We start from the raw sequence: 56876 nt of genomic DNA, 5'->3' as shown, positions 1-56876 counted from the left end.
GTTCCGGCCATGCTCGATGCGTCCAGCCACCTGGCGTTGACGTCCGATGGCTGGGCGTTCGCGCCGGCAGGTGCGGCTGATGCCGCCGAATCGGTCGGCGCCGGCGTGCCGCCAGCCTGGCCTGCATCGGGGCTTGCGACGGGGGCGGCAGCCTGCTGCGAGGGCCATTCGGCATGGGCGTTGGCAACCGATTTGCGCATCGTCGGTTGCGGCGCCGGCTGCGCTGCCGGCGCCGGCTGGCTCGGTGGCGGCGCTGCGTCGGCTGTCGCGGTGTCGGGCGCGGCCGCGGGCTGCTGCTGCGCCGTGGCGGTCTTGGCGACAACCTTGTTCCTGGCATCACCGAGGTACCAGCATTTCTTCTGGGTGCTGCGGTCGAGGTGATAGAACCAGTGGCTCCCCGCCGGCGCCGTTCCCTTCGGCCCGGACTGACAGGTGTCGGCCGTCTTGGCATTCGCCGTATTGGTTTCCGCCGGCGTGGCGGCGTTCTGGGCCACGGCGCCGAAGTTGGCCCCGGCCACAATGCTGGCGGCAAGCGCCGCAGCGAATTTCGCTGAACGATTTGACATACGCGTCCCCGGTATTCTTTTTTACGCAAACGCTGGTGACGCCAATCTCGGTAAAGAGTTGGGTCGCAATGCGCCGCAAATCCGGAACGGGTAGGGCTTAATTGAGGCTCGTAGCGCGTCGCAATTGCGGCGAGCCGGTGGCCGAGGACCGATTGCAAGCGGGTTCAGTTGCTTTCGAGCACATCGCTGAACAGCACGTAGCGCTCGCCGTTGAAGCGGACCAGGCGCATTTGCTTGATCGGCCGCAAATCGGTCGGCGAGGTGCGCAGGCGGATGCCGGGCAGCAGCAGCGGCAACTCCATGTCGAGATGCGAAGCCTGCTTCATGACGTTCTCGCGCGTCAGTTCGTTGCCGCACTGCTTGAGGATCTGCACCACCGCATAGCCGATGTTGTAGCCGTAGGGTGCGTAATAGTCGCTCTTGTCGACATGCGGGTTGTACTTGTCCATCCAGACGTTCCAGGCCTGCATGGCCGGATCGTCCTTCCACTGCGGATCGGCGGGGTCCTTCTGATAGGCCGCCGAAATCACGCCCCTGGCGGCCTCGAAGCCCGCGGGACGGATCGCACCCGCGATCGAGGAGCCGACGCTGGAAAGGAATTCCTGCGGGTGCCAGTCGATATCGTAGGCCTTGCGGATCGCCTGCGCCGCGAATTTCGGCACCGCGGCGATGAACAGCACATTGGCGCCCGCGGCCTTCAGCGACACGATCTGCGAATCCACGGTGGGATCGCTGGTGTTGTAGGCCTGCTGCGACACGATCATCGACGCGGCCTTGTCGCCGAGCCCGCGCTTGAAGCCCAGGATGTAGTCGCGGCCGAGATCGTCGTTCTGCGCGAGGATGCCGATCTTCGCGTCCGGCAGCGTCGACAGAATGTACTTGGCGTAGATCTCGCCCTCGGACGCGTAATGCGGCGTCCAGCTCATCGTCCACGGATAATGCGCGGGATCGTTGAAGATCGTGGCGCCGGATCCGACGAACAGATGCGGCACCTGCTTCTGGTTGATGTATTTCACCACGGCCATGTTGGGCGCGGTGCCGACCGGGTTGACCAGGAACAGCACCTCGTCGCTCTCGATCAGGCGGCGGATCTGCTCGACAGTCTTGGGCGGGCTGTAGGCATCGTCGAGGCTGATGAAGTTGATCTTGCGGCCGTTGACGCCACCCTGATCGTTGATCATCGCGAAAAAGGCGGTGATCGAGATCGCGCCGGCCGAATAGGCCGACGCCGGACCGCTATAGGGCGTCGTGGTGCCGATCTTGATGTCACTGTCGGTGACACCGGGCCCATAACGCTTTTGCGCAAGGGCCGGCACGATGGCGAGGGCGAGCGCGAGCGCCGCCCATGCCCCGATCGAACGTGTCCTCCTCATTCGCGTCCTCCCCCTGTTGTCGGGCGAGGCCGGCGGGACGTCGGCTAAAGCGCGATGACGCGCTTTAGCGTCCTAAGAGCATGATTTCCGCGCAAACGCTCCGCGTTTGTCGCGAGGGAAAACCGCTACACGCTTTTCCGGACCATGCTTTAATTCTTCAGGACGATGCGTCCCACGACCTTGCCGGCGCGCAGCTCGTCGATCCATTTCTGGACGTCGGACATCGGCTCTTCCTTCATCGGCGTCGGCTTGATCTTGCCGGCGCGCGCGAGCGCCATCAGCTCCTGGCCTTCGGCCAGCGTGCCCACCATGAAGCCTTCGATGGTCATGCGCTTGTAGACCCACTGCACCATCGGCAGCGTGAACTGGCCGCCCATCAGGCCGGACACCACGATCTTGCCGCCGCGTGCCACCGTCGACACCGCAAACGCCATCGACTTCTCGTTGCCGGCAAAGTCGACGACGCCGTCGAAGCCGCCGTCGCTCTCCTTCAGCATGCGCTTGACGACATCGGGCTCCGCCGGATCGTAGGCCGCCGCCGCACCGTTCTTCAGCGCGGTCTCGCGCGCCGCGGGACTGAGATCGGCAACCGTGATCGGCTGCTTGAACATCGCCTGCGCGAACGACAGGCCCATCATGCCGACGCCGCCGAGACCGATCAGCAGCAGGTTGCGCTGGCGCGGCCGATCGACCAGGCGCTTCAGCGCGCCATAGGCGGTGACGCCGGAGCACATCAGCGTGGCGGCCTGGTTGACCGGCAGCGGATCGTAATCGAGCAGATACTTTGCGTCGGGCACCAGCACATGGGTGGCGAAGCCGCCGTCGATCGAGACGCCGAGGAAGCGCTGCTTGACGCAGAGGTTCTCGTCGCCGGCGAGGCAGTCGCGGCACTGGCCGCAGCCGATCCAGGGGAAGACGGCCTTCTTGGTGCCGACCAGATGCTTCGGCGCGTCGGGCCCGACCTCGTCGACGACACCTGCGATCTCATGGCCGAGCGTGAAGGGCAGGGTCATGCCGCGGGTGGTGTCGAGCTTCTTGCCGCCGCCGAGATCGGCGTAGCCGTCCTGGATGTGGAGATCGGAATGGCACAGGCCGCAGCGCTCGATGCGCACAAGCACTTCGCGTCCCTGCGGCTTCGGGGTGTCGATGATGGTTTCGCACAGCGGCGCATCGAATTTGACGAGGGATTGGCGAACCATACGCGCCATTACGTTTTCTCCTGTTGTTCTATTTTGTGGACCGTATATCGGCCAATTCCCTCGCCATGGCAACAAAGCCCGAGACCGGGATGGTCTCGGCGCGCCGTGTCGCGTCGATACCGGCTGCGGCCGCCAGCCGGGCCGGATCGGCCGAGAGCGCTTTCAGGCTTTGGCGCAGCATCTTGCGGCGCTGGCCGAAGGCGGCGGCGGCGACCTGCTCGAGCAGGCGGCGGTCGCACGGGGCGGGCGCGGCGCGCGGGATCAATTGGACCACCGAGGACGTCACCTTCGGCTGCGGCACGAAGGCTGCGGGCGAGATGTCGAACAGGATCTTGGTCTCGGCGCGCCAGTTGGCGAGCACCGCGAGCCGGCCATAGGCCTCCTCGTCCTCATGGGCGACGATCCGTTCCGCGACCTCGCGCTGGAACATCAAGACCATGGTGTCGTACCAGGGCGGCCACGGCTCGATCGACAGCCAGTCGACCAAGAGCTGGGTTGCGATGTTGTAGGGCAGGTTGGCGACGATCTTGGCCTTGGCCCCGTCAAGCAACGGACGCGGATCGAAATGCTGCGCGTCGCCATGCACGATCTCGATGCGGCCGGGGTAGCGCTTGACGATATAGCTGAGTGCGTCGATCGCACGCTCGTCGCGTTCGATCGCGATCACGCGCTTGGCACCCATCGCCAGCAGCGCGCGCGTCAGTCCGCCGGGGCCGGGCCCGACCTCGATCACGGTGCAATCTTCCAGCGGGCCCGCGGCGCGGGCAATGCGCGCGGTGAGGTTGAGATCGAGCAGGAAATTCTGGCCGAGCGATTTGCGCGCCGACAACGAATGCTCGCGAATGATGTCGCGCAGCGGCGGCAGATCGTCGATCGCGCTCACTTAGCTCGACGCCGCGGCCATGCGCGCGGCGAGCCGCAGCGCGGCGATCAGGCTCGACGGATTGGCCTTGCCGGTGCCGGCGATATCGAACGCGGTGCCGTGATCCGGCGAGGTCCGGATGAACGGCAGCCCCAGCGTAACGTTGACGGCATCCTCGAACGCGACGGTCTTGATCGGGATCAGCGCCTGGTCGTGATACATGCAGAGCGCGCAGTCATAGGTTTTTCGCGCGGCGGCGTGGAACATGGTGTCGGCGGGCAGCGGGCCGCGGGCGGCAATGCCCTCGCGGCGCAGGATCTCGACCGCAGGTGCGACGATCTCGACGTCCTCCATGCCGAGCGTGCCGTCTTCACCGGCATGCGGGTTGAGGCCGGCAATGGCGAGCCGCGGCGCCGCGAGGCCGAACCGCGTCTTCATGTCGGCGAGCACGATCCGCGCGGTCGACACGATCAGGTCGGGGGTCAATTGCGCCAGTGCCTCGCGCACCGATACATGGATCGTCACCGGCACGACCGCCAGCGCCGGCGACCACAACATCATCACCGGCTGCGGCGCAGCCCCGCCGCGCGCGGCCAACTCGGCGAGAAATTCAGTGTGGCCGGGATGGCGGAAGCCGGCACGGTACAGCACGTTCTTGGCGATCGGATTGGTGACGACGGCGCTGGCCTTGCCCGACGCGACATCGGCGACGGCCTGACGGATCGACGCCAGCGCGGCGTCGGCGCTGCTCCCGTCGGGCTTGCCCGGTCGCGCCGTCGCCGCCTTGCCGGTCGCGACGACGGGCAGGGCACGTGCAAAGGCCGCGGACGCTTCCTCGGCACTGACTTCGGCGAACGCAACGGCAAGCCCGAGCGTCTTGGCGCGCTCGGCCAGCGCGGCGCGGTCGCCGAGCAGATAAAACGGCGGAAGATCGAGCTCGCGGCGCCGCAGCCATGCTGCGAGCGTGATGTCGGGGCCGATGCCTGCGGGCTCGCCCGATGTCAGTGCGAGAGGTTGGGCCATGCGTCAACGATAGTCGATCATCGCCCGCCTGGATATTCGATCATCGCGGCCTTGCGGACTTCCTGCAGGTAGGCCTTCGACTTCGCCTCGTACTTCTGCACGTACATCTTGTCACGCATCTCACGCTTCTTCGGCGTGTCCACGGTGGTGGCCTTCCGGCCGCAAAGGGCAACCATTTCGATGCCCTGCTTGGTGACCTCGGGAGGGGTGAGGTGACCGACCGGGGTCTTGTCCAGGATGTCGCGCAGCGACTGCGGCAGGTCGGCCGATGTCTTCACCACGATCTCGCGGATCGCGGCATTGCGCATCGACTTGAAGAAGGTGTTGGCCTCCTCGCAACTGGTCACGCGCTCGCGCAAGCTGTCCGCTTCCTTGCGGCGGCCCTCGAATTCCGACTGCGGCGCGCCGCGCGGCACGATCAGGACGACCGGTTGCATCCTGTATTCGAAGGCCTCGGCGTCGGGGGCATCGCCGGTCTCCTTGACCGCGGTCGCGACGTCCTTTTCGCCGACCTGGAGGCTCTCCTTGAAGCGGCCACGGACCAGGCTGGTCCAGACCATGTCGGCCCTGATGCGCTGCTTCAGCGTATCGGGCCGGATACCCTTGCTTTCGAGCACCTTGGTCAACTGGTCGTTGGACAGCCGCATCCGTTGCGCCATGCCGCCATAGGACTGCTCGATGTCGTTGGCGGTGGGATCGACGCCGTACTTCTTGGCTTCCTTGATCTTCAGCTTTTCGTCGATCAAATCGTCGAGGACGGCCTTTCGATCGGGGACCTTGCCGCCGGTCAGCGCGTTCAGCTTGGAGCGCTGCTCGATGTCGAAATTGGTGATGGGCTCGCCGTTGACCATGACCGCGATGGTCTGGGCATGCAGCCGGCTACCCCCCAGCAGGAGGAAGAGCGCCAGCAGGGAGCTCAGCACGAGCGAATGGCGGCGCGTTGGCGGGCGAGCGGCGATGGTTATTCTCGTCATGTCAGCCGTTTAAACCAATTCAAGCCGGGGCCACAGGCCCGCGGGCAAAACAAGCCCCCGCTTGTTACTGCATGCCAGCCGCACTGCTGGTCGTGGAGGTCTGGGCGATCGTGCGCAGCCCGATCTGGAACATGATCGCGTGGCTGAGGACGGGAGGCGTCGAGCCGGCCTGGTAGGTATAGGACGTGACATAATTGGCAGCCAGCACGAAGCAGTCGTCCACATAGCCCGCGCCAATCGCATACTGGTTGATCTTGTTCGCTTCAAGGTCCCAGCGCGCCGCACCCTGAACCACCCAGTTCGCCGCCACCTTGACCGATCCGCTGGCGAGGATGCCTTCGCGGCGCGTCAGATAGCCGAGTTCCGGCTGAGCCGCGTAGTCGCCATACAGCAGGCTGACCGACCAGCGGTCGAAGTTCGCGGTGGCCTGGGCCTCGAACCGGTTGATGTTCCAGGTGGCCTCATCCATTCGCGTGCGGACGCTGAACGTGTAGGTGCGGTTCGGCGAATAGGCGAGGCTTGCGACATAATCCGAACGCGCGTTCTGCAGGCCGGAGTCGACGCCGGTATTGGTGACGTCGGCGACCGCGAACGAGTTCAGCCCGAACAGCTGGTAGGACTGTCCGAACACCGCCTTGACGCTGCCGCCGTGATCGAACTGCGTGGTGGCCTGCACGCCGACATTGGCGCGGCTGCCGCCCTCGACGCGGTCGTAGCCGGAGAACTTGTCGACCGAGAACAGGTTCGAGGTGTCGAACACCAGGCTCTGCGCATCCTCGTTCGGAAGCTTGCCGGCGTTCGGCTCGTTGGGCCGGATGATGACCTGCGCGATCGGCTCGACGGTCGTCGTGCCCCACGGCTGCACGTTGATGAAGGGATAGCGGTATTCGAAGCCGACGGTCGGCATCAGACGAACCGTCTGGGTGTCGCCCACCGGCAGGTAGTTGGACACGCCGGGCTGATTCGAGATGTCGGCGTTGATGGCGTCGGCGCGCATGCTGACGAACGGCGTCCAGATCTGGCCGAGCGGGTCGGTGTAGGACTTGCGCCACTGCGCCTCGGCCGTCAGCCGGGTGTAAGTGCCCGGCATGCCGCGCAGCAGGCACTGCGACGGGGTCCGCGCCATCGGATCGGCCGACGTGGTCAGGCACAGGCTGTTGGTGTTGGCGGTCGTCGTGATCGGGTCGAACACCGCGGTTTCGCGGGTCAGGTTGACGAAGTTCATCTTGTAGCTGAACTCGCCGCCCAGGACCGGACTGTTGATCACGTTGTTGTAGTCGATCACAGGCGCCACCACCGGAACCTGGTTCTGGTTGCCCGAGTAGCTGAGATAGTAGATCGCGCGCGCGTCGAAGAAGCTGCGGTCGCCGACGCCGGTCAGATAGAGCTGCGAGATGGCCTCGGTCGGCAGCGACAGGAACGATCCGAACGGGTCCTTGTACTGGGCGAGCCGGTAGTCGGACATGAAGAAGTAGTCGGACAGCACCACGCCGTCCCAACCCCAGACCCATTTGTCGTTCAGCGCGAACTGACCCTTGGTGTCGACGCCCCAGCGGAACTGGCGATCACCGGGTTGGCCGGCGAACGCGCCGGGATCGGTCTGGTCGATGCCGTAGAGCCGGATCTGATAGGAGCCGTCCGCAAAGCGCTGGCGGAATTCGGTCTGCAGCAGCACGCCCTGCTTGGACGTGATGCGCGGATTGAAGGTCGCGTCCATGTCAGGCGCGATCGCCCAATAATAGGGGATTTCGACGCCGTAGCCGAACGCCGTGTACGAGGTGAAGCCCGGCATCAGGAAGCCGCTCTTGCGCTTCACCGTCGGATCGGGCGTCGAGAAATAGGGCAGATAGGCCATCGGAACGCCGAAGAATTCGAGCTGGGCGTTCTCGAAATAGAGCATCTTCTCGGTCTGGTTATGGATGATGCGCGCGCCCTTGACCTGCCAGAGCGGCGGCTTCTTCGGATCATCCTTACAGGGTGCGCAGGCGGTATAAACGCCGTTGTCGAACACCGTGTAATTGCCGCTGGACCGATCGGCGCGGGTCGCCGCCATACGGGTCTGGTCTTCGGTATCGACGCGCAGCGAATCGACGAAACCGTCGCGGTAGTCGTCGCTGAGATCCATGATGTTGGCGTAGGTGATCTTGCCTTCCGCATCGGTCATGCGGATGTTGCCTTCGGCATGAAGACGCTTGGTCTTCTGGTCGTAGATGACCTTGTCGGCCTCGACGCTGGTGCCGTTGTAGAACATCTGGACGTTGCCGACGGCCGAGATCCGCGAGTTGTTGTAGTCGTAGTCGACCTCGGTCGCCTGGACGAGCATCTGCCCGTCGTTCTTGGCCGGCGGGCGGGGCGGCTTCGGCGGACGCGGATTGTAGGTGAACGCCTGCGCGGCAGCCGGCGTCGACGCGACGACGTCGAGCGCGCTGACCGCGATCAATGCGGCGAGAAGAGTTGAGATCGAAACGCCAAACGCGGCCATACGGCTCCGTTGACGGCGCAGAGCACTGCGCCGCCCGCAAGCAGGCGACCTCAACTGGCGGGAAGCGACACTGGCCACTACCCGTCCTCCTGGTACAGCAAGGCTAAGAAGCCGGTGAGGCTACCCACGACGACGGGCAACCACGCCGCAGCGATGGGATGCATCAACTCAGCCTTGCTCAAATCTTCAGTTACTTTCGACAGCACGTAGAGCAGAAAGCCTGCGCCCACGCCACTCAAAACCATCTTCTGCACGCCGCCCATCCGAAAGAAGCGGAGGCTCACAGAAGCCGCCAACATCACCATCGCAGCCAGCAAAAACGGCTGTGCGATGAGCTTGTGATACTGCAAGCGATAGCCGGCCGTCGCGAACCCTGAGCTCTCCGACGAACGGATGTAGTTCGGCAGTTGCCAAAAGGACACAGTTTCGGGAGTGGAGAAGCTGTTGCGCACCTGTGCCGGGGTGAGGGTGGTGGTCAGATAGAAGGTGTCCTGATCCACCGGAGGCTTGTCGAGGGTGTATCGGCGCACGCCGGTGAACACCCAGCGGCCTTCTTCGAGCGTTGCTTCGCGCGCTTCGATTCGCTCCTTGAACTGCAGCGCCGTATCGAATCGAAACACCGTCAGTCCCGTCAGCCGGACGCCCTGCTGCTCGCTGCGCGCGGCATTGATGATCGCCTGACCCTCGTCGTTGATCTGGTTGAGCCAGAAGCCCGACGCGTCCTGGATGCCGCCGCCCGGCGCCGAGCCGAACAGCTCGGCTTCCATCCGTTTGGAGAGCTCGCGCAGATTGGCCGAGACCGGATTGTAGGCGGTGGTCGCGAAGATGCCGAGCACGATCGCGCTGGCCAGCGCCGGCGAGATGAATTGCCAGGCCGAGACGCCGGCGGCGCGGGCCACCACGAGCTCGAGCCGGCGCGACAGAGCGAGGTAGCAGGTCATCGCGCCGATCAGCACGCAGAACGGCATCAGCTTCTCGAGCAATTGCGGCACGCGGAACAGCGAGGTCTCGGCGACGGTGATGGCGGAGGCGTCGACCAGCCCGGACGTCTTGCGCACCATCTCGATGTAATCGACCAGCACGAGCAGCACGAAGATGCCCGCGAACACGCCCACCGCCGCGACCACGAAGCGGCCGGCGAAATAGCGCCCGAGCGTGTTTGTGACCATGCTCATGCGGTAGCCGGCCTCCGGAACAGGCGTGCGATCCGCTCGTTGTTCCTGTTGATCGCTTCCAGCAGCCGTGGCGGCGGTTCGACCACCACGCCGCCGACGATCATCCAGATCCCGACGCCGATGCCGGCGAACAGCATCAGATATTGCAGCAACGCGGCGATCGGCGTCTTCACCGCGACGACCGAGCAGGCGAAGCCGACCATGCGCAGGCCGAACACCGCGAACACCGAGCCGCCGATCGAGAAATTGCGGCTCTGCCGCGTGGTGCGCGGCGCGCCGAGGAAGGCGAAGGTCAGCGCCGCGAATGCGAACGGATAGACCGGCGCCATGAAGCGATCATGCAGCTCCGCGAAGAACTGGCCCGACAGCTGCTGATAGGTCTGGTCGTTCTGGTCAGGCCACATCAGCTCCCAGAGATAGCGCTCGCGAATCCCGAGCGTGACGTCGCGGCCCTGCGAGAATTTCGACATGTCGAAGGCGTAGCGCTGAAACACCACCAGCGTCGGATCGCGCTTGCCGACTTCGAATCGCTCGAGATTGCCGTCCTCCAGCACGAGATATGAGCCGTTCTCGTTCTTCAGCACAGTGCCGTGGTCGGCGACGATGGTGACGCGCTGCTGCGGGTCGCGGCGATCGTCGACGAAAACGCCGCCGAGCACGCCGCCGGGCAGCCGCTCGCGGATCCGAATCGTCAGGTTCTGATCGAGCTGGGCGAAGCGGCCGGGCTGCAGGATGTTGGTCAGGACGTCGGCCGTGATCTCGGCGTCCCACTGCTTGATTCGGCGCATCCCGTCGGGGGCGAGATAGGCGCCGATGAAGGCGACCAGCGCCGCCACCACGCAGGTGGCGAAGAAGAACGGCCGGAACAGCCGGAACGGCGAGAAGCCGGCCGCGTTCATCACGATGATCTCGGAGTCGGTCGCGAGCTTGTTGAGCGTATGGGAGATCGCGATCATCAGCGCGATCGGGGCGATGATCAGGACGAGCGCCGGAATCACGAGGCCGGTGATGCCGAGGAAGGTCAGGATCGTCTGACCCTGGCTGGTCATCAGGTCGATGCCGCGCAGCGCCTGGGTAATCCAGATCACGCCGGTGAGGCTGACCAGGACAAGCGCAAACGACGCCAGCGTCGTTTTGAAGATGTACCTGTCGATCGACCCCATCGCTACCGCACGACCCCCGAGACCCCCTGTACGCAGCCAAACGCGCGGCTTTCGACCAATCCCGTCAAGGCGGGTTCCCCTATGGTCGAGCCGCGGACCCGTCCGGCTCACTCTGTGTCCACTCTCTCACTACCATCCCTTTGATCCGTCAACAAAATGGCCGAGCCAAGGCGCGCTTAATTTATGGTTAATTAATCGCTTTTGTGGCCTTCGGGCCACTCCGGTGCTTGGCAGCGGCGCAGCCGACAGGTCATAGTGTGTGCCAAGCCCGGCCCGGGCCGCTCCCGGACCGCCATCGCAATGCTCACCCCGCGTGCCGGAAGGACCGCCTCAGGTCCGAGCAACACCCTGAGTTCTGGAGGATTTTCCTATGACCGACGCCGTCAAGGTCGGCTTTGTCCCATTCTCTGCGTCCGCCCGCGGCATCCTGGTCGTCTTTTGCGACGAACAATTGAAGCTCGGCGCCACCACAAGGAAGGCGCTGGGGGCTGCCGCCGAGACGGTCAAGCGGGCGGCCGCCGCCAACCAGTTCAAGGGCAAGAGCGGGGCAACCCTGGACATTCTGGCGCCGGAGGGACTCAAGGTCGATCGCCTGATCGTGATCGGCACCGGCAAGGCGCCCGACCTCAAGGAGAAGGATTTTCTCAAATTCGGCGGTGTGCTGGCCGGCAAGCTCAACGCCGGCAGCGGCGCGATGACCGTCATCGCCGAATTGTCCGAGGCTGCGATGGCAGCCGGCCAGGCGGCTTCGATCGCCACCGGTATCCGCCTGCGCGCCTACAAGTTCGACCGCTACAAGACCAGGAAGAAGGACGGCGAGAACGGCGCGATGCGGGCCGAGGTCTCGATCGCGGTCGACGACGTCGCTGCCGCCAAGAAGGCGTTCGCGCCTGAATCGTCGGTCGTCGACGGCGTCAACCTGGCGCGCGAGCTCGTCAACGAGCCGCCGAACGTGCTGTACCCCGAGGAGTTCGCCCGCCGCGCCAGCCAGCTGCGCAAGCTCGGCGTCACCGTCGAGGTGCTCGACGTCAAGGCTATGACCAAGCTCGGCATGGGCGCGCTGCTCGGCGTCGGGCAGGGCTCGGCGCGGCCAAGCCGCACCGTGATCATGCGCTGGAACGGCGGCAAGAAGAGCGAGGCGCCGGTCGCATTCGTCGGCAAGGGCGTCTGCTTCGACACCGGCGGTATCTCGATCAAGTCGGCCGGCGGCATGGAGGATATGAAGGGTGACATGGGCGGTGCGGCCTGCGTGGTCGGGCTGATGCACGCGCTCGCCGCGCGCAAGGCCCGCGTCAACGCGGTCGGCGCCATCGGCCTCGTCGAGAACATGCCCGACGGCAATGCGCAGCGTCCGGGCGACATCGTCACTTCGATGTCCGGCCAGACCATCGAGATCATCAACACCGATGCCGAGGGGCGCCTCGTGCTCGCCGACGTGCTCTGGTACGTGGCCAAGAAGGTCAAGCCGAAATTCATGGTCGATCTGGCTACGCTGACCGGTGCGATCATGGTCGCGCTCGGCACCGATCACGCCGGCATGTTCTCCAACAATGACGAGCTCGCCGAGCGCCTCGCCAAGGTCGGCCTCGAGACCGGAGAGAAGGTCTGGCGCATGCCGCTCGGTCCGGAATACGACAAACAGATCGACTCGCAATTCGCCGACATGAAGAACACCGGCGGCCGCAATGGCGGCTCGATCACGGCGGCGCAATTCCTGCAACGCTTCGTCGACGGCACGCCGTGGGCGCATCTCGACATCGCCGGCACCGCGATGGGCGCGCCGAAGACCGAGATCAACCAGAGCTGGGGTTCGGGGTACGGCGTCCGGCTGCTCGAGCGGCTGGTCTCCGACTATTATGAAGCCAAGAAGTAAGAGAGTGTCAGCCGGCGCATGACCGAGGTTCTGTTCTACCATCTACAGAACATGACGCTGGAGAGCGTGCTGCCGCCGCTGCTCGAGAAGTCGCTCGAGCGCGGCTGGCGCGTCGTGGTGCAATCGACGTCGCAGGAGCGCGCCGAGACGCTCGACGCGCATCTGTGGACCTACAGCGACGATTCGTTTCTGCCGCACGCGACGGCGCGTGTTGCCGACGCGCAGGACCAGCCGATCATCCTGTCGATCGAGGAGGGCAATCCGAACCGGGCCAATGTCCGCTTCCTGGTCGACAATGCGGCGCTGCCGGCCGACTGCGACAGCTATGAGCGGGTGGTGCTGGTGTTCAACGGCGACGACCCGGACGCGGTGGCCGCGGCACGGGAGAGCTGGACCGCCTGCAAGGCGCGCGGCTTCGAGGTCACCTATTGGCAGACCGACGAGCGCGGACGCTGGCAGCGGCGCCAATAGCGATATCGACGAATTAATGATAATTCGACCTTTCTCGGGGCGGGTCACGGTCATGCCGCAAAGTGATGTTCGGACAAGCCCTTACCTCATGGGGTTAGGAGCCTTGTCGATCGTGCGAGACGGAACATTCAGTCGGAAGTCGCTGCTGGCGTTGCTGGTGCTTGCGCCAGGCCTTGCCGGCTGTTCGGGCGCGTCCGACATCTTTTCGCGCGACGCGGATTGGTTCTCGCGCCCTGGACGGGTGTTCATCCGCAACATCTCGATCGAATCGCCGCCGCTGACGCCGGACAAGCCGGTGACCAACGACGATCTGGTCAGTGCCGACGGCAGCTGTCCGGGCATGGCGCCGCCGGCGGGCGCCACCGACGCGAATGCGCAGGCTCCCGGTGCTCCGCCGCCGCAGCCGACCGGCGGCAGCGTCGCGCTCGGCCACACCGAATGCGATGTGGTGCGCGGCATCGGCGCCCCCGACAGCGTCAATCTGTCCAGCGGTCCGGGCGGCGAACGCGTCGCGGTCGTGACCTGGTCGCGCGGCGCGCGTGCCGGCATCTACACCTTCACCTCGGGGCGCCTGTCGTCCGTCGAGCGTGGCCCGGATGCGGCGCCGGAGCCGAAGGCCGCGAAGCCGAAGAAGAAAAAGACTGCGCACGGTTAGGGCATATACGCCGCAGCGGCAGTGCCGATGCCTGCATACGCGGGCATGACACCGGAAAGAATGAAATCCCACGGCTGCCTCCACACGTCGTCCCTGCGAAAGTAGGGACCCAACCACTGATGGTCATTGTTGCGCAGTCACGGAACGACGAGTCCCTTCACCACATCCGCCGCGGAGTATGGGTCCCTGCTTTCGCAGGGACGACACCGAATATGTGGCTCCGCAAGGTGGCCAATCTAGTTCGCGGCCTCGTCGAGTTCGCCGCTGGCTTCCAGCCATTCTTCCTCGGCGCGTTGCAGCGCGCTCTCGGCGCCGGCGCGCGCCTTGGTCAGTTGTGCGGCCTGCTTCGGATCGCGGGTAAAGATATCGGGCAGCGCGAGCGCGGTGTCGATCTTGGCGATGATGCCGTTGATGCGCTCGATCTCGGCCTCGGCCTGCGCGATCCGCTGCCGCGGTGAAACGCGCTTCTCATTCCTGATCCGTTCGGGCTTTGCCGGCTGCTCCCTGACGCGCTCGCGCGACGCCGTCCGTCCGTCATTGGCCGACAGGATCATGCGGCGGTATTCGTCGAGATCGCCGTCATAGGCCGTCACGGTCTGGTTGGCCACGACCCACAAGCGGTCGGCGCAGGCCTCGATCAGATAACGATCGTGCGACACCATGATGATGGCGCCGGGGAACTCGTTGATCGCCTCCGCCAGCGCCGCGCGGCTGTCGATATCGAGATGGTTGGTCGGCTCGTCGAGGATGATCATGTTCGGACCATAGAACGTCGCGAGCCCGAGCAGCAGCCGCGCCTTCTCGCCGCCCGACAGGCTCCGTACCAGCGTGTCGCCGGCCTTGCCGGAGAAACCGATCGCGCCGACGCGGCCGCGCACCTTGCTCTCGGGCGCCTCCGGCATCAGCTTGCGGATGTGATCGTAGGGCGAGCCGTCGAGATTGAGCTCGTCGACCTGGTGCTGGGCAAAATAGCCGACCGACAATTTGTCGGCTTTCGTGATCCTTCCCGAGAACGGCGCGAGCTTGCCGGCCAACAGCTTGACCAGCGTCGACTTGCCGTTGCCGTTGGAGCCGAGCAGCGCGATGCGGTCGTCGGTATCGACGCGCAAGGTGACGCGATTGAGCACCGGCTTGCCCGGCTCGTAGCCGACCGAGACGTCGTCGACCGCGATGATCGGCGGCGACAGCAGCTTCTCCGGCGCCGGGAACGAGATCTCATGCACATCCTGCGTCACTAGCGCGGTGATCGGCTTCATCCGCTCCAGCATCTTGACGCGCGACTGCGCCTGCCTCGCCTTGGAGGCTTTTGCCTTGAAGCGGTCGACGAAATCCTGCAGCCGCTTGCGCTCATCGGCCTGCCGCTTGGCGTGCTTGGCGTCGAGCAATTCGCGCGCGGCGCGCTGCTCCTCGAATGAGGAGTAGGTGCCCTTGTAGAGCGTCAGCCTGCCGCGATCGAGATGCAGGATCTGATCGACCGAGGTATCCAGCAGATCGCGGTCATGGCTGATCACGATCACGGTGCGCGGATAATTGGCGAGATGGTTCTCCAGCCACAGCGTGCCTTCGAGATCGAGATAGTTGGTCGGCTCATCCAGCAGCAGCAGATCGGGCGCCGAGAACAGCGTCGCCGCCAGCGCCACGCGCATGCGCCAGCCGCCGGAAAATTCCGCGCATGGCCGGGCCTGGTCTGCGGTCGAGAAGCCGAGGCCGGAGAGGATCGCCGCGGCCCGCGCGGGCGCGGAGTGGGCGTCGATGTCGACCAGCCGGGTCTGGATCTCGGCGATCCGGTGCGGGTCGTGCGCCGTCTCCGCCTCGCGCAGCAGCGCGTCGCGTTCGAGGTCGGCCTTCAGCACGACGTTGATCAGGCTTTCCGGTCCGTCGGGTGCTTCCTGCGCGAGACTGCCGATCCGCCAGCGCGGCGGCAGCGTGATGCTGCCGCTCTCGGTCGGGAGGTCGCCCCGGATAGCATGAAACAGCGTCGACTTGCCGACGCCGTTGCGGCCGACAAATCCGACCCGCGCGCCGGGCACGATTTGCACAGAACTGTGATCGATCAACAGCCGCCCGGCGATCCGGACCGAAATGTCAGTGATGGAGAGCATGCCGCGTTGTCACCGGACCCGGTGATAAACGCAACCCCGTCTATTCGTAAAATCTCTCCGGAAGGCTGTTGCAAAAACGCAATTGGGCTGCTCACGCGCCCGTAACATCTAATGGCGGTCGTTTTCCCGTCGGTGCATTTCATCGAGGAGCTGCTGCAGGCGGGACGACAGCGCGGGCTCCGGCCGCATGCTCTGCTGGAGTCGTTCACCCACGGCATCGCAGATGTAACGGCAGGTCTTGTGATCGATCTGATCTGGATCGTTTTCGATCTGGGTCATTGTCATCGTCATGGCGGGTCTCTTGGCAGGTCTCCGAATATCTGTCTTGGCAAGTTCCACCTCGCGTGTTCGGCATTTTCGCCAAGACAAGTCGCGACCCCGAAATTGGTTTCCGCTCCCGCCTTACTCTCGCCTTGAGGTCGTGGAGCGGGTCGCGCGGTTGAGTTCCCCGGATGAAAAAAGCCCCGGCGCGAGGCCGGGGCTGAGCAAGTCAGGGGAGCACGGAACGGATGGATCAGTAGCAGCGGTTGACCAGGCGCCAGCGGGGACCCCACGGGGTCGGCACGACGCGGCGGACATAGCAGCCGCCGTAGCCATATCCGTAACCGCCGTAGTAGGCGGGACCTCCAACGATGACGCGCGGGCCGCCCCACCAGCCATGATGCCATCCACCGTGCCAGCCGCCATGCCAACCACCCCAGGCCGACGCGGAGGTCGGGGCGAGCGCGGCAGCACCGAGCGAAATCGCGGCAACGGCGGCGAGCGAAATCTTGCGTAACATGATCGTCTCCTCGAGCTATGGGCGCGCGTGACGCGCCCGCGGTGACATCGTTTCCCGAGACGTCCTGTGAGGCTTGCGGATGGGGCCAGCAAGGCGTCCGATCGATGGAGAGCCTAGCTGGCGGCAGCTGAACGGTGGCGGCACGGCGCTGACAGAATGGGTTCACCTAGGTGAAATCGCGGTAAGCTGGCCGAACCCGATCGCGGACCGGGGTCCGCCCGGACGACGGTTTTCGTCGTGAAAATGCATCAAAACTAAAGGCTAACGCGTCACAGGGTCGCTTGCCGTCACCCCATCGCGCCGATATAAGCCCCGGCAACTCCCAGCCACGTTTACAAGGACGAAATCATGGCGATTGAACGCACCTTTTCGATCATCAAGCCCGATGCCACCGAGCGCAACCTGACCGGCGCGGTCAATGCGGTGATCGAGAAGGCGGGCCTGCGGATCGTGGCGCAGAAGCGCATCCAGATGACCCGCGGCCAGGCCGAGACCTTCTACGCGGTCCACAAGGCGCGCCCGTTCTTCGGCGAGCTGGTCGACTTCATGACCTCGGGCCCGGTTGTGGTCCAGGTGCTGGAAGGCGAGGGCGCCATCTCCAGGTATCGCGACGTGATGGGCGCGACCGATCCGTCGAAGGCCGCCGAAGGCACCATCCGCAAGCTCTATGCGAAGTCGATCGGCGAGAACTCGGTGCATGGTTCGGATGCCCCGGAAACCGCGGTGATTGAGATCGCGCAGTTCTTCGCCGGCAACGAGATCGTCGGCTAACGCCGCACAACTGGAAGTGACGCGGTCTCCTTGAGGAGACCGCGTCGAACTAGAACTGGGGAGCGGCGGACGACCGCCGCCAGGGGCGGCCGCAAGGCCGAATAGGACCCGTTGTGGACTGGCTGTGGCAGATCTTTGATCCGGCGTACATCGGCGCGTTCTTCACCGAGTTCAAGAACGAGATGGCGACGCCGACCTTCTGGGTCGCCGTCGGCAAGATCATCTGGATCAACGTCCTGCTGTCGGGCGACAACGCGCTGGTGATCGCGCTCGCCTGCCGCGGGCTCGCGCCGCGCCAGCGCCTGTGGGGCATGGTTCTCGGCGCCGCCGCCGCGGTGTTGCTGCGCGTCATCTTCACCGGCATCGTCGCCAGCCTGATGGAGCTTCCCTACCTGAAGCTGGTCGGCGGCCTGGCGCTGATCGTGATCGCCGCCAAGCTCTTGGTGCCGGAGCAGGAGGACGAGGACGGCGTGCAGGCGGCCTCGCACCTGTGGGCCGCAGTTCAGATCGTCGTCGTCGCCGACATCGTGATGAGCCTCGACAATGTGATCGCGGTGGCGGCTGCCGCCAATGGCAGCGTGCCGCTGCTGGTGCTCGGGCTGGCCATCAGCGTTCCCCTGATCGTTGCCGGTGCGGCGCTGATCATGGCGCTGCTGACCAAGCTGCCGGTCCTGGTCTGGGCTGGTGCCGCGCTGCTCGGCTGGATCGCCGGCGACGTCATCGCGACCGATCCGGCGGTGCATCCGAAGCTCGATGCGCTGTTTGCCGGACCGCTCGGCGCCAGGCTCGATTCCTGGCTGACCTCGATCGGGATGACGCCGCAATTCGCCCATGGCGGCAATGGCGGCGAGATCACGCTCGCCGTGCTTGGCATCGTCGTGGTGCTGGTGATCGGATCGCTGTGGCGCCGCCACGCGCTGCGCAAGGCCAAGCATGCCGCCAAGGCGGCGTGAGACTTCAAGGCGGCGTGAGATCTTGTTAGCGCCGCACGATCGAGCCGGCGCGCCCGACCAGCCGCGCCAATTGCCGGAAGCGGCTGCCGACGCGATCGGCGACCAGATCCACCATCCGGTGCTCGAACACCAGCATCAGCTTGCGGCCCTGGGTGCGGAAATGCGTCAGCGGCAGCACGCCGGTGCGCGCCGCCGTGATCAGATGCGCGACGCGGAAGGCGGCACCGAGCACGCGCGCGCGCTCGTCCATCGCCGGCGTCACCAGCGCGCGGATCTGCGGCGGCGGTTCGTTCTCCTCGCTGAGCCCGGCGTAGCGATAGAACACCGACAGCGCGACGAAGGCACGGCCCTGATGCGTGATCGAGCCGAAATTGCCGTTCATGATCAGGCTGAGGGTTTCCTCGCCGCGATGATCCGGATGCACGCGCCAGCCGATGTCGGAGAGCAGGCAGGCGACGTGACGCAGCCTGCGGTCCTCCTCGGTCTCGCGCAGCCGGACCACGCGCACCAGCCGGTCGGTCCACGCCGTCAGCTCCTGGGCGTGGCGCGCCGAGCGCGACAGCAATTCGTTGAGGTTCTGCGCGGCGCAGACCAGCCCATCCTTGGCGCGCTCGGCCGGCGGCAGCATCTCGTAGAGCAGGCCTTCGCGCACGCCGAAGGTCGAGAACACGATCGTCTTCGGCTGCGCCACGCGGATGATGTATTCGAGCACGAGCGCGGCATAGGCCAGTAGCGGCCGCCGCGCATCGGCGATCGATTCGATATTGGCCAGCATGTTGGTGGCCGCAAGCCGCCGCAGCCGCTGCGCGAAATCGAGCGCGTCGGCGGCCGGGATCGAATAGCCGTGCATCACCTTGAGCGGGTAGCCGCTCTGGATGATGTGGATGCGGGCCAGCGCGCGCCAGGTGCCGCCGACCGCGTAGAAGGTGCGGCCGCGGCCGGTCTTGAGCTGGGCGACGCCGAGCAGCTCGTTCTTGACGATGCGTTCGGCGCGCTTGAGCGACTTGTTCGAGAGATCCTGCAGCGCGAGGCTGCCGAGCGGCAGAGTGACGCCGCTGCGCACGCGGCTGCCCTTGACGTCGATCAGTTCGAGCGAGCCGCCGCCGAGATCGCCGACGATGCCGTTCGGATTGTGGATGCCCGAGACGACGCCGAGCGCGGACAGCTTCGCTTCACGCGGGCCGGTGAGGATCTCGATCTTGGCGCCGCAGATCCGCTCGGCCTGGGCGATGAAGTCCGGACCGTTCTTGGCGTCGCGGCAGGCCGCAGTCGCGATCGCGTAGACGCGGCCGACCTGCTGGATCCTGCACAACGCGCGGAAGCGGCGCAGCGCGGTCAGCGCCTTGTTGACGGCATCGGTCGCGAGCAGGCCGGTGCTCTGCACCTCGCGTCCGAGGCCGCACAGCGCCTTCTCGTTGAAGATGGTGATAAGGCTGCGCGCCATCGCCTCGTAAACCACGAGACGAACCGAGTTCGAGCCGATATCGATCACAGCGACGCTGGAAGCGCGCTTCCGCGGCCGCTTCACCGGTAGGCCCCCTTAGGACGATGGCTGCTGACGTTCGTTGCGACGCGTGAGACGGCGCGGTGAAGATTCCTTGAGAGACTTACCACGGCCGGACAGACTCGGATTTGTCATGAAATAGTCATGCAGATTGAAAGGCTCTTCGCCTTTCGCGGCCTTCATACGCGTAGACGACCCATCCGGCAACAATTGCCAGCTCTGCTCGGTGTCCTTCAGGTTCGCGACCATGATCTGTTCGAGAACCTGCTGATGCACCGTGGGATTTTGCAGCGGACAGAGAACCTCGACGCGGCGGTCGAGGTTCCGCGGCATCATGTCGGCGGACGAGATATACACAGCAGCTTTTGTGCTCGGCAGGCCTTGCCCCATGCCGAAGCAATAGATTCGGCCATGTTCCAGGAACCGGCCGATCACCGATTTGACGCGGATGTTCTCCGACAAGCCGGGCAGGCCGGGGCGCAGGCAGCAGATGCCGCGCACCACGAGCTCGACCGACACGCCGGCCTTGGAGGCCTCGTACAGCGCGTCGATGATGTCGGGGTCGACCAGCGCATTCATCTTCATCCACACCGCGCCCGCGCGGCCGTGCTTGACGTGGGAGATCTCGCCATGGATGTGCTCGATGATCCGCTTGCGCAGCGTCAGCGGCGACACCGCCATCTTCTCGATGTCGCTCGGCTCGGCATAGCCAGTGATGTAGTTGAACACCCGCGCGACGTCGCGGCCGATGATCGGATCCGAGGTGAAGTAGGAGAGGTCGGTGTAGATACGCGCGGTGACCGGATGATAGTTGCCGGTGCCGGTGTGCACATAGGTGGTGAGATTGCCGCCCTCGCGGCGCACCACCATCGACAGCTTGGCGTGCGTTTTCAGCTCGATGAAGCCGTACACCACCTGCACGCCGGCGCGTTCGAGGTCGCGCGCCCAGCGGATGTTGGCTTCCTCGTCGAACCGCGCCTTGAGCTCGATCAAGGCGGTCACCGACTTGCCGGCCTCGGCGGCCTCCGCCAGCGCGCGCACGATCGGCGAGTTGTTCGAGGTGCGATACAGCGTCTGCTTGATCGCGACGACGTCAGGATCGCGCGCCGCCTGTTGCAGGAACTGGACGACGACGTCGAAGGATTCGTAGGGATGGTGGACCACGAGGTCCTTCTGCCGGATCGCGGCGAAAATATCGCCGCCATGGTCGCGCACCCGCTCGGGATGACGCGGCACATAGGGCGGGAATTCGAGGTCGGGGCGATTGAGGCGGGTGAGCTGCGACAGCTCGTTCATCGCCAGCACGCCGTCGACCAGGATCACTTCATCGTCCGCGGCCGACAAGGCGTGCTGCACGAAGATGCGCAGCTCTTCCGGCATCGTGGCCTCGATCTCGAGCCGGATCACCGATCCGCGGCGGCGGCGCTTGAGCGCGGTCTCGAACAGGCGAACGAGGTCTTCGGCCTCTTCTTCGATTTCGAGTTCGGAGTCCCTGATGATGCGGAATGCGCCCTGGCCCTTGACGGTGTAGCCGGGGAACAGGCGGCCGATGAACAGCCCGGTGGCCTGCTCGAGCGTGATCAGCCGCGCCGGCGCGCCTTCCTTGGTGGAGGGGATGCGGATGAAGCGGTCGATCTTCCCGGGCATGCGGATCAGCGCGTTCATCGCCTTGCCGTCGGAGACCCGCGACAATTGCAGCGCAACGGTGAAGCCGAGGTTCGGAATGAACGGGAACGGATGCGCCGGGTCGATCGCGAGCGGGGTCAGCAGCGGGAAGATGCTATGGAGGAAGTGATCCTCGATCCAGCTGCGCTCGGACTTGGTGACGTCGCGCCCGTCGACCAGCTGGATGCCGACCTTGGCCAGGATGTCGCGCAGGTCGCTCCAGATCGCCTGCTGGTCGGAGGCGAGCTGCGACACCGTCTTGTTGATCATCACAAGCTGCTCGGCCGGCAGCAGGCCGTCCGGGCTGCGCTCGGTGATGCCTTCGCGGACCTGCGCCTTGATGCCGGCGACACGGACCATGAAGAACTCGTCGAGGTTATTCGCCGAAATCGACAGGAAGCGGACCCGTTCCAGCACGGGATGGCCGAGATTGACCGATTCCTCGAGCACCCGGCGGTTGAAATGCAGCCAGGAGAGCTCCCGGTTGATGAATCGCTCGGGGCTGGTCGCGATCGCGGGGGCGGGTGGGAGTTCCGCCTCTTTCTCTTTGATTTCAGTTGCTTGTGCCGAGTCCATCAAGTGTTGGTCCAGTTCGGGGCAGGGGCCGGAGCGGTCTAGCCGAGGGCCGCAGAGACCATGTGATATTGCGATGACGTTTCGATGACATTGATGTTCCGCTGGCCCGCGCCGTCAAGCCGCAGCGCCGCTCACGCGTCGCGCAACAGCTCCGCCGCCAGCGTCCGCGTGACCGGCCGGCCGAGCCGCAGCGCCTCGGTGTCGAGCAGTTCGACCGCCTGGCGGACGGCAACGTAGGAGCGCTCGATCCGGTTGCAGAGATAGCTGACCAGCGGCTCGTCCACGCTCATCTGGCGGTCGGCGCAGAACTTGACGATCAGGCCGCGGAACAGCTGGTCGTCGGGCGGCAGCAGCGTCACCGTCGGCACCGCGCGAAGCCGCGACCGCAGATCGCGCAGCTCGATCTCGAATGCCGATGGCGGGATGCGGGCCGTGATCAGCAGGTAGGCATCGTCCTGGCGCGCGAGATTGAGCAGGTGAAACATCGCGCGCTCGTCGAAATCCGACGGCCTCAAATCCTCGACCACCAGCGCGCCGGTCGCAAGCGCCGTCGGCACCGTGTCGGCGGTCAGCGCATGAGCCGCGGTCGCGCGGGCGCCGGCGCTCTCGGCCCAGATCGCGGCGAGGTGGCTTTTGCCGGAGCCGTCGGGGCCGACCAGCAGCATGATCCGGTTCGGCCAGTCGGGCCAACCGTCGATCAGCGCCAGCGCCGCCTCATTGGCGGGGCCCTCGAGGAAATCGTCGCGGGTCAGTTTCTCCTCGTGCGGCAGGGCCAAGGCCAATTGACGAGGTTGAACGCTACCGGCCACGCAAGTCTCCAAACCACTTCATTCTAGCAAGATCTCTGCGCCAGCGCTTTGCGCCTGTCGCGGGAAAACCGGCTTCCGCTTGTCCTACCGGGCCTCGATCGTGCTCATGTGCCGCACCCACTCCACGAGATAGAGGGACACCGAACCCAAAGTAAAGATCGTGACCAGGCCCATCAGGATCAGGTCGTAGGGATGCGGCTCGAAGCGAAAGCCGAGCGAGGCCAGCACCAGGGCTGCAAACGCGACCTGCGCCGCCGTGTTCAGCTTCGACACCATCAGCGGCTTCATCTCGACCGGCTTGTCGAACAACCATGACACAATCACGGCAGAGACGATCATGATGTCGCGCGACACCACCAGAATCACGATCCAGCGCGGCACCGCGCCCCAGATTCCGAGCGCGACATAGATCGACACCAACAGCGCCTTGTCGGCGAGCGGGTCGAGCAGGGCGCCGAGCTCGCTCGTCATGTTGAAGCGCTTGGCGAGGAAACCGTCGACCGCGTCCGACACGCCGGCGATCACGAAGATCGCGAATGCGATCTCCATCTGGCTCGACACGATGGCCCAGACGATCACCGGCACCAGGATGATGCGGCCGAGGGTAATGATGTTCGGAATGCTCAACTTGGATCGCTTCCCGGCTAGAAGCCTGATTTTACTCGATATCCGGCTCTTTTGTGCGGCGGCCGGGTGTTATCTACATAGTATCGCGGCGGCAATGCCGCGAGCCATTGCGCGGGGGCGGAATTCCTCGTAACCAGCCCCTGATCATCTGGAATTGGGCATGACCGAGCGCAAAAACGGGCTCACTTACGCGGATTCGGGTGTCGATATCGACGCCGGCAATCGTCTGGTCGATCTGATCAAGCCGATGGTGCGGGCCACCGCACGGCCCGGCGCGGACGCCGAGATCGGCGGATTCGGCGGGCTGTTCGACCTCAAGGCGGCGGGCTTCAAGGATCCGGTCCTGGTGGCCGCGACCGATGGCGTCGGCACCAAGCTGAAGATCGCGATCGAGACCGGCATCCATAGCGGCATCGGCATCGACCTGGTCGCGATGTCGGTCAACGACCTCGTCGTGCAGGGCGCGGAACCGCTGTTCTTCCTCGACTATTTCGCCTGCGGCAAGCTGCATCCGGAGGCCACCGCGCAGATCGTCGCCGGCATCGCCGAGGGCTGCCGCGAATCCGGCTGCGCGCTGATCGGCGGCGAGACCGCCGAGATGCCCGGCCTCTACAAGGACGGCGATTACGATCTCGGCGGCTTTGCGGTCGGCGCGGCCGAACGCGGCACCTTGCTGCCGACCGGGGATATCGCCGCCGGCGACGCCGTGATCGGGCTGGCGTCCTCGGGCGTGCATTCGAACGGCTATTCGCTGGTGCGCAAGCTCGTCGAGCTGTCCGGCGTGGCCTATGACGCGCCGGCGCCGTTCGCGCCGGTCATGACGCTCGGCGCGGCGCTGCTGACGCCGACCAGGCTCTATGTGAAGTCCTGCCTGCGCGCGATCCGCGAAACCGGTGCGGTGAAGGGGCTCGCCCACATCACCGGCGGCGGCTTCACCGACAACATCCCGCGCGTGCTGCCGAAACATCTCGGCGTCGGCATCGATCTGGCGCGGCTGCCGGTGCTGCCGGTGTTCAAATGGCTGGCCGAGCAGGGCGGCATCGCCGAGCTCGAGCTGCTGCGCACCTTCAACTGCGGCATCGGCATGATCGCGATCGTCAGGCCGGATGCGGTCGATGCGGTGACCGAGGCCTTCACCGCCGGCGGCGAGACCGTGACGCTGCTGGGCGAGGTGATCGAGGCAAAGGACGAGCATCGCGTGATCTATAACGGTCATCTCGATCTCTCCAGATGAAGCGCCGCACAGCCATCCTGATCTCCGGCCGCGGCTCCAACATGGCCGCGCTGATCGAGGCCGCCAAGGCCGCGGATTTTCCGGCCGAGATCGTGGCCGTGATCTCCAACCGCGCCGATGCGCCCGGCCTCGAGAAGGCGGCCGCGAACGGCATTCCGACCGTCGTCATCGAGAGCAAGCCGTTCGGCAAGGACCGCGCCGGCTTCGAGGCGGTGCTGCAGAAAGCGCTCGACGACAGCCAAGTCGAGCTGATCTGCCTCGGCGGTTTCATGCGGCTGTTCACCGCGGATTTCGTCCGGCATTGGTACGGCCGGATGCTCAACATCCATCCGTCGCTGCTGCCGTGTTTTCCCGGCCTCGATCCGCACGGCCAGGCGCTGCGCGCAGGGGTCAAGCTGTCGGGTGCGACGGTGCATTTCGTGATCCCGGAGACCGACGCCGGGCCGATCGTGATGCAGGGCGCGGTCACCGTGGCCGACGACGACACGCCGGAGACGCTCGCAGCGCGCGTGATTACCATCGAGCATCGGATCTATCCGGCGGCGCTGCGGCTGCTGGCCAGTGGCCGGCTCAAGCTCGAAGGCGACGTCTGCAAGACCCAAGGCAGCGCCGCAACGGACAGCACGCTGATTGCGCCGGCGCCTTAGCGCGCGGTGGCACGAGATATCCTCGAGACGAATCCCCCGGGTGATGCGGCCGGGGGAGGCATCAGGATGAATTCCGCCAGCAGCGGGTGTCAGTGAACCTTGAGGTTCTCTGCCGACGCCTTGCCGCGGTTCTCCACCAGTTCGTACTCGACGGTCTGGTTCTCGTTGAGTGTGCTCAGCCCTGCGCGTTCGACCGCCGAGATGTGGACGAACACGTCCTTGTCGCCGACGGCCGGCTTGATGAACCCGTAGCCTTTGGTCGGGTTGAACCATTTGACGGTACCCTTCGGCATCGTCTCTCTCCCAGTTTAGACATAAAAAAGACGCGGCCACGTTTTCCACGTGCCACGCCACAAGCGGGCTTGCCGCCGTCTGCTCAGTTCCCGGGTCTTCAGATCCAAAGTCTTCAAGTCCGAAGTTTCGCCTCTCGAAGCCTTGTACGTCGAAGCTTTGGACAGCAACGTCGTGAAACGCACAGTCGAACGGCCGCGATCCGATTGTGAAGGGATTGCAACACGAAATTTGCGGCTTAGCAAGCGCGGTGGTTTCGTGTGACGCAACCTCCGCCTGTGCCGGTCGAAAGCCGCCGCGGAGCGTTCGGTCACCGGCCGCGTGCCGATGGAACCTGGCGCGCACCGCGCGTTTGCGCTAGCCCCGATCGACCCGCACCACGCGGCCCTTGTCGATCGCCAGCGCGAGCTGGCCGTGCTTGAGCTTGAGCGCCGCCTCGCCGAACAATTCGCGCCGCCAGCCGTGCAGGGCGGCGACCTCAGCCTGGTCGCTGGCGGCGATCTGTTCGAGATCGTCGACGGTGGCGATCACCTTGCTGGCGACGCCGTGGCGCTCCGAGGTCATGCGCAGCAGCACCTTCAGCAGCTCGACGGTCGCAGCACCATTGGAATTGTTGCGCGGCTTTTCCAGCTTGGGCAGCGTCGCGTGATCACGCGCCAGCCCGCGCTGCACCGCGGCGATGATGTCCGCGCCCCATTTCGAGCGCTCGAAGCCTTTCGGCAGCGAACGCAGATTGCCGAGCTTGTCCAGCGAGGTCGGCGCATGGGTGGCGATATCGCCGACCGCGTCGTCCTTGAGCACGCGCGAGCGCGGCACGTCGCGACTCTGCGCCTCCTGCTCGCGCCAGGCCGCGACCTCGATCAGAACCGCAAGTTCGCGCGGCTTGCGCACGCGGGTCTTGAGCCGTTCCCAGGCCCGTTCGGGATGGAAGTCGTAGGTCTTCGGCGAGGTCAGGATCTCCATCTCCTCGCTGACCCAGTCGCTGCGATCGCGCTTCCGCAAATCGGCATCGAGCGCGGCGAACACCTCGCGCAGATGGGTGACGTCGGAGACCGCGTAATGCAGTTGCTCCTCGCTCAGCGGACGGCGCGACCAGTCGGTGAAGCGATGGGTCTTGTCGGGGCGGTGGCCGGTGACGCGATCGACCAGCTGGTCGTAGGCGATGCTGTCGCCATAGCCGAGCACCATCGCGGCGACCTGAGTGTCGAAGATCGGATGCGGAATCGTGCCGGAGAGGTGCCAGACGATTTCGATATCCTGCCGCGCGGCGTGGAAGACCTTGAGCACGGCTTCATTCGACATCAGCTCGAAGAACGGCTTGAGGTCGATGCCGGGCGCCAGCGCGTCGACCACGACGGCTTCGTCCGCGCTTGCCATCTGCACGACGCAGAGCAGGGGATAATAGGTCGTCTCCCGCAGGAACTCGGTGTCGACGGTGATGACCTTGTGTTTGGCGAGCCGGTCGCAGGCGGCGGCGAGGTCGGAGGTCGTGCTAATCAGATCCATGAACAGTCCATGACGGCTTGACCCCACGCGTTCTGCCGAAAGGGCAGCTATGTCAAGGGTCTTGCAGGGATTTTGGCCCTGCATAAAGGGCAGAACGGGGCTTTCTGCATGGCTCGGCATGTTCTCGCGGTCTCGCAGTGCGGAATGCACCCGAGGTTTGCCAGTTTTCAGGCCCTCTTCTTGAAGAGGGCGCAGGGAAAGCCGGGTGCCGATCGCACCCATGGGCCCCGAGCAATGGGTAGAAAGCTCGGGGGTAGGACCACAGGTGTAACCGGAGCAGCCCGGCTTTCCCTGCGCGATGGCTTACGGCTTATACGTGCTCTCCCCGGCGAGACTTGGCTTTGTTGTCACCGTCTTCACAACGCGCATTTGCGCAATCGGAAGAGACACCTACCGCTAGGGCGTCAGGCCTGCACGATTTCGCCGTCCGCCTCATGCACGTTCGTCAACTGCGCAATCGGCGTCCACCGCATCTCGACCCACGTTCGTGACGACCGCGAAGCGCCCCTCGTGTCGGGTGAGACGGGGAATTCATACACTGAGTTGCCCTTCGGATAAAGCGAAATATTTTCGTGCTAGGTGGTTGACGGATTTTACTGAGTTGCCCGTCGGGTTGTTTTGTCGCACCGACCGTCGTCATTCCGGGCCGTACGAAGCACGAGCCCGGGATCCATTGAACCGCAAAACAAGTGGAGGAATCGAGTCCGGGTTCTGGCTTCGCGAGTCCCGGAATGAATGGGGACGCTTGACCAATCCGGTCTGCACCGAGGGCGAGGCAACGGACGGCGGCGACACGCAGCAGGGTGAAAGGCGCATTACGTCAATTCGCGCCACGAATGGTTTCGAGGGCTATCTTCCACTTCTGAACTGACAGCAGGAGCTTTCCCGCAATTCCACGGTGTCATGCTGCGCTGCGGGGAAATGCTCGACCGGATTCACCTGACTGGACAGTCAAATCCACCATCGGTACCCTCGTCAGATTTCGGGGGAGACGATGGACAGTGCAGATCAGCCTGCAAATGCCCCGAAATTGAGCGCGCGTGTATCCATCTCAGTCGCGGCTCGTGCTCGACATTATTTTAAGAGATTCGGAACGGTCATTGCGTCAATAGCTGCGGTCGGTGCCGTTGCCGGAGGGCTCGCCGGCTATTGGCGGGCATGGGACGTCCTGTACAGTCATACACGCAGCGACGCCTCGGCGCCTGTGCAGTCATCGTCGTTGATCGTCACCAAAGGACCGGCAGTTGCGGTGCTGCCCTTTGCAAATCCAGTCAAGGCGACGATCCTCGATCCCTTCGCTGACGTCATGACGCAACAGCTTGCGTCCTCTCTCGGTAAGTTCAGCACGCTGCGTGTCGTCCCGCGCGCGCTGTCCACAACCCTCTCGAGGGACGGAAACACAATCGAGGCAGCACGGAAAGCTGGGATCGACTATCTTGTCACTGGAGAGGTTCGTCCGCTAGGTGACGGCGCTCGCGCCAGCATTCAGGTTGCCGATTTGCGCACTGGCTCTGAGCTATGGTCGAGGTCTTTCGATGGGACCGTCGAGGGCGTGCAGACCGGGACCGACGCGTATGAAATCGGTGATATCGCCGCCGCTCAAATCGGAGGCTATCCCGGCCCAATCGTGGGCGCGGATTTCGCGAAACTTCACAACAAGACCGTTGCCGAATTCAGTCCGTATGAATGCCTTGTCTACGGCATTACGGCTGGCGCGACGGGCTCGTCCTCGGTAGTTCTCAAAGGCCTGGAATGCTCTAAGCAACTGACACAACAGCAACCCAATAACGCCCTTGGATGGGCCGCACGTTCTGTCGTTCTCTTTGTGCAAAGATTTCTTGCGGCCGGCTTGCCGGCCGAGCAAGTCAGTCACTCGGAGAAGCGTCTTTATCTAAATGAGGAGATTGTACGCACTGCTGCGCGGGCCGTGGAACTCGCGCCCGACGATGCGTACGTGCGGAGAAATTACGCCCTCGCCATAAGCACCAAATGTCAGATCGATTTATTTAGGCAAGAAGCTCGAAAGGCCATCGCGCTCAATTCGAACGATGCTCGCTCGCTCGGGGTCCTGGGTAACCAACTTGCCTTTATGGGAGACTGGGACGAAGGTGCGGCCATGTCTGAAAAGGGCATCCGGCTGGCAGGCCCCAACGCTTCGTTTGCTTGGTGGTATGCTCCGGCCAAACGTCATTGGTGGCGGGGCGAATATCAACAAGCCCTAGAGGATTTTCGGCATGCCTACCTCGAGGGATTTTGGCTGAGCCATCTAGATCAGGCGTATGCCCTGCCATTTCTTGATCGGATCGATGAAGCCAAAGCCGAAGTAGCAAAGTTACTAAAGCTTCGGCCGGACTTTACCATTCGCGAGGCGGATAGCTTCTACCGCATGTATTGCTTCTCGCCTGAATACATCGAGAAGATGAACGGTGCCCTGCGGCAGGCCGGATTGCCGGAGTGAGGACGCTGAAAAGACATGAAAGAGGTCGGTGCTTGTCTGCATCCGCACTCGCCAATCACAGTGGCTTCGGCCTCGCGCGGAAGGTTGGCGCCTACAATGCGCGCAGCCGGGCCTCGATGGCGCGGATGGCGTCGCGCAGCGGGGCCTGGCAGCGCGCGATTCCTTCCGTCGCGGTCAGCGCCTTGGTCATCCAGATGATCGAGGCGCAGCCGATCACGTGCCGGTCGCGGCGGATCGGCATCGCGATGGTGCCGGTGTGCGGCCAGATGCGGCCGCCCTGGCGCACGGCGTAGCCGCGGCGGCGCACGCTCTGCAACTGCTTCTCCGTTGCGGCGCGCTCGGTCAGTTCGCCTGATGTCTCGAGCAGATCGAGCAGCAGTGCACGCTCGCGCGCGGTGGTGAATGCGAGGTAGGCGAGACCGGCGGAGCTGGCGAGCAATGGAATGCGCACGCCGACCATGCGCCGGTCGATCGACATCGGTGCGAAGCGATGCGTGGACTCGCGGACCACCATTCTTGCGCCTTCGAGCGTCGTGACGTCGCACGGCCAGAGGATCTTGCGGGTGAGATCGAAGATCACGGGTGCCGCCGCTGCCCCCAGCCATTGCTCGTCCTCGAACCCGTCGGAGAGCTCGCGCACTTTCAGGAGCAGGGTGAACCGGTCGTCGGAACGGCTCTGCATGACATAGCCGGTGTCGATCAGGGTTTTCAGCGAGCGATAGACCGTGGCCCGCGGCAGGCCGGTCTCCCGCGCCAGCGTCAGCGCGCTGGCGGAGGCGTGGCGGTTCAGCGCGGCGAGGACGGCAAGGCCCCGGCCAAGCGCGCGGATCGGTTTGACGTCCATGGTGTGTTCACCTGGTGAACAGAACTGCCGTCGTCGTTGCACGGTCCGTGACCGGGTGGCAAGCCTTATCGCAACGGAAAGGGGAAACGCATGGACGGGCCGCAACGCGCCAGCGGGCTTTATGACGTCGCAATCGTCGGGTTCGGCCCGGTGGGCGCGACCCTGGCCAACCTGCTGGCGTTGGAGGGGCTCAGCGTGATCGCGCTGGATCGCGAGGCCGCGGCCTACGCGCTGCCCCGGGCCGTGCATTTCGACGATGAGGTCATGCGCGTCTTCCAGGCCATCGGTCTGGCGGACCAGATCCTGCCGTTCACCCACGTCTCGCCAGGCATGCACTTCATCGACGGCGACGGCAAGCTGTTCCTCGACTGGTCGCGGCCGCTGCAAATCGGCCCAACCGGATGGCACACGAGCTATCGCTTCCATCAGCCCGACCTCGAACGGGTGCTGCGCGCCGGTGCGCGCACCCACGCATCGGTCGACATCCGCTTGCGCGCCGACGCCTTCGCAATCGATCAACGCAGCGATCACGTCGCGATCCGCTTTGAAAGTCTTGCCAACGGCAAGCTCGAGGAAGCGAAAGCGCGCTATGTCGTCGGATGCGACGGCGCTCGCTCGCTGGTCCGGCGGCTGATCGGTTCGGAGATGGACGATCTTGGCTTTCACGAGCGCTGGCTGGTGGTCGACGCGATCCTGAAGCGGCCGAAACCTGAGCTCGGCGACTACAGCGTGCAGTTTTGCGACGCCCGCCGTCCGGCGACCTATGTCCGCAGCGTCGGCGATCGGCGACGCTGGGAAATTGCGATCATGCCGGATGACGATGTGCTGCGGATCACCGATCCGGAGAATGTCTGGAAGCTGCTGGCGCGCTGGATCACCCCCGACGACGCCGATCTGGAGCGCGCGGCATCCTACAGCTTTCATTCGGTCATTGCATCGAACTGGCGCTGGAAGCGTCTCCTGATCGCCGGCGATGCCGCGCACCAGACTCCGCCGTTTCTCGGGCAGGGGATGTGTGCGGGCATTCGCGATGTGGCCAATCTCGCCTGGAAGCTCGGACGCGTGATCCGCGGCGAGGCGAGCGACGTCCTGCTGAACAGCTACCAGAGCGAACGGTATCCCCACGTCCGCGAATATATCGAGCTCGCGGTCCGGCTCGGAAGCCTGATCAACGCGACGCGCATCGAGGGCCGGGAGGCGGGCGCAGAACCGCGACGGATGGCGACCATCAAGCCGCGGCTTGGGCCGGGCCTGTTCAGGCACGGCTGCATTGTGGCGGGCACGCCGGTCCCGCAGCCGAGGCTGTCGAGCGGGCGCCGGCTTGACGATCACGTCGGCTATCGGTTTGCCGCGCTGGCGCGGCCGGAGCTTCTGGACGGACTGGATATCGCGACGCATGAGCGCTGCCGCCAACACGGCATCGTCCTGGTCAGCGACGGCCAAGGTCCACTGAACGACTGGCTCGACAGCGTCGACGCGAACGCCGCGCTGGTCCGGCCCGATCGATACATCGTCGGACTGGCGAAGACCCCAGAGGAATTGTCGGCGCTGGTCGACAGCATGAACCAGGAGGATTTGGATGAAGCTCGCATCGTTCTCGACTGCTGACGGACCCGGATACGGATGTGTCGTCGATGACGGCGTTGTGGTGTTGTCGACCGCCTTTGGCGATCGTGCGCCAACCTTGCGGGATCTGCTGGCGGAAGGATTGCTTGGCGAGGCTGCGGAGCTGGCAAAGGCATCGATGCCCGACCTGGCCTTGAGTGCAGTCGCCTTCGATCCGGTGATCCCAAACCCCGACAAGATCATCTGCGTCGGCCTCAACTACCGCGACCACGTCGCCGAGACCGGCCGCACGGTCACCGAGAAGCCTGCACTGTTTGCGCGCTACGCCGGCAGCCAGATCGGTCATCTTGCACCCCTGGTGAAACCCACCGTGTCTGATGAGTTCGACTACGAGGGCGAGCTGGCCGTCATCATCGGCAAGGGGGGACGGCACATCGCGCGGCACGCGGCGCTGACGCATGTCGCGGGCTACGCCTGCTACAATGAGGGCAGCATCCGCGACTGGCAGCGACACACCAGCCAGTTCCTCTCCGGCAAGACCTTCGCCGGCACGGGCGCATTCGGGCCGTGGATGGTGACGAGCGACGAGATTGCCGATCCGTCGAAGCTCACGCTCACGACGCGGATCAACGGACAGGTGGTTCAACACACCACGACGGACCTCCTGATCACCGATATCCCGGGCCTGATCGCCTACATCTCCACCATTCTGCCGCTGCTGCCCGGCGACGTCATCGTGTCGGGCACGCCGGGCGGCGTCGGCGCGAAGCGCAACCCGCCGCTCTGGATGAAGCCCGGCGACGTCGCCGAGGTCGAGATTTCGGGGATCGGCGTGTTGCGCAATCCGGTGGTGGCGGAAGCCGCCTGACAAGGACGGAGGAAGCCAATGGAAAGCAATGGCGAAATCAACGCGCTCGGCTACATCGGCATCCAGTCGCAACGGCTCGAGGACTGGACCGGCTTTGCAACCAGGCTGCTCGGCATGCAGCCGATCGATCGTGGTGGCGGCACGCGCGCATTCCGGATGGACGACCGCACGCAGCGCCTCGTGGTGAGCGATCGCGAAGGCGACGCTGCCGGCTTCTTTGGATGGGAGGTCGCCGATGCGGCCGCGCTCGAGCGGCTTGCGGCACGGCTGGAGCGGCATGGCACCGCGATCAGTCGCGGCACCCGTCAGCTCGCGGACGAGCGGCACGTTGCCGATCTGATCACCTTCCGCGACCCCGCCGGCAATCCGCTGGAGGTCTTCCACGGGCCCGCGATCGCGGACACGCCGTTTGTGCCGGCGCGGCCGATTTCGGGATTCAAGACCGGGCCGCTCGGCATGGGCCATGTTGTGCTGAATGTCGAGGATGTCGAACCGCTGTTGCCGTTCTATCGCGATCTGCTCGGCTTCAGGGTCAGCGACTTCGGGTTGACGCCGTACAAGCTGTACTTCTTCCACGTCAACGGCCGTCATCACAGCTTTGCGATGGTCGGCTCGGGCCGGCGCGGGCTGCATCATTTCATGGTCGAACTCTACAGCCTCGACGACGTCGGCCAGGGCTACGACCTGGCGCAGCTCGACGAGGGACGGATCGCCTTCACGCTCGGGCGTCACACCAATGATTTCGTGACCTCGTTCTACGCCACGACGCCGTCCGGCTTCTTCGTCGAATATGGCTGGGGCGGCCGCGTCATCGATCCTGCCGCCTGGCAACCGCATGAAACCTTCGACGGCCCGAGTTTCTGGGGCCACGATCGGCTCTATATGGAGCCTGAAGGCCGCGGACGCCTGCGCGAGATGCGGCTCTCGGCAGCCGCACGTGGGGTGCGGGCGCCGATGCCGGACTGTCCCTGGCTCGATGCCATGACGGGGCGCGGCGCGTCCATCCAGCGAACATGAAGCAGGGGAGGCATTGATGGCCAGAAGGCGAAGCCTGATCGTGCGATGGTTGCTTGACGCGACGCTGCCGCTGGTCGCTGCCGTGACGCTGTCGGGCGGCGCGTCCGCCGAGATCAAGGGCGACGCGATCCGCATCGGTGTGCTGACCGACATGAGCGGCATCTTCGCCACCGCGATGGGGCCGGGCTCGGTGGAAGCGGCGCGGATGGCGGCGGAAGATTTCGGCGGCAAGATCAACGGCAAGCCGATCGAGATCCTGCAGGCCGACCACCAGAACAAGGCCGACGTGGCGTCGGCGATCGCGCGGCGCTGGTTCGACCGCGAGGGCGTGCAGGCCATTGCCGATGGCGGCAGCTCCGGCGCGGCGCTCGCCGTGCAGGAACTGGTGCGCGAGAACAAGCGGGCGTTCCTGATCTCGGGCGCCGGCGCCGTCGAACTCACGGAAAAGGCCTGCGCGCCGACCAGCGTGCAGTGGACTCACGATGCGGCCTCGACTGCCAATGCGGTCGTCGCCGGCGTGTCGAAGACCGTGCAGGGCTCCTGGTTCTTCATCACCGCTGACTATGCGTTCGGGCACGCGGTGGAGGCGATCGCGCGGACCAAGCTCGACAAGCTCGGGGTGAAGGTCGCCGGCAGCGTCAAGACCGCGCTCAACACGGCTGATTTCGCCTCCTTCCTGCTGCAGGCGCAGGCCAGCGGCGCCAAGGTGCTGGCGCTCAACGCCGCCGGCGACAATGTGACGATCATGAAGCAGGCGCAGGAGTTCGGCTTTGCGCAGCAGGGCATCGCGGTGGTGCCGATGACGTTCCAGAACGTCGACATCGTCGCTGCCGGGCTTTCGGTCACGCAGGGCGACCTGATCGCGACCAGTTTCTTCGAGGACGTTTCGCCGGCAGCGCGCAAATGGGCCGATGCGTTCTTCGCCCGCCGCAAGGCGATGCCCTCGCAGATCCAGGCCGGGGTCTATTCGGCCGTCCGGCACTATCTGCAGGCGGTGAAGGATACGGATTCCGACGACGGGGACGTCGTGATGGCGAAGATGAAGGCGACGCCGGTGTCGGATGCCTATACGCCACAGGGGGCGATCCGCGCCGACCAGCGCATGGTGCACGACCTCTATCTCGTGCAGGTCAAGACACCAGCGGAGTCGAAAGGACCATGGGACCTGGTCAAGCTCGTCACCACGATCAAGCCGGACGAGGCATTTCGCTCGCTCGAGGAGAGCAAATGTCCGTTAGCCGGGCGTTGATGACGGCGATCGGCGCGTTCTTGCGCCGAGCCCGTCAACGCCAGGCTTTCTCGTTCTTCTGCTCGTAGTCCTTGAATGCCTTCTCGAGGCCGCCGAGAACCTCGGCCGATGTTTCGAACATCGCCTTCAACTGCGGCTCATCCACCTTCTCGATGTCTTCGCGGAGGTGGGTGCGGATGTCCTTGAGCGCTTTCTGCATCTTCTGCGTATGATGGCGCGGATCACGATCTGTCGCACTTGCCATGTCGAGTCTCCCTGCTGATCGAGCTTCGCCGGATCGAGACGGAGTCCGGTGAGATGGCGATCAACGGTCAGGGCATAGCGACGTTCCAACCAATCGGGCGGGATCAACCGTCCGTGAGCAAGGCATTGCCGGGGCGGACAAGACGCGATGGCCATCCGAGGCGCGAGGCGAGCACCGTCAGCTTGTCCCTGACGTGATAATGCGCGGGAGATTCGAGGAAGCGCCAGACCAGCCATGCCAGCACGACCATGCCCGCCACCACGAACGCGGTCGAGAGCGCGTCCGGTGTCGGGGTGATCAGCAGCAGGATCACATAGCCGAGCTGCAGATGCAGCAGGTAGAGCGGATAGGTGATGCCGCCCACCGCCCTGACGATGTTGTCCGGCAGCGGCACCGACTTGATGCGGGTGGCGGCGAACACGATGCCGAGCGAGACGATGCAGATCACCGTGACGACGGCCGGATCGAAGCTGCCATGGGTATGGACGCCGAGCCGCTCCAGCTTGTGCACGGCCTGGAATGTCGCCGTGCCCATCGCCAGCGTCAGCAGGCTGGTGAGCCTGGTATCGCGCCGTCCGCGGTAATGCTCATAGATCAGCAGCCCGACGGCGAAGAAGCCGCTGTCGTCGGCCATGAACAGTTTCTCGAACAGCGGGATGTCGAGCGTCAGCTCGTTGGCGAAGGTGATGGCGATCCACGCCACGATGATGATGTCGATCCGCCGCGGGAAGATGCCCCAGGCCAGGAACAGCGCGACCCAGACGTAGAACACCACCTCGATCACCAGCGACCAGTAGGCGTCGTCCATGTAGGGCTGGCCGAGCATCGGCGCGGCGATGAACAGGTTGGCCAGCCATTGCTGCCAGGTGGCGTGGAAATAGGCCTGGCCGAGCAGCAGCGTCGCCAGGAAGGTCAGCGTCATGCAGATGACGAAGGTCGGATAGATCCGGCTGAAGCGGGCGATCGCGAAGCCGATCGGCGTGCGGCCCTCGGCCGAGTACGCGATGACGAAGCCGGAGATCGCGAAGAACACGGGGACGCCGAGGAAGCCGTATTGCGCGACCGGGGCGAGATACGGCATCGCCACCATTTGCGCGCCGTGCGACGCGGTGCCCCAGAAGCCGTAGTGATACAGGATCACGGCCCCGACCGCGGCGAGCCGCAGCAGGTCGAGCACGGGAACACGGGCCGAGTCCGCATGTTTGGAAACATTTGGCATAGGCCGGTATTTTGGCCGCCAGCCGTGAAGGCGATCTTAATCCGGCGCGCGAAATGGCTGAGGGCCGTTCACGATTGCAGGAACCCGGTGACGATGCCGGCGGCCGCGCCGAGCACGACCACCACGAGCGGCGGGGCGCGCCATGCCGTGAGCAGCACGAAGCCCGCCAGCGCGATGCCGAAATCGAGCGGGCGCTGCACGCTGCTGGTCCAGACCGGATTGTAGAGCGCGGCGCCGAGGATGCCGACCACGGCGGCGTTGACGCCGCGCATCACCGCCTGCGCGGTGGGTTGCTTGCGGAAGCCGTCCCAGAACGGCAGCGCGGCGAGCAGGACGAGGAGCCCCGGGATGAAGATGCCGATCAGTCCCGTGACCGCGCCGGGCACGCCGCCGATCACGGCGCCGAGATAGGCGGCGAAGGTGAACAGCGGGCCCGGCACGGCCTGCGCGGCGCCGTAGCCGGTCAGGAAGGCATCGTCGCCGATCCAGCCCGGCGTCACCACCGCTTCACGCAGCAGCGGCAGCACGACATGGCCGCCGCCGAACACCAGCGCGCCGGAGCGGTAGAAGGCCTCGAACAGGCCAAGGCCGGGCCATGCGCGGGCAAGGAGCGGCAGTCCGGCGAGCAGGGCAAGGAACAGGATCAGCGCTGCCATGCCAACCCGGCGCGACACCGGCATCGCGAACTGCATGACGCCGTTGGCTTGCTCTGCCCGGCAGAACCAGAGCCCGGCGATGGCGCCGAGCACGATGGCGCCGATCTGCGCGATCGATAATGAACTGGCGAGGATGAGGAGTGCCGCCACCGTCGCGATCGAGGCGCGCTCGCGGTCGGGGCAGAGCGCGCGCGCCATGCCCCAGACCGCCTGCGCCACGATCGCAACCGCGACCAGCTTGAGGCCATGTACCAGGCCGGTGCCGGCGGGACCGCTCAAACTGCCGGCGCCATAGGCGAACAGCACCAGCGCGATCGCCGACGGCAGCGTGAAGCCGGTCCAGGCCGCCAGCGCGCCGAGATAGCCCGCGCGCATCAGGCCAAGCGAAAAGCCGACCTGACTGCTGGCCGGGCCCGGCAGGAATTGGCAGAGCGCGACCAGATCGGCATAGGCCTGCTCGTCGAGCCAGCGCCTGCGGGTGACGAACTCGTCGCGGAAGTAGCCGATATGGGCGATCGGGCCGCCGAAGCAGCTGACGCCGAGCTTGAGGAAGATCAGCAGCACCTCGAGCGGGGAATGCGCGGAGTCCGCAGTGGCGGCCGGGGTGTTGGGCTGCTGGACGTTCGGATCGTTCAAGCGGCGTCAAGTCCCTGACTGGCGTCCCAGGCCCGGGACTCATCGCAATCAGCATATCGCCATTCGATGACGCCTCGGCGGGATATTGTCCGTCGGCAGGCTCACTCGTAGCGCATGTTCTTCGACGGCCGGCGTGCGGCCGGCATCGCCAGCACGACGAGACACAGCGCGATCATCGCCAGTCCCATGAATTCGAATGCAAATGCGTCCACCGGCCATTCTCCCCCATCAGAAACAGTTAGACTTGTTGGGGGAGCGTTGACGCGCTGTTAAGCCTTATGGTTACCGCGGCCGGGCGCGCAGCATGGTGGAAGGTGAGTTAACGCTCACATCGGAGACACCAGGTGGATTGAGCTGCATCCTGCAGTGTTACGCGGCCAGGGCGTCCTGGTTGATTTCGCCCTTGGCGAGCCTCGTCAGCAGCGCGTCGGCCTGCCGTTCTTCCTCGAGGCTGTCGTGCAGCAGCCGCTGATCGTCGCGCAGATCAAGCTGGCCGGCGAGGGCGGCTGCGCTGCCATAGGCGGCGATCTCGTAGTGCTCGAGCTTCTGCGCCGAGGCGAGCAGGCCGGCATCGCGGAGATAATCGTCGGGCAGCAGCGAAACCATCTTGGCGGTTTCGTGGATCAGCGCCTGCATGGCCTGGTCGGTATGCTCCAGCGGATCGGCGCCGTGCATGCGCAACAGCGATTTCAACCGCTCGCCCTGGACGATGGTCTCGCGGTGATGGCGGTTGAACGCATCCTTGAGCGACGGATGCGACGCGACTTCGGCCATCCGCGCCAGTGCCACGGCGAGCTGGTCCTCGACGCTTGCGAGCTCCTGAAGCTCGGCGACATACATGTCCTTGAAGCTGGTGATCTTCATCGTGGAACCTTTCTTGTGTCGGCGACCGAGCTCAGGCGGTGCGACCGCCGGAACCGGCTATCCGGGCACGCCGGCCCGATCTGCTGCCGTTCAGCGGAACGGAACCTCGATGACACGAGGCCGCGCGTTCCACTTGTCCGGCCAACGATGTCGGCGCGAAATCGTTGCAAACCAATCGGGGGCGCGGCTACGCCACGAGTTTCGGCAGCGCCGTCGCCAGCGCGTCCACCGCAAGGCGGACCTTTGGCGGCAGTCGCGGCGTCGGCAGCCATAGCGCATGGCAGTCATAGGGCAGTTCGCCTTCGCTGCCGAGCACGCGGACCAGCGCGCCGCTGTCGAGGCGCTCGCGCACCAGCCAGGACGGCAGCCACGCGAGCCCCATGCCGCGCGCTGCGGCGTCGGCGATGGCTTCGAGATCGTCGAGCCTGAGCCGCCCGGCCGGCCACACCTCGCGCGGTGGCTGCCCGTCGAGCGGGAACAGCCAAGGTCGCGCGCGGCCCAGGCGGCGGTAGTTGATCGCCTGATGCTTGCCGAGCTCGTCGAGCGTGCGCGGTCTGCCATGGGTTTTCAAATAGCCGCGCGAGCCGCACACCACCATGCGCTGGCGTGCGATGCGCCGCGCGATCACGCCGGACGGCGCGGCGAGATCGCCGGTCCTGATCGCGAGGTCGTAGCCGCCCTCCATCAGATCGGCGACGGAATCGCCGAACGAAAGATCGAGCTCGAGCGCGGGATGTCGCTGCGCCAGCTTGAGCAGCAACGGTGCCACGCAGTAGCGGCCCAATAGCGCCGGCATCGTCACCCGCAGCCGCCCGCGCGGCTCCGATAGCTGATCGGCCGCAAGCGCGTCGGCGGCATCCGCTTCGGCGAGCACGGTGCGGCAGCGTTCGTAATAGGCTCGACCGAACTCGGTCAGGCTCTGCCGCCGCGTGGTGCGGTGGAGCAGGCGGACGCCGAGCCGCTCTTCAAGGAAGCGGACGTGCTTGCCGACCATTGGGCCGGACATTTCGAGCGCCTCGGCGGCGGCGGCGAAGGAGCCGAGGTCGACCGCCCTGAGAAACACGGCCATGCTGGTCAGGCGGTCCATCATTCGAAACTCCCAGTTTTGACTGTTCAGTCCGCCGGATGATTTATCACCGGAATTCGCCTTGGCATAGCTCATTCAAATCAGCTGTTTTGGAGTTTTGCCGATGGCGCGCGTGGTTCGTTTTTATCAAATCGGCGGTCCCGAGGTGCTGCGCATCGAGGATGTTGCGATCGCGCCGCCCGCCCGCGGCGAGGTCCGGGTTCGGATCAAGGCGCTCGGACTGAACCGCGCCGAAGCCCTGATGCGGAACGGGACCTATATCGAGACACCGGTGCTGCCGTCCGGCCTCGGCCTCGAGGCCGCCGGGCTGGTCGAAGCGATCGGCGAGGGCGTCAGCGATTTCGTGCCCGGCGACGCCGTCAGCATTGTGCCGCCGATCTCGATGGCGCGGTGGCCGGCCTATGCCGAGCTCGCGGCATTCCCGGCCGAGCTGGTCGTCAAGCATCCGCCGGAGCTGGGGTTCGAGGCGGCGGCCGCGGTGTGGATGCAGTATCTCACGGCGTACGGCGCCTTGATCGATGTTGCGCGGCTCGGTCGCGGCGAGTTCGTCGCGATCACGGCGGCATCGAGCAGCGTCGGGCTCGCCGCGATCCAGATCGCCAATCGCATCGGTGCGATCCCGATCGCAGTGACGCGGACCTCAGCCAAGGGCCAGGCGCTGCGCGACGCCGGCGCCGCGCATGTGATCGCGTCCGCGGAGGAGGACCTGCAGGCGAGGCTGGAACAGATCGCGGGTTCGAACGGCGTGCGTGTGGTGCTCGATCCGGTCGGCGGCCCCGTCTTCGTGCCGCTGACATCGGCGATGGCGCACGGTGGCATCCTGATCGAGTATGGCGGGCTCAGCCCCGAGCCGACGCCGTTTCCGCTGTTCACGGTGCTGAGCAAGAGCCTGATCCTGCGCGGCTACCGCGTGCACGAGGTGGTTCAAGATCCGGCGCGGCTGGCGGCGGCGAAAGCGTTCATTCTCGACGGGCTTGCCGACGGCGCGCTGAAGCCGATCATCGCCAGAACTTTTGCGTTCGGCGAGATCGTCGAAGCGCATCGCTATCTGGAGTCGAACACGCAGTTCGGCAAGATCGTGGTGACGGTGTGAGGGGCAGTCTTCCCACGTCATTGCGAGCGAAGCGAAGCAATCCATCGGCCCGCATGTGCGGATAAATGGATTGCTTCGTCGCTTTGCTCCTCGCAATGACGCCGGTGCCTCACGTCCCGCAAAATGTCTGCGTCACCAGCTGCTCGGGCAGCGGCGGATCGGCGTACGCTGCGTATTGCGGCTGATCTTCGTACGGCTTCGCCAGCACCGCCAGCAACTCCTCGAACGGCGCGTAGTCGTCGTTGGTGACGGCGGCCGCAATCACCGCCTCGATCCGGTGGTTGCGCGGGATGAAGGCCGGGTTGACGGCATTCATTGCGGTCTTGCGCTCGGCCGCGCTCTGCGGCTCCAGCGCGAGACGGGGGCGCCAGCGGGCGGCCCATTCGTCGAATGCTGCGGGATCGGTGAACTGCGCGCGGACATCGGCAGCGTCATCGGCCGCGGCCGCGGCCGCGCCGAGATGGCGGAAGGTCAGCGTGAAGTCGGCGGTGTTCTTGGCCATCGCGTCGAGCAGGTCCTGGATCAGCGCCTCGTCGCCGTCGCGTACGGTGAACAGGCCGACCTTGGCGCGCAGCCCGGCCTGATAGGCCGCGGTGAATTTTTCCGGGAATTCGCTGAGGATCACTTGCGCTTGCTCGATGGCCTTCTCCTGCTCGCTGTCGAACAGCGGCAGCAGGCACTCGGCAAGCCGGGTCAGATTCCACAGCGCGATGCGCGGCTGGTTGGCATAGGCGTAGCGGCCCATCTCGTCGATCGAGGAGAACACCTGCGCCGGGTTGTAGGCGTCGAGGAACGCGCAGGGGCCGTAATCGATGGTTTCGCCCGAGATCGAGGTGTTGTCGGTGTTCATCACGCCATGGATGAAGCCGACCAACAGCCAGCGCGCGACCAGCGCCGCCTGCCGCGCCACGACGCCGGCAAGCAGGGCGTGATAGGGCTGCGCAGCATCCGTCAGCTCGGGATAGTGCCGGGCGATGACATGATCGGCCAGCGCCCGCACGCCGTCGGTGTCGCCGCGGGCGGCGAAGAACTGGAAGGTGCCGACGCGGATGTGGCTCGACGCGACGCGGGTCAGCACCGCGCCGGGCAGCGCGGTCTCGCGCATCACCGGCTCGCCGGTGACGACCGCGGCCAGCGACCGGGTGGTCGGAATGCCCAGCGCGAACATCGCCTCGCTGACGATGTATTCGCGCAAGACGGGACCGAGCGCCGCGCGGCCGTCGCCGCGCCGGGAGAACGGGGTCGGGCCACTGCCTTTCAGCTGGATGTCGCGGCGGACGCCGTCGCTGTCGATGACCTCGCCGAGCAGGATGGCACGGCCGTCGCCGAGCTGGGGAACAAAGTGGCCGAACTGGTGGCCGGCATAGGCCATGGCGATCGGGTCGGCGCCCTCGGGCAGCCGCTTGCCGGCGAGGATTTCGGCGCCTTCCGGCGTCGACAGCAGGTCCGGATCGAGCCCGAGCTGGAGGGCCAGGGTCCGGTTCAGCTTGATCAGCCGGGGGGCGGCCACCGGGGTCGGCGCGACGCGGGCGAAAAAGTTCGCCGGCAGCGCCGAATAGGTGTTCTGGAACGGGAAATGGATGGTCATATCCCGAAGATAGGCCTGCGGGCCGAATAGGCAAACGATTGGCGGCGCCGGTCCTTAAAATCTGCCGTTTGACCCGAAAACCGGGCGTTCCATTGGTTGCCGCACCGGGCCTCGTCGGCTAAACCCTCCGCAACTTCGGATAGGGCATTTGGCCCTGTCGCGATTCGACCCTCCGACATCAGTTTTGGGACTAAAATGCATCGCTACCGGTCACACACATGCGGCGCGCTCCGAGAGAGCGATATCGACCAGACGGCCAGGCTGTCAGGCTGGGTCCACCGGGTCCGCGACCATGGCGGCGTGCTGTTCGTCGATCTGCGCGACCATTACGGCATCACCCAATGCGTGGCCGATCCGGACTCGCCGGCATTCGCCGAGGTCGAGAAGTTCCGCTCCGAATGGGTGGTGCGGATCGACGGCAAGGTGCGCCGCCGTCCGGCCGGCACCGACAATCCCGAACTGCCGACCGGCATGATCGAGATCTACATCAAGGAGATCGAGGTGCTGGGCCCGGCGGCCGAGCTGCCGCTGCCGGTGTTCGGCGAACAGGAATATCCCGAGGACATCCGGCTGAAATACCGCTTCCTCGACCTCCGTCGCGAGAAGCTGCACCAGAACATCATGACCCGCGGCGCGGTGGTCGATTCCATGCGCAAGCGGATGAAGGAGCAGGGCTTCTTCGAATTCCAGACTCCGATCCTCACCGCATCGTCGCCGGAAGGCGCGCGCGACTTCCTGGTGCCGTCGCGGATCCATCCCGGCAAGTTCTACGCGCTGCCGCAGGCGCCGCAGCAGTACAAGCAACTTTTGATGATGTCGGGCTTCGATCGCTACTTCCAGATCGCGCCGTGCTTCCGCGACGAGGACCCGCGCGCAGACCGCCTGCCGGGCGAGTTCTACCAGCTCGACGTCGAGATGAGCTTTGTGACTCAGGACGACGTGTTCGCGGCGATGGAGCCGGTCATCACCGGCGTGTTCGAGGATTTTGCCAAGGGCAAGCCGGTCACCAGGAACTGGCCGCGGATTCCGTTCGCGGAAGCCGTGCGCAAATACGGCTCCGACAAGCCCGACCTGCGCAACAAGATCGTGATGCAGGAGGTCTCCGAGCACTTCCGCGGCTCCGGCTTCAAGGTGTTCGCGCGGATGCTGGAAGACCCGAAGAACCAGGTCTGGGCGATCCCGGGTACCGGCGGCGGTAGCCGCGCGTTCTGCGACCGCATGAACTCGTGGGCACAGGGCGAAGGCCAGCCGGGCCTGGGCTACATCATGTGGCGCGAGGGCGGCGAGGGCGCTGGTCCCTTGGCGAACAACATCGGCCCGGAACGGACCGCTGCGATCCGCGACCAGCTCGGCCTGAAGGAAGGCGACGCGGCGTTCTTCGTCGCCGGCGATCCCGAAAAGTTCTGGAAGTTCGCAGGCCTTGCGCGCACCAAGCTCGGCGAGGAATTGAACCTGATCGACAAGGACCGCTTCGAGCTCGCCTGGATCGTTGACTTCCCGATGTACGAGTATGACGAGGAGAACAAGAAGATCGACTTCTCGCACAACCCGTTCTCGATGCCGCAGGGCGGCCTCGACGCGCTCAAGTCGCAGGATCCGCTTGATATCAAGGCGTTCCAGTACGACATCGCCTGCAACGGCTATGAGATCGCCTCGGGCGGCATCCGTAACCACAAGCCGGAAGCGATGGTGAAGGCGTTCGAGATCGCCGGCTATGGCGAGCAGGAGGTCATCGACCGCTTCGGCGGCATGTACCGTGCGTTTCAGTACGGCGCGCCGCCGCATGGCGGCATGGCGGCGGGTCTCGATCGCATTGTGATGCTGCTCTGCGGCACCAACAATCTGCGCGAGATCTCGCTGTTCCCGATGAACCAGCAGGCCATGGACCTCCTGATGGGCGCGCCGTCGGAAGCCACGCCGAAGCAGCTCAAGGAGCTGCACATCCGCACCAACCTGCCGGCGAAGGGGTAGGCGCGCGGAGGAGGTGCGTAGCCCGGATGGAGCGAAGCGAAATCCGGGGCTCTCCGATGGCGACACTGTTCCCGGATTGCGCTGCGCTCCATCCGGGCTACGGGAGACGTTGATTACAACCCCGTCGACGCCTCGATCTTGAATTGCGCCAGCGCCGATTGCGGATCGGCCTTGAGCAACTGCATCAATTGAAGCACCGGCGCTTTGGCGCGCGGGGTCAGTCTGATGACAAGCGTCTGTCCCGGCGTCTCGATGAATTGGCTGATCGCGGTGACGAGGGCGGTGGCATCCGGATTGGCGGCACCGATCGCGTCGCTTTGCGCCTCGATGCTGTCGAGGATGGCCTTGCGCGCCTCGTCGCGGCCGACATTCCGGGTGCGGGCGAACTGGGCGATCGCGATATCGATGACGCCGAGGTCATGGACGGTGAACTCGATCGTGCCGGCCTCGATCTGCGCGGCTGCGCCCATAGACTCCGCCGCGCTGGTCGAAAACGCCTCGCGCGGCACATTGCCGAGCGCGAGCTTCGCCGATGCATTCAACAGGCCGGCCATGTCGAGCTTGACCGGCTCGAGCGCGAGCGCGCGTGACGCCTCGGTCCAAACAGCGCCGAGATCGGCATCGATCGCCATCCGGTCGATGCCGGCGGCGACCAGCGCCTGCTGCTGCGGATCGGCGGCATCGAGCGGCGCCGCCATCTTCGCGACCAGGTGCAGTTTGCTCGGGATCGTTCCGACGAACTGACCCCAGTCGAGGCTGAGGACATCGATGTTGACCGGCTTGCCGGTGGCCTTGTAGGGCGACGTGACGCCCTTGACCTCGACGCCCTCGATCAGGGGAAACAGCGTGAGCGCCTGTTCAGCCGACGGCTTCTGCGCGGCGAACTGCGCCGAAAGCCGCAGGAAGCTCGCGACATCGAGCGACTTCAGCGCGAAACGTCCGACCTTGAGCGGGCCGTTCGGCGCGCGGGCGTCCAGTCCTTCGACCGCCAGCTCGCCGATCTTGCCATGCTCGAGATTGAAGCGCACCGCGGACAGCTTGAACGGGCCCTGCGGCGTTTCGACTGAAAGACCGCGGATTTCGGCATTGCCGACTCCCGCGCCGGAATAAAGGCCGGCGACCTTCTCCAACAGCTCGCGCGCCTGTGCCGGGCTCGGCGGCGCGCTGCCCTGCGGTGGGATCATCGCCAGCAGCGCCGGCAACTGCATCCGCGACGGGTTGATTTTGACGTCGTCGACGGTCACGCCCTCGATCCGCATGTTGAGGCCGGGCATGGCGGCCGCGCCATCGGTTTTCGCTGCGATCACATAGGGGCCGGCCGAAACGTGGCCTTGGATCCGATAATCGCGGTCGTCGCTCGCCTTGGCCGGATCGAACATTGCCGCCATCGCACCGACGTCGATATCGGTCGCGGCGAGATTGGCGAGGTCGCCGGTCATCGTGACCGGCTTGCCTGTCTGCGGCTGCGTATTGATCTTGAACGCAACCTTGTCGGTCTTGCTGGAGGCGATCTTGCCGTCCTTCAGATTTTCGATCGCAAGGCCCGAATAGTCGAACGTGCCGCCGGCGCCGTCGCCGGCATGTGCCGCAGTGCTGAAGGTCATCGTTCCGGTCAAGCTGGGCGCTGTGACCGACGACGCGCTGATGCTTGCGATCTGCGTGAATCCAAACCGGTACAGCTCGAGGATCGACGATGAGGCCGGAAGCTGCGGCAGGCCGGCGGGACCGGAATAGTCCCTCACCGTGATCCGCGGCGCCTTGTAGGTGAGGGTGGCGATTGTCGGGGTCGGGTTTACCACGCCGGCCTCGACGTCGCTGAAATCGACATTGCTGGCGGAGATTCGTGCCGCGTCCGGCTGGCCGAGGCCGGCCATCGTGAGGCTGCCGATCCTGACGTTGACAGGGGGTTGAGCGCCGAACTCGATGGCGACGTCCGCAATCGTCAGGGTGCGGCTCTTGGTGTCGAAGGCGATCTTGCCGTGGCTCGCCTTGGCACCGCTGGCGCGGACCTGCTCGAAGGCGGCCTCGACGTCGCGGATCACCCGGCGCTGGGCATAGACGTCGAAACCGAAATAACCGCCGGCCGCGATCACTGCGACGGCGACCAGGCCGAGCAGAATTTTCTTCATTCGGTCAACTCCGGATCATCAGGGGGAAAAAATTGCCAATCCGCGGCCGGAAGGTGCAGCATCGACGAACGGGGCCGCCCGGGCCTGTTGACGGGGGCATTCTCTGATGTTGCATCGGAGCGGCGGGACATGCTTCACATCCGGCTCGATTTGCCGGACAACTGACTTTTGCCTGGATTAGCACAGAAACGAGAAATTTGGGCCGGAAACGCGGGGAGCACGTATGTCGTCATCGTCTGAAGAACTCCATAACGCCGCGCTCGCCTATCACCGGCTGCCGCGACCGGGCAAGCTGGAGATCCAGGCAATCAAGCCGCTTGCCAACCAGCGCGACCTGGCGCTGGCCTACTCGCCGGGCGTGGCCGCCGCCTGCACCGAGATCGCCAAGAACCCCGCCGAGGCGGCGACGCTCACCGCCCGCGCCAATCTGGTGGCCGTGGTCTCGAACGGCACCGCGGTGCTCGGGCTCGGCAATATCGGCCCGCTGGCTTCCAAGCCCGTCATGGAAGGCAAGGCGGTGCTGTTCAAGAAATTCGCCGGCATCGACGTGTTCGACATCGAGATCAATGCCAACACGATCGAGCGGGTGGTCGAGACGGTTGCCGCGCTGGAGCCGACCTTCGGCGGCATCAATCTGGAGGACATCCGCGGGCCGGAGTGCTTCGAGATCGAAACGCAGCTCAAGGAGCGCATGAAGATCCCGGTGTTCCACGACGACCAGCATGGTACGGCCATCATCGTCGCAGCCGCGATCGTCAACGGGCTGCAGCTGAACGGCAAGCAACTGTCGGATGTGAAGATCGTCTGCTCCGGCGCCGGCGCCGCCGCGATCGCGACCCTCAATCTGCTGGTCTCGATGGGCGCGCAGCGCAAGAACATCTGGGTCTGCGACATCGACGGCGTGGTCTATGACGGACGCAACACCACGATGGACCGCTGGAAGGCGGTCTATACCCAGAAGACCGACGCGCGCGTGCTGGCCGACGTCATTCCGGGCGCGGACATCTTCATCGGGCTGTCGGCGCCCGGCGTGCTGAAGCCCGAGATGGTCAAGCAGATGGGCGACAAGCCGCTGGTGATGGCGCTCGCCAATCCGGTGCCGGAGATCATGCCGGACGAGGCGCGGCTGGCGCGTCCCGATGCGATGATCTGCACCGGACGGTCGGACTTCCCGAACCAGGTCAACAACGTGCTGTGCTTCCCGTTCATCTTCCGCGGCGCGCTCGACGTCGGCGCCACCGCGATCAACGAGGCGATGAAGCATGCCGCCGTGGATGCGATCGCGCAGCTCGCGCGCGATCCGCCGTCGGATGCGGTCGCCCATGGCTTCGAGGCCGGCGAGACGCAAGGGTTCGGCCCGGGCTCGCTGATCCCGAGCCCATTCGATCCGCGCCTGATCCTGCGCATCGCGCCGGCGGTGGCCAAGGCCGCGATCGAATCCGGCGTCGCGACAAGGCCGATCGCCAATTTCGACGAGTACGCCGCCAGCCTCGAGCGCTTCGCGTTCCGCTCCGGCCTCACGATGAAGCCGGTGTTCGCCAAGGCGAAGACCCAGCCGGTGCGCGTGATCTACGCCGAGGGCGAGGACGAGCGCGTGCTGCGCGCGACCCAGGTGGTGCTCGAGGAGAAGCTGGCGCGGCCGATCCTGGTCGGCCGTCCGTCGGTGGTCGAGACCAGGATCAAGCGGTTCGGCCTGTCGATCAAGGCCGGGCGCGATTTCGACCTGGTCAATCCCGAGGACGATCCGCGCTACCGCTCCTATGTGCAGTCCTATATCGACGTCGCCGGCCGGCGCGGCGTGACGCCCGAGGCCGCGCGCACGGTGGTGCGCACCAACAACACGGTGATCGCGGCGCTGGCGGTGTCGCGCGGTGAGGCCGACGCGATGCTGTGCGGCGTCGAGGGCCGCTACATGAGCCATCTGCGCCATGTCCGCGAGATCATCGGCTTCCTGCCGGGGGTCAGCGACTATGCCGCGCTGGCGCTGATGATCACCTCCACCGGCGCCCATTTCCTCGCCGACACCCAGGTGCGGCCGAACCCGAGCGCGGAAGAGCTCGCCGAAGTCGCCTCGCTCGCGGCGATCCACGTCCAGCGCTTCGCCTTCAAGCCGAAGGTCGCCTTCGTGTCACATTCCGACTTCGGCAGCTATGATACGGACTCCTCGCGCAAGATGCGGCGGGCCACCCAGCTCTTGAAGGACAAGCATCCGGAGATCGAGGCCGACGGCGAAATGCAGGGCGACACCGCGCTGTCGGCGGTGGCGCGGCGCCTGGTGCTGCCGCAGTCGCGGCTGGAGGGCGAGGCCAACATCCTGATCATGCCGAACCTCGACGCCGCCAACATCGCCTACCAGATGATCAAATCGCTGGCCAACGCATTGCCGGTGGGACCGATCCTGATCGGTCCGGCGCGTCCGGCGCACATCCTCACCCCCGGCGTGACGGCGCGCGGCATCCTCAACATGACCGCGGTCGCCGCCGTCGAGGCCCAGGAGCGCGCCGGCCGCGCGCAGCCGACGCTGTTCGGCTGACGGGGTTGTTTGAGCACGCTATGTCCGGAAAGCCGCAGCGCAGTTTTCCGGATCGTGCGTGAGCGAGATGGATTCGATTTGATCGAAGCAGGCGGGGCGGCCATAATCGCTCCGCCTGCTTCGTCCGATTTCCGCCATCCAGTGAGGCCGACCCATGCCAGCTTTCATCACCTTCGGACGGATCCTGTTTGCCGTGCTGTTCCTCTATTCAGGGGCGAGCAAGCTGTTCGGCATCCAGGCAACGGCGGACCTGCTCGCGGCCAAGGTGACGATCCCGGCCGTGGTCGCGCCCTATACGCAGCAGATCGAAAGCTTCGTCGGCATGCCGTTCATGCAGCTGCTGGCGATCACGGTCGGCGCCTTCGAGATCATCGCGGGGCTGATGATCGCGGTGAACGTGCTGGCGCGGTTCTTCGCACTCCTGCTGATCATCTACGTGTGCGTCGTCACCTTCTACTTCCATGATTTCTGGAATCAGCCGGCGCCCGACAATCTCAGGACGCTGATCGATGCGCTGAAGAACCTGTCGCTGATCGGCGCGCTGTTCATCATCGCCGGCTACGGCCGCGGCCCGCGCCGCGACGACCCGGCGTATGGCGACGTGTAGGGCAGAGCGCAATTGCGTAGGCGGATGGGTGGAGCGCAGCGAAACCCATCATCTCTGCCGGGCAATCGATGGGTATCGCTTCGCTCCACCCATCCTGCTACGGGGCCGTCAACCCGCGCGCCGCCACGGCGTGACGCTGACATCCTGCGCGGCGTCGATCAGCTTTGACGCACCGGCGGCGAGGCCGTGCGCTGCCAGTACCTGCTGCGGGGTGCGGGCAGGGACGCCGGGAAAGCACGGCTCGCCGTCGGGGATATGCACATTCGGTGCGACCGAGAGCCAGAACGTGTCGTAGCGGTCCATGAACATGCCGAACACGCCGGGGCCACCGATGATCGCGACCATGCCCGCGGTCACGCCGGCCGCGCAGCTCGCGGTCTCGAACGGGCAGCCGGCGGGATTCCACAGCAGCGCCTTCGGATTGTCAGGGTCCGGCGCTGTCGCCGCGACCTTGGTCGTCAGGATCAGGCGGCGGCGCTTCGGCGCGTTCGGCTGCTCTTCCTGGGAATGGCGGCCGTGGACGATGAGATCGGCGCGCTCGAGCGCCGCGGTGAAGAACTTCTTGTCGCCCTCGATCTTGAGTTCGTCGGGCATCACATTGCGCGCATTCGCCAGCCGGCCGTCGGCGGAGACGATGACGAAACCCTCGATACGCAACGCTGACATGGGAGTCTTTTTCTGACGCGTTTTCTTCACGCGAACCGGGGGTCCACTTCGCTCGAAAACGCTTTGCGATCGCCGATGCGGCTACTGATCGACCGTGGTGACGACGCTGTTCACCGGCCGCGAGCTCACGGTCGGCAGCTTGACGTCCTTGGCGAGCTCCTGCTCGTATTGCGGCAGCACGGTCGCCGGGAACTTGGCGCGCATCGCGACCACCTTGTAGCCGCCGGCCTTGAGCTGCGTCAGCAGCGTGGGCAGGGCTTCCGCGGTGTGCTTCTGGAAGTCGTGCATCAGGATGATGCCCTTGCCGAGCTTGGCGAGCTTCTTCATTACGGTGTCGATCACCTGCTGCGAGTTCTTCGACTTGAAGTCGAAGGAGTCGAGATCGCAGGAGAAGATCGCGATGTTGCGGTTGCCGAGATAGGTGACCATTTCCGGCGGATGCTGCAGCGCCGGGAAGCGGAAGAACGGCGAGGGCGAGGTCTCGAGCGCCCACTTGACCGCGGCAAGGCCGCGTTCGATCTCGTCCTTCTTCTGATCCTCGGTCAGCTTCTTGCTGTTCAGATTTTCGTGCGACCAGGTGTGCGAGCCCACGGTGTGGCCGGCGGCATAGACCTGACGCAGGATTTCCGGATGGTAGGTGGCGTGTTTGCCGATCGGGAAGAAGATGCCCGTGGTGCACTCGTCCGCCAGCGCCTTCAGCACCGCCGGCGTGTTGCCCGGCCACGGACCGTCGTCGAAGGTCAGCACCACCTCGTGGTCGCGCAGGAAGTCGAGCTGCTTGAAATGCTCGAAGCCGAAGCCGGGACCGCCGGTGGTGTCGATCTCGACGGTGCGGGCGACGCCGAGCGCGTTCGGATTGTTGCAGGCGGCGCGCGCCGGCTGCGGCGCTTGCTTCGGCGGCACGGGGGCGGCCGCCGCAGTGGCGGGCGCGGGCGCCGCGGCGGCAGGCGCCGGAGCTGCGGCCGCGGGAGCTGCTGCCGGCGCTGCGGCGGCGCCCTTGGCGGGCGGCGTCTGCTGCGACCAAGCTGCGCTCGACGCGAGCAACGATACGGTCCCTGCGAAAATCAGACCTGCTGCAATGCGCATGGCGTGTTCCCTGCTGATCGCGCGCCGGGCTGCGGTCTTGCCGCGACCGGGCCGCTTCGCCCCCAACCGATCGTACCCTAGTCGCAGTGGCGACGCCAAGGCAATGAAGGTGGCCGGCGCGACTCAAAAATCCTCAGTTAATTCCGGGGATTATCGCGGCGCCTCAAGCGACCGCCAAGGCCCGTGCGATCCCGGTCTTGATGCGGGTGTCGTCGGGTGTGACCGACTCAGGGAAGACGTCGGCGATATAGCCGTCGCGGCCGATCAGGTATTTGTGAAAGTTCCAGCGTGGCACGTCCTTCGGCCGGGCCTCGGCCGCCCAGCGGTAGAACGGATGCGCGCTGGCACCCCTGACCACCGCTTTCGCCGCGATCGGGAAGGTGACGCCGTATTGGTGCTGCGCGGTTTCGGCGATCTCGGTCGGACCGCCGGGCTCCTGGCCGCCGAAATCATTGGACGGTACGCCGATGATGACGAAGCCGCGCTCGCGGAATTCGGTCCACAATTGCTGCAAGCCGGCATATTGCGGCGTGAAGCCACAGAGCGAGGCGGTGTTCACGATCATCAGGGGACGGCCGGCATAGTCGGCCAGGCGAATCTCGCCGCCGTCGAGGGCCGGGAATGAGAAGGCGTAGGCCGTGATCCGGCTCATCGCGGGCTGCTCGGCATGCAGCGCGCGGGAGCCTGCGGCCGCGGCGAACGCCGCCACGATCAGTGTCCTGCGATCCATCATGGTCTCGTCCCCGGAACAGATGCGAGGGAGATCATAGTCCAGTGGGGCAGGCGCGAGGTTTCAAGAAGGCGTTATAGCTGGACGCGAGTAGCCCGGATGGAGCCAACGGGTCGCGCGGACGCGCGCCCGATGACGGGCTCCGCGCAATCCGGGGCCGCGCCTTCAGCGGACAGAGCAGTCCCGGATTACGCTGCGCTTCATCCGGGCTACGACCGCTGGTCTAACGCAGCGGCAGGATGAAGTCGGTGCCTTCGCCGGTCTCGCCCTGGTTGACGCCGAGATCGGAGACGATGATCGATCCGCCGCTGCCCAGCGCCTCGTTGATCCGCGCCATCACGTCCGACGGAATCGAGATGCGGTCGAGCGCTTCGGCCGGGCTGTCCGTCACGGGCTGTGGCTTGGCCTCGACCGGCGCCGCGGCTGCCACCTTGCGGCGATGCGCGGCCCGCTCCTCGACGTCGATGCGGGCGGCGTTGCGGCTCGGCAGCGTCACCACCGACCAGCGCAGCAGGTTCGCGTCGCTCTTGTCGGCTTCCGCCGTGAACACATGGGTGCCGAGCGGCCGGTCGCTTGCCGCGATCGTCACCGGCACGTCGAACAGCGGCGCAAAGTTCTGCCGCACATAGAGCTTGGAATCCTTGCGGCTGATGAACACGGCGATCTGGCCGGCGCGCTTCGACACGTCGATCTTGGCGAGGCCCGGCAGCCGTGCCGGGTCCTTCTTGGCATCGAGGCTATCGGCTGCTGTCGCTGCCTCGGCGGGATCGGCCTTGGGCGCTTCGGTCTTCGAAGGATCAGCCTTCGATGCATCCACCTTCGGCTCGTCGGCCTTGGGCGCTTCGGCGACGGCGGGCTTGGCGGCGTCCGGCTTCGGCTCGTTGGCCTTCGATTCATCGGCCTTGGCTGCCGCCTTGGCCGCGTCATTCGCGGAGACCTCGGACTTCGCCGTGTCAGTGCTGCCGGTGGTTTCACCGACCGTCTTGTCATCGGCGGCGACGGAATTGGTTTCGGCCGGCCTGTCGGCCGCGGTCTCGGGCTTCGTCGGCTGGGACGGATCGGCCGCGATCTTCTCCGCAATGGCATCGCGCGCGGAGGAGGCATCGGACATCGTCGCCGAGGCGCTCGCCGCCGGCATCGCGCCGCTGGCGTCGGCGGTGTGGGTGTTGTCGCGCAGCGAGGCGGTATGGCCGACGCTGCTGCGCAGATCGAGCCCGGACTGCTTGTCGGCGCCCTTGTCGCTCTTCACGCCGAGCGGCGCATCCATCTTCAGGATGTCGTCGGCAACCGGCTGCTGCGGCGCGACCCTCTGCGTCACCAGCAGCGGATGCGAGAAGTTCTCCGGCGAGATCGTGCCCGGTGTGACGAACACGCGAGCGCCCATCCGCGTCCAGTTGTACATCTTGACCGCAAACGACATCGGCATGCGGATGCAGCCATGGGAGGCCGGATAGCCGGGCAGCACACCGGCGTGCATCGCGATGCCCGACCAGGTGATGCGCTGCATGTACGGCATCGGTGCGCCGCTATAGATGTTGGACTGGTGGTACTTCTGCTTCTGGATGACGCTGAAGACACCCATCGGGGTCGAATGCCCCTTCATGCCGGTCGACACCGGGCTCTCGGCGTAGAGGCCGTTCGAGTCGTAGACGCTGACCCGCTGCTGATCGATCGAGACCGAGATGATGAGAGGACCCTGCGGCTTGCTGCCGGTCTCCTTCTGGGTCGCCGGGGTCTTCTTCGCTGTGCTGCGCTTCGGCTTTTGCCGGTGCGGCGCCGGCATCGGCTCGACCTCGCCGTAAAAGGCGGAGTCGCGGTTCCAGTAATAGAGGGCTGCGTCAGCGTGCGTGGAGGCGGCGACGGTGCCGGCCGCCGTCAGAATTGCAAACTGCCAGAACCGCCCATTCGCAGAATCAAAAATCGAAATCCGACGTCCGCCTGCGCGCATATTCCGAATCCCAGTCCAAACTACCTGTTTGTTGTCGCAGACGCACAACGCGTTCACCAGCGCAAGCGATCTAACCCTTCCGTGAGCGGGGTATTTTCGACGAAAGCGTAGCAAAAAAGCCTCACAAGAGGTTAAACGCCCCGGTCTGATCACCGAACTGTCAGCGCCTTCCTGTGCGGCGTTTGCGCACTACATAGGCGGGACCCACCCCCGCGGAGACCTCCATGACGTCGAGAACTGTGAGCCTGTGTGACGTGCGACCGTTGTCACGATGGGGGTGCGCGGCGCTCTTGATGTTGCTGGCGGTGGGGCAGGCCGCACCCGCGGCCGCGGCTGACGAGCCGGACCTGATCTTCCGCCGCTCGACGGTATTCAAATGGATGAGCCCCAACGACAAGCTCGCGACCTATGGCGTCGACGACCCCGAGGTCGAGGGGGTAGCCTGTCACTTCACGGTGCCGGAGAAGGGCGGCTTCAAGGGCTGGCTTGGCCTTGCCGAGGAAGTTTCTGATATCTCATTGGCTTGCCGGCAGATCGGGCCGATCCGCTTCAAGAGCAAGCTCGGCCAGGGCGACGACATGTTCAGCAAGCGCCGGTCGCTGTTCTTCAAGAAGATGCAGATCGTGCGGGGCTGCGACGCCAAGCGCAACGTGCTGGTCTACATGGTTTATTCGGACAGACTGATCGAGGGCTCGCCGAAGAACTCGACGTCATCGGTGCCGATCATGCCTTGGGGCGCAGCCGATGCCGCCGCCGTCCAGAAGTGCAGCGAGTTCATTCAGTAGGAGAAGCAGCGGCTTGCCCGGGTCGGCTGATGCGGCGAGTGAGTTAGCTTTTGGGCTGCCCGAACGGCTTCGCCCCGATGGCGAGGCCTGGCTTGAGCTTCGAGTCGCGGCAGCCGACGAGGCGGACCAGCTTCTGCGGTGCGCACTCATTGTCGCCCATCACATACGCGCCCTGCTGCGGCATCGCGGCCGTCATCTGTTGCTGCTGGCCGGATTTGCTCGCCGCGGATTCATTGCCAACACCGGTGTTGCCATTGCCCACGACTGATATCCTTCGTTGGATTGGGATTGCGACAACGTGCCACCGCGAAGTTGGTTGCACGGTGCCCAGATGAGTCGGCCGGCGAGCTGCCCGGTTCAGCAACGCCGTTGGCCACCCTTGCGGTGCTGCGTCCTGTCTCAGCAGAGGAAAGTTAAGAAAGCGCCGCAGCCCGCTCAATGCGCGAGATAATTCCCAACGGGGGTGCGCGGCGGTCGCGGCGCGCGAAATCTTGAACGCGCGGACTGTCGCCGCGCCGGTACTGAATACATTGGTGTTTTTCGGCTGATGTTTCGTGGTTCCCCGGTCGACGAAACAATTCTCCCGCCGACGAAACCATTTTCGGCTTGTTCCGCAGAACTCCGGAAACGCCAGATCGTTATCAAACCGTCAACACAACGGCGCCGGGCGTCGGATCGAAATGACGGAGACAGATACATGCGGACCATCAGCCTGATCCTCGCCTTCGCGTTCGTGATGGCCGGTTCGTCGATGGCCGGCACGCCGGACAACGGTTTGCCCGGGATCGGCACCTTCTCCTATAACGGCTCGCCGGTCATCACCTCGGCCCCGATGGTGATGGCGCAGGCCAACTGAGCGCGACGCGAAAAACAGACCTGCCGGCAAAGGCTCCCCATGTTGCTCCGTATCTGCTCCGCCGCGATGTTCGCATCGCTTGTTTTGGCGGGTTCTGCGCAAGCCCAATCCCAACTCCCGCTGGAGTCGATGCAGATCCGGTCGCTGTACCGGGTGCCTGAGCCGCGCGACGAGTTCGTGCGCCAATGCGCGCCGCACATGCTCGGCCGCTGGGCGCATCCCGAGGCCGTCTGCGGCTGCCTGCACGATCATGCGGCTGCGACGGTTGACGATCCCGATCTGCGCCAGGCGCTGCTGCGCGGCATCAGCGAGACCGGCGTGCCGACCATCGAGACCGACTGGGTGCCGCCGTCCAAGCAAAACGAGATCGGCCCGACCTTCACCAAGATCGCCAAGCCGACGCTGCAATGCATGTTCGAGCCGGTCTCGAACTGAGCGGCGCGTTAGCGATGCAATGACGAAGCAGGCGCCTCGCGGGAAGCGGGGCGTTTTACTTTTTGGCGAGGCGCGGCACGCAGCTTTGGGTCCGCACCACGCCGTTCTGGCTCAGCTTGGCGCCGACGACCTGCTTGATCTGCCCGGCCGGGCAGGAGCCGTCGTCGACCAGCACGCGCTGACCGACCCGAAGGTCGACGATATCGGCCTCGCGCATCACGGTTTGCGCGGACGCAGAGCTTGCCAGCGCGACGGCGCCGATCAGCGCGACCAATCCGATGCGCGGCATCGCGGCCTCCCTCATTTGTTCTGGATCTTGACCCCGTCGGGGCCGACATTGATCTGCAGACCTTCGGGCTGCTTCTTCGCCTGATACAGGTTGTATCCGAGCATGCCTGCGATCACGATCAGCGCGCCGATCACGAGATACAGGACGTTGCGATTGGGCATCCGGTATCT

The 56876-nt window shown here is 65.3% G+C and carries 52 protein-coding genes (1 of these 52 cut by a window edge); 19 read left to right on the top strand and 33 right to left on the bottom strand.

The window, feature by feature from the left end; translation table 11 throughout:
* The 9 genes from ACVW17_RS29830 to lptF all read right to left on the bottom strand — a co-directional run.
* Positions 1–566 carry the 5' portion of a hypothetical protein gene (locus ACVW17_RS29830; protein ID WP_456798196.1) on the bottom strand. The gene continues 487 nt to the left of window position 1, outside the view, so the window shows 566 of its 1053 coding nt (coding positions 1–566); it begins with the start codon at positions 564–566; its stop codon lies off the left edge, out of view.
* Positions 567–730: 164 nt separating this feature from the next.
* Positions 731–1939: an ABC transporter substrate-binding protein gene (locus ACVW17_RS29825; RefSeq protein ID WP_456798195.1), complete on the bottom strand. Its 1209-nt coding sequence runs from the start codon at positions 1937–1939 to the stop codon at positions 731–733.
* 149 nt (positions 1940–2088) lie between these two features.
* Positions 2089–3147, bottom strand: coding sequence for an alcohol dehydrogenase (locus ACVW17_RS29820; RefSeq protein WP_456755185.1), 1059 nt, complete (start codon positions 3145–3147; stop codon positions 2089–2091).
* A 19-nt stretch (positions 3148–3166) separates the two neighbouring features.
* The gene (gene rsmA, locus ACVW17_RS29815; RefSeq protein ID WP_456755184.1) at positions 3167–4021 is read right to left on the bottom strand and encodes a 16S rRNA (adenine(1518)-N(6)/adenine(1519)-N(6))-dimethyltransferase RsmA; all 855 of its coding nucleotides are present in this window, start codon (positions 4019–4021) and stop codon (positions 3167–3169) included.
* A complete protein-coding gene (gene pdxA, locus ACVW17_RS29810; RefSeq protein WP_456755183.1) occupies positions 4022–5023 on the bottom strand; it encodes a 4-hydroxythreonine-4-phosphate dehydrogenase PdxA in 1002 nt (333 codons plus the stop codon).
* Positions 5024–5040: 17 nt separating this feature from the next.
* Entirely contained in the window at positions 5041–5997 is a 957-nt protein-coding gene (locus tag ACVW17_RS29805) for a SurA N-terminal domain-containing protein (RefSeq protein WP_456755182.1), read from the bottom strand.
* 64 nt (positions 5998–6061) lie between these two features.
* Positions 6062–8479, bottom strand: coding sequence for an LPS-assembly protein LptD (locus ACVW17_RS29800; protein ID WP_456755181.1), 2418 nt, complete (start codon positions 8477–8479; stop codon positions 6062–6064).
* A 77-nt stretch (positions 8480–8556) separates the two neighbouring features.
* Positions 8557–9654: an LPS export ABC transporter permease LptG gene (gene lptG / locus ACVW17_RS29795; protein WP_456755180.1), complete on the bottom strand. Its 1098-nt coding sequence runs from the start codon at positions 9652–9654 to the stop codon at positions 8557–8559.
* Complete coding sequence (gene lptF / locus ACVW17_RS29790) at positions 9651–10817, bottom strand: LPS export ABC transporter permease LptF (RefSeq protein ID WP_456755179.1); 1167 nt, start codon at positions 10815–10817, stop codon at positions 9651–9653. Before lptF ends, lptG begins: the two co-directional genes overlap by 4 nt.
* A 370-nt stretch (positions 10818–11187) precedes the next feature.
* Here lptF and ACVW17_RS29785 point away from each other — a divergent pair, with 370 nt between their 5' ends.
* The 3 genes from ACVW17_RS29785 (at position 11188) to ACVW17_RS29775 (ending at position 13816) form a co-directional block, all read left to right on the top strand.
* The gene (locus ACVW17_RS29785; RefSeq protein ID WP_456755178.1) at positions 11188–12690 is read left to right on the top strand and encodes a leucyl aminopeptidase; all 1503 of its coding nucleotides are present in this window, start codon (positions 11188–11190) and stop codon (positions 12688–12690) included.
* An 18-nt stretch (positions 12691–12708) separates the two neighbouring features.
* The gene (locus tag ACVW17_RS29780) at positions 12709–13161 is read left to right on the top strand and encodes a DNA polymerase III subunit chi (RefSeq protein ID WP_456755177.1); all 453 of its coding nucleotides are present in this window, start codon (positions 12709–12711) and stop codon (positions 13159–13161) included.
* A 103-nt stretch (positions 13162–13264) separates the two neighbouring features.
* Complete coding sequence (locus tag ACVW17_RS29775; RefSeq protein ID WP_456755176.1) at positions 13265–13816, top strand: hypothetical protein; 552 nt, start codon at positions 13265–13267, stop codon at positions 13814–13816.
* A 236-nt stretch (positions 13817–14052) separates the two neighbouring features.
* Here the strand turns inward: ACVW17_RS29775 and ACVW17_RS29770 are convergent, their stop codons facing one another.
* The 3 genes from ACVW17_RS29770 to ACVW17_RS29760 all read right to left on the bottom strand — a co-directional run bounded on the left by ACVW17_RS29770 (position 14053) and on the right by ACVW17_RS29760 (position 16699).
* On the bottom strand, positions 14053–15918 hold the full coding sequence (locus tag ACVW17_RS29770; RefSeq protein ID WP_456755175.1) for an ABC-F family ATP-binding cassette domain-containing protein: 1866 nt from the start codon (positions 15916–15918) through the stop codon (positions 14053–14055).
* Between the two features lie 108 nt (positions 15919–16026).
* On the bottom strand, positions 16027–16197 hold the full coding sequence (locus tag ACVW17_RS29765; protein WP_456798194.1) for a hypothetical protein: 171 nt from the start codon (positions 16195–16197) through the stop codon (positions 16027–16029).
* Between the two features lie 235 nt (positions 16198–16432).
* Positions 16433–16699, bottom strand: coding sequence for a hypothetical protein (locus tag ACVW17_RS29760; protein ID WP_021079868.1), 267 nt, complete (start codon positions 16697–16699; stop codon positions 16433–16435).
* 348 nt (positions 16700–17047) lie between these two features.
* Between ACVW17_RS29760 and ndk the strand changes: the two genes are divergently transcribed.
* Both ndk and ACVW17_RS29750 read left to right on the top strand, forming a co-directional pair.
* Positions 17048–17470 (top strand): nucleoside-diphosphate kinase, encoded by a 423-nt coding sequence (gene ndk, locus ACVW17_RS29755; RefSeq protein WP_456755172.1) that lies wholly within the window; start codon positions 17048–17050, stop codon positions 17468–17470.
* Positions 17471–17583: 113 nt separating this feature from the next.
* Complete coding sequence (locus ACVW17_RS29750; RefSeq protein ID WP_456755171.1) at positions 17584–18423, top strand: TerC family protein; 840 nt, start codon at positions 17584–17586, stop codon at positions 18421–18423.
* A 25-nt stretch (positions 18424–18448) separates the two neighbouring features.
* Here ACVW17_RS29750 and ppx read toward each other — a convergent pair whose 3' ends face one another.
* From ppx to ACVW17_RS29730, 4 genes are all read right to left on the bottom strand, one after another.
* Positions 18449–19951, bottom strand: coding sequence for an exopolyphosphatase (gene ppx / locus ACVW17_RS29745; protein WP_456755170.1), 1503 nt, complete (start codon positions 19949–19951; stop codon positions 18449–18451).
* 12 nt (positions 19952–19963) lie between these two features.
* Positions 19964–22168: an RNA degradosome polyphosphate kinase gene (locus tag ACVW17_RS29740; RefSeq protein WP_456755169.1), complete on the bottom strand. Its 2205-nt coding sequence runs from the start codon at positions 22166–22168 to the stop codon at positions 19964–19966.
* A gap of 131 nt (positions 22169–22299) precedes the next feature.
* Positions 22300–22977: a chromosomal replication initiator DnaA gene (locus ACVW17_RS29735; RefSeq protein ID WP_456798193.1), complete on the bottom strand. Its 678-nt coding sequence runs from the start codon at positions 22975–22977 to the stop codon at positions 22300–22302.
* Between the two features lie 84 nt (positions 22978–23061).
* Complete coding sequence (locus ACVW17_RS29730; protein ID WP_456755167.1) at positions 23062–23604, bottom strand: CDP-alcohol phosphatidyltransferase family protein; 543 nt, start codon at positions 23602–23604, stop codon at positions 23062–23064.
* 160 nt (positions 23605–23764) lie between these two features.
* Between ACVW17_RS29730 and purM the strand changes: the two genes are divergently transcribed.
* Both purM and purN read left to right on the top strand, forming a co-directional pair.
* Positions 23765–24838: a phosphoribosylformylglycinamidine cyclo-ligase gene (gene purM / locus ACVW17_RS29725; RefSeq protein ID WP_456798192.1), complete on the top strand. Its 1074-nt coding sequence runs from the start codon at positions 23765–23767 to the stop codon at positions 24836–24838.
* Positions 24835–25485: a phosphoribosylglycinamide formyltransferase gene (gene purN, locus ACVW17_RS29720; RefSeq protein ID WP_456798191.1), complete on the top strand. Its 651-nt coding sequence runs from the start codon at positions 24835–24837 to the stop codon at positions 25483–25485. The genes purM and purN overlap by 4 nt, the downstream gene beginning before the upstream one ends.
* An 89-nt stretch (positions 25486–25574) precedes the next feature.
* Here purN and ACVW17_RS29715 read toward each other — a convergent pair whose 3' ends face one another.
* Positions 25575–25778, bottom strand: a complete 204-nt coding sequence (locus ACVW17_RS29715; protein WP_021079877.1) for a cold-shock protein — start codon at positions 25776–25778, stop codon at positions 25575–25577.
* A gap of 355 nt (positions 25779–26133) precedes the next feature.
* Positions 26134–27282, bottom strand: coding sequence for a ribonuclease D (rnd, locus tag ACVW17_RS29710; RefSeq protein WP_456798190.1), 1149 nt, complete (start codon positions 27280–27282; stop codon positions 26134–26136).
* A 994-nt stretch (positions 27283–28276) separates the two neighbouring features.
* Here rnd and ACVW17_RS29705 point away from each other — a divergent pair.
* Positions 28277–29740 (top strand): tetratricopeptide repeat protein, encoded by a 1464-nt coding sequence (locus ACVW17_RS29705; RefSeq protein WP_456798189.1) that lies wholly within the window; start codon positions 28277–28279, stop codon positions 29738–29740.
* Positions 29741–29831: 91 nt separating this feature from the next.
* Here ACVW17_RS29705 and ACVW17_RS29700 read toward each other — a convergent pair whose 3' ends face one another.
* The gene (locus ACVW17_RS29700) at positions 29832–30584 is read right to left on the bottom strand and encodes an IclR family transcriptional regulator domain-containing protein (RefSeq protein ID WP_456755162.1); all 753 of its coding nucleotides are present in this window, start codon (positions 30582–30584) and stop codon (positions 29832–29834) included.
* A gap of 90 nt (positions 30585–30674) precedes the next feature.
* Here ACVW17_RS29700 and mhpA point away from each other — a divergent pair, with 90 nt between their 5' ends.
* Genes mhpA through ACVW17_RS29680 form a run of 4 tightly spaced genes read left to right on the top strand, consistent with a single transcriptional unit; the run spans position 30675 to position 35284 of the window.
* A complete protein-coding gene (mhpA, locus tag ACVW17_RS29695) occupies positions 30675–32192 on the top strand; it encodes a bifunctional 3-(3-hydroxy-phenyl)propionate/3-hydroxycinnamic acid hydroxylase MhpA (RefSeq protein ID WP_456798188.1) in 1518 nt (505 codons plus the stop codon).
* The gene (locus ACVW17_RS29690) at positions 32164–33018 is read left to right on the top strand and encodes a fumarylacetoacetate hydrolase family protein (RefSeq protein WP_456798187.1); all 855 of its coding nucleotides are present in this window, start codon (positions 32164–32166) and stop codon (positions 33016–33018) included. The genes mhpA and ACVW17_RS29690 overlap by 29 nt, the downstream gene beginning before the upstream one ends.
* Before the next feature lie 18 nt (positions 33019–33036).
* Entirely contained in the window at positions 33037–34035 is a 999-nt protein-coding gene (locus ACVW17_RS29685) for a VOC family protein (protein WP_456755159.1), read from the top strand.
* 16 nt (positions 34036–34051) lie between these two features.
* A complete protein-coding gene (locus tag ACVW17_RS29680) occupies positions 34052–35284 on the top strand; it encodes an ABC transporter substrate-binding protein (RefSeq protein WP_456755158.1) in 1233 nt (410 codons plus the stop codon).
* Between the two features lie 34 nt (positions 35285–35318).
* Here ACVW17_RS29680 and ACVW17_RS29675 read toward each other — a convergent pair whose 3' ends face one another.
* The 5 genes from ACVW17_RS29675 to ACVW17_RS29655 form a co-directional block, all read right to left on the bottom strand.
* Positions 35319–35528: a hypothetical protein gene (locus tag ACVW17_RS29675; protein WP_456755157.1), complete on the bottom strand. Its 210-nt coding sequence runs from the start codon at positions 35526–35528 to the stop codon at positions 35319–35321.
* Between the two features lie 103 nt (positions 35529–35631).
* Positions 35632–36747, bottom strand: a complete 1116-nt coding sequence (locus ACVW17_RS29670; RefSeq protein ID WP_456755156.1) for an acyltransferase family protein — start codon at positions 36745–36747, stop codon at positions 35632–35634.
* A gap of 68 nt (positions 36748–36815) precedes the next feature.
* Positions 36816–38039 (bottom strand): chromate efflux transporter, encoded by a 1224-nt coding sequence (gene chrA / locus ACVW17_RS29665; protein ID WP_456755155.1) that lies wholly within the window; start codon positions 38037–38039, stop codon positions 36816–36818.
* 369 nt (positions 38040–38408) lie between these two features.
* A complete protein-coding gene (locus ACVW17_RS29660) occupies positions 38409–38903 on the bottom strand; it encodes a YciE/YciF ferroxidase family protein (RefSeq protein WP_456755154.1) in 495 nt (164 codons plus the stop codon).
* Between the two features lie 187 nt (positions 38904–39090).
* On the bottom strand, positions 39091–39990 hold the full coding sequence (locus tag ACVW17_RS29655) for a LysR family transcriptional regulator (protein ID WP_456756556.1): 900 nt from the start codon (positions 39988–39990) through the stop codon (positions 39091–39093).
* Positions 39991–40093: 103 nt separating this feature from the next.
* On the opposite strand from ACVW17_RS29655, the gene ACVW17_RS29650 reads away from it, so the two are divergent.
* A complete protein-coding gene (locus ACVW17_RS29650; protein ID WP_456755153.1) occupies positions 40094–41083 on the top strand; it encodes a zinc-dependent alcohol dehydrogenase family protein in 990 nt (329 codons plus the stop codon).
* A gap of 109 nt (positions 41084–41192) precedes the next feature.
* On the opposite strand, the gene ACVW17_RS29645 is transcribed toward ACVW17_RS29650, so the two are convergent.
* The gene (locus tag ACVW17_RS29645) at positions 41193–42671 is read right to left on the bottom strand and encodes a protein adenylyltransferase SelO (protein ID WP_456755152.1); all 1479 of its coding nucleotides are present in this window, start codon (positions 42669–42671) and stop codon (positions 41193–41195) included.
* 195 nt (positions 42672–42866) lie between these two features.
* On the opposite strand from ACVW17_RS29645, the gene aspS reads away from it, so the two are divergent.
* The gene (gene aspS / locus ACVW17_RS29640; protein WP_456755151.1) at positions 42867–44642 is read left to right on the top strand and encodes an aspartate--tRNA ligase; all 1776 of its coding nucleotides are present in this window, start codon (positions 42867–42869) and stop codon (positions 44640–44642) included.
* A gap of 113 nt (positions 44643–44755) precedes the next feature.
* Here aspS and ACVW17_RS29635 read toward each other — a convergent pair whose 3' ends face one another.
* Positions 44756–46771 (bottom strand): hypothetical protein, encoded by a 2016-nt coding sequence (locus ACVW17_RS29635; protein WP_456798186.1) that lies wholly within the window; start codon positions 46769–46771, stop codon positions 44756–44758.
* A gap of 223 nt (positions 46772–46994) precedes the next feature.
* Here ACVW17_RS29635 and ACVW17_RS29630 point away from each other — a divergent pair, with 223 nt between their 5' ends.
* On the top strand, positions 46995–49304 hold the full coding sequence (locus ACVW17_RS29630) for an NADP-dependent malic enzyme (protein ID WP_456755149.1): 2310 nt from the start codon (positions 46995–46997) through the stop codon (positions 49302–49304).
* 154 nt (positions 49305–49458) lie between these two features.
* Positions 49459–49911, top strand: a complete 453-nt coding sequence (locus ACVW17_RS29625) for a DoxX family protein (protein WP_456755148.1) — start codon at positions 49459–49461, stop codon at positions 49909–49911.
* Positions 49912–50019: 108 nt separating this feature from the next.
* Here the strand turns inward: ACVW17_RS29625 and ACVW17_RS29620 are convergent, their stop codons facing one another.
* The 4 genes from ACVW17_RS29620 to ACVW17_RS29605 form a co-directional block, all read right to left on the bottom strand.
* Positions 50020–50577 (bottom strand): dihydrofolate reductase, encoded by a 558-nt coding sequence (locus ACVW17_RS29620; protein ID WP_456755147.1) that lies wholly within the window; start codon positions 50575–50577, stop codon positions 50020–50022.
* 81 nt (positions 50578–50658) lie between these two features.
* The gene (locus ACVW17_RS29615) at positions 50659–51663 is read right to left on the bottom strand and encodes a polysaccharide deacetylase family protein (RefSeq protein WP_456755146.1); all 1005 of its coding nucleotides are present in this window, start codon (positions 51661–51663) and stop codon (positions 50659–50661) included.
* Positions 51664–51826: 163 nt separating this feature from the next.
* A complete protein-coding gene (locus tag ACVW17_RS29610; RefSeq protein WP_456755145.1) occupies positions 51827–52396 on the bottom strand; it encodes a glutathione peroxidase in 570 nt (189 codons plus the stop codon).
* Between the two features lie 220 nt (positions 52397–52616).
* Complete coding sequence (locus ACVW17_RS29605; RefSeq protein WP_456798185.1) at positions 52617–54341, bottom strand: L,D-transpeptidase family protein; 1725 nt, start codon at positions 54339–54341, stop codon at positions 52617–52619.
* Between the two features lie 224 nt (positions 54342–54565).
* On the opposite strand from ACVW17_RS29605, the gene ACVW17_RS29600 reads away from it, so the two are divergent.
* Positions 54566–55126 (top strand): CreA family protein, encoded by a 561-nt coding sequence (locus ACVW17_RS29600; protein WP_456755144.1) that lies wholly within the window; start codon positions 54566–54568, stop codon positions 55124–55126.
* 43 nt (positions 55127–55169) lie between these two features.
* On the opposite strand, the gene ACVW17_RS29595 is transcribed toward ACVW17_RS29600, so the two are convergent.
* A complete protein-coding gene (locus ACVW17_RS29595) occupies positions 55170–55388 on the bottom strand; it encodes a hypothetical protein (RefSeq protein WP_456755143.1) in 219 nt (72 codons plus the stop codon).
* Between the two features lie 435 nt (positions 55389–55823).
* On the opposite strand from ACVW17_RS29595, the gene ACVW17_RS29590 reads away from it, so the two are divergent.
* Together ACVW17_RS29590 and ACVW17_RS29585 are read left to right on the top strand one after the other, a co-directional pair.
* On the top strand, positions 55824–55982 hold the full coding sequence (locus ACVW17_RS29590) for a hypothetical protein (RefSeq protein ID WP_456755142.1): 159 nt from the start codon (positions 55824–55826) through the stop codon (positions 55980–55982).
* Positions 55983–56021: 39 nt separating this feature from the next.
* Positions 56022–56417, top strand: a complete 396-nt coding sequence (locus ACVW17_RS29585) for a hypothetical protein (protein WP_456755141.1) — start codon at positions 56022–56024, stop codon at positions 56415–56417.
* A 55-nt stretch (positions 56418–56472) separates the two neighbouring features.
* Here ACVW17_RS29585 and ACVW17_RS29580 read toward each other — a convergent pair whose 3' ends face one another.
* Together ACVW17_RS29580 and ACVW17_RS29575 are read right to left on the bottom strand one after the other, a co-directional pair.
* Entirely contained in the window at positions 56473–56706 is a 234-nt protein-coding gene (locus ACVW17_RS29580; RefSeq protein WP_456755140.1) for a DUF6719 family protein, read from the bottom strand.
* 11 nt (positions 56707–56717) lie between these two features.
* Positions 56718–56867: a hypothetical protein gene (locus ACVW17_RS29575; RefSeq protein ID WP_456755139.1), complete on the bottom strand. Its 150-nt coding sequence runs from the start codon at positions 56865–56867 to the stop codon at positions 56718–56720.
* Between the last annotated feature and the right edge of the window lie 9 nt (positions 56868–56876).

The organism is Bradyrhizobium sp. USDA 4473, assembly GCF_054063335.1.
The sequence above is the reverse complement of the archived record's forward strand: the minus strand, read 5'-3'. Positions and strand labels throughout refer to the sequence as shown.

Coding starts and splice junctions, on each gene's coding strand:
- ACVW17_RS29580 (WP_456755140.1), bottom strand. CDS start 56,706: ATGCCGCGCATCGGATTGGTCGCGCTGATCGGCGCCGTCGCGCTGGCA.
- purM (WP_456798192.1), top strand. CDS start 23,765: ATGACCGAGCGCAAAAACGGGCTCACTTACGCGGATTCGGGTGTCGAT.
- ACVW17_RS29825 (WP_456798195.1), bottom strand. CDS start 1,939: ATGAGGAGGACACGTTCGATCGGGGCATGGGCGGCGCTCGCGCTCGCC.
- ACVW17_RS29585 (WP_456755141.1), top strand. CDS start 56,022: ATGTTGCTCCGTATCTGCTCCGCCGCGATGTTCGCATCGCTTGTTTTG.
- ACVW17_RS29820 (WP_456755185.1), bottom strand. CDS start 3,147: ATGGCGCGTATGGTTCGCCAATCCCTCGTCAAATTCGATGCGCCGCTG.
- ACVW17_RS29685 (WP_456755159.1), top strand. CDS start 33,037: ATGGAAAGCAATGGCGAAATCAACGCGCTCGGCTACATCGGCATCCAG.
- pdxA (WP_456755183.1), bottom strand. CDS start 5,023: ATGGCCCAACCTCTCGCACTGACATCGGGCGAGCCCGCAGGCATCGGC.
- lptG (WP_456755180.1), bottom strand. CDS start 9,654: ATGAGCATGGTCACAAACACGCTCGGGCGCTATTTCGCCGGCCGCTTC.
- ACVW17_RS29780 (WP_456755177.1), top strand. CDS start 12,709: ATGACCGAGGTTCTGTTCTACCATCTACAGAACATGACGCTGGAGAGC.
- ndk (WP_456755172.1), top strand. CDS start 17,048: ATGGCGATTGAACGCACCTTTTCGATCATCAAGCCCGATGCCACCGAG.
- ACVW17_RS29760 (WP_021079868.1), bottom strand. CDS start 16,699: ATGTTACGCAAGATTTCGCTCGCCGCCGTTGCCGCGATTTCGCTCGGT.
- ACVW17_RS29615 (WP_456755146.1), bottom strand. CDS start 51,663: ATGCGCATTGCAGCAGGTCTGATTTTCGCAGGGACCGTATCGTTGCTC.
- ACVW17_RS29805 (WP_456755182.1), bottom strand. CDS start 5,997: ATGACGAGAATAACCATCGCCGCTCGCCCGCCAACGCGCCGCCATTCG.
- ACVW17_RS29625 (WP_456755148.1), top strand. CDS start 49,459: ATGCCAGCTTTCATCACCTTCGGACGGATCCTGTTTGCCGTGCTGTTC.
- ACVW17_RS29700 (WP_456755162.1), bottom strand. CDS start 30,584: ATGGACGTCAAACCGATCCGCGCGCTTGGCCGGGGCCTTGCCGTCCTC.
- ACVW17_RS29635 (WP_456798186.1), bottom strand. CDS start 46,771: ATGAAGAAAATTCTGCTCGGCCTGGTCGCCGTCGCAGTGATCGCGGCC.
- mhpA (WP_456798188.1), top strand. CDS start 30,675: ATGGACGGGCCGCAACGCGCCAGCGGGCTTTATGACGTCGCAATCGTC.
- ACVW17_RS29660 (WP_456755154.1), bottom strand. CDS start 38,903: ATGAAGATCACCAGCTTCAAGGACATGTATGTCGCCGAGCTTCAGGAG.
- ACVW17_RS29575 (WP_456755139.1), bottom strand. CDS start 56,867: ATGCCCAATCGCAACGTCCTGTATCTCGTGATCGGCGCGCTGATCGTG.
- ACVW17_RS29785 (WP_456755178.1), top strand. CDS start 11,188: ATGACCGACGCCGTCAAGGTCGGCTTTGTCCCATTCTCTGCGTCCGCC.
- rnd (WP_456798190.1), bottom strand. CDS start 27,282: ATGGATCTGATTAGCACGACCTCCGACCTCGCCGCCGCCTGCGACCGG.
- ACVW17_RS29800 (WP_456755181.1), bottom strand. CDS start 8,479: ATGGCCGCGTTTGGCGTTTCGATCTCAACTCTTCTCGCCGCATTGATC.
- ACVW17_RS29670 (WP_456755156.1), bottom strand. CDS start 36,747: ATGCCAAATGTTTCCAAACATGCGGACTCGGCCCGTGTTCCCGTGCTC.
- lptF (WP_456755179.1), bottom strand. CDS start 10,817: ATGGGGTCGATCGACAGGTACATCTTCAAAACGACGCTGGCGTCGTTT.
- ACVW17_RS29705 (WP_456798189.1), top strand. CDS start 28,277: ATGGACAGTGCAGATCAGCCTGCAAATGCCCCGAAATTGAGCGCGCGT.
- ACVW17_RS29680 (WP_456755158.1), top strand. CDS start 34,052: ATGGCCAGAAGGCGAAGCCTGATCGTGCGATGGTTGCTTGACGCGACG.
- ACVW17_RS29600 (WP_456755144.1), top strand. CDS start 54,566: ATGACGTCGAGAACTGTGAGCCTGTGTGACGTGCGACCGTTGTCACGA.
- ACVW17_RS29655 (WP_456756556.1), bottom strand. CDS start 39,990: ATGGACCGCCTGACCAGCATGGCCGTGTTTCTCAGGGCGGTCGACCTC.
- purN (WP_456798191.1), top strand. CDS start 24,835: ATGAAGCGCCGCACAGCCATCCTGATCTCCGGCCGCGGCTCCAACATG.
- ACVW17_RS29605 (WP_456798185.1), bottom strand. CDS start 54,341: ATGCGCGCAGGCGGACGTCGGATTTCGATTTTTGATTCTGCGAATGGG.
- ACVW17_RS29740 (WP_456755169.1), bottom strand. CDS start 22,168: ATGGACTCGGCACAAGCAACTGAAATCAAAGAGAAAGAGGCGGAACTC.
- ACVW17_RS29650 (WP_456755153.1), top strand. CDS start 40,094: ATGGCGCGCGTGGTTCGTTTTTATCAAATCGGCGGTCCCGAGGTGCTG.
- aspS (WP_456755151.1), top strand. CDS start 42,867: ATGCATCGCTACCGGTCACACACATGCGGCGCGCTCCGAGAGAGCGAT.
- ACVW17_RS29765 (WP_456798194.1), bottom strand. CDS start 16,197: ATGACCCAGATCGAAAACGATCCAGATCAGATCGATCACAAGACCTGC.
- ACVW17_RS29590 (WP_456755142.1), top strand. CDS start 55,824: ATGCGGACCATCAGCCTGATCCTCGCCTTCGCGTTCGTGATGGCCGGT.
- ACVW17_RS29610 (WP_456755145.1), bottom strand. CDS start 52,396: ATGATGGATCGCAGGACACTGATCGTGGCGGCGTTCGCCGCGGCCGCA.
- ACVW17_RS29690 (WP_456798187.1), top strand. CDS start 32,164: ATGAAGCTCGCATCGTTCTCGACTGCTGACGGACCCGGATACGGATGT.
- ACVW17_RS29645 (WP_456755152.1), bottom strand. CDS start 42,671: ATGACCATCCATTTCCCGTTCCAGAACACCTATTCGGCGCTGCCGGCG.
- ACVW17_RS29675 (WP_456755157.1), bottom strand. CDS start 35,528: ATGGCAAGTGCGACAGATCGTGATCCGCGCCATCATACGCAGAAGATG.
- ACVW17_RS29620 (WP_456755147.1), bottom strand. CDS start 50,577: ATGTCAGCGTTGCGTATCGAGGGTTTCGTCATCGTCTCCGCCGACGGC.
- ACVW17_RS29715 (WP_021079877.1), bottom strand. CDS start 25,778: ATGCCGAAGGGTACCGTCAAATGGTTCAACCCGACCAAAGGCTACGGG.
- ACVW17_RS29770 (WP_456755175.1), bottom strand. CDS start 15,918: ATGCTCTCCATCACTGACATTTCGGTCCGGATCGCCGGGCGGCTGTTG.
- ACVW17_RS29630 (WP_456755149.1), top strand. CDS start 46,995: ATGTCGTCATCGTCTGAAGAACTCCATAACGCCGCGCTCGCCTATCAC.